Source organism: Nonomuraea sp. H19 (assembly GCF_052068215.1).
Lineage (GTDB): Bacteria > Actinomycetota > Actinomycetes > Streptosporangiales > Streptosporangiaceae > Nonomuraea.
Genome location: NZ_JBQHCV010000002.1, coordinates 1 through 56,600 on the forward strand (window position 1 = coordinate 1; position 56,600 = coordinate 56,600).

Genomic DNA, 56,600 nt, shown 5'->3' on the forward strand with positions numbered 1-56,600 from the left:
GCTCTGCACAGAGAACGCCCTGGTCCTGGGGCGGGAGGACCTGGAGAGGCGCTCAGGAACCCAGGGGTTATTTCTTACTAAGGGCGTAGGCGTGGCCTACGGGAGCGGGGTGCCTGTCCGCCTCAAGTCCTTCAGCTGCGCCGCGCTCTGACCAGGGCCCGCACAGGCCCCGAGAAAGCGAATTCCGCGGCAACGAACGAACTGGCGGCCCCGCCCGTCACCGCTCGTTCAGGTTGCGTTCTGTGGTGTCAGGTAGGCGCGCCAGGCATCGAGCGCCGTGGCGAAGTGCCGCTCGATGTCGATTTCGCGGGCCGAGGGGTCGTCGGCGGTCACCAGGGCTCGTTGCGCAAGACCGAGGATGCTCGCACCGATCACCTCGACCATGTGGGGAATGTCCAGTTCGGGACGGATCGAGCCGTCCTGCTGGCCTTTCCTGAATGACTCGCGGGCGATCTCCATGAGGGCGACCTCCAGCTCCTGGAGGGCGCGATGTTCGTCGTCGGTCAGCCCATGGCGGCGGAAGGTGAAGTCGAAGTAGCTGGTGAACCGGATGAGGTCCGGCCGGACTCTGGCAAGAGAGGCGAGGGCGCTCATCCGCTGGAGAAACTGTGTCAGCCCGTCGAGATCCTCCTCAGATGGGCTTTGCTGGCCGTGCTCCGCAATCGTGTCGATGACTTGGCGATGCACGTGGAGCATCGCCGCACCGAGGGTCGGGAAATACTTGTAGAACGTGGGTCGGCTCACGCCGGCACGGTCGGCGATCTGCGCGATCGTGATGACGCTGTCTTGTTCGTTGACGAGTTCGATGATCGCTGCGGCGATCCCGGCTCGCTGGGCATCGCGGAACCGCTCCCACGACTCGTTGGCGAGCTGTGTGGTCGGCATTGTCAAAGTGTATCGGCCAGCACCTCGACCGGCCCCGACCGCACTCGCCAGGTCGAGGTCCCGCAGGGAAGCGCCACGATCCGCGCCCCGTCCTCGAGCACGTTGCCACCGTCAACGGCAATGCGGGCTTCGACACCGGTCGGGACCGTCACCTCCAGTTCCCAACCCGATTCGCTGCGCTGCCAGGCGCTGGACAGGGGCCCGTACGGTGTCATGGTTCGCGCGGAGACGTGCTCGAGACGGTGAGTGAGCATCGGGCGGATCTCGATCTGCTGCCACCCGGGAGTGACCGCTCTCAGGCCGGCCAGGTTCTCATACATCCACCGGGCCACCGCCCCGAGCGCGTAGTGGTTCTGCGAGCCCACTCCGTTCCAGGACTCAAGCATGGTCGTGGCGCCCTGCGCGACCTGACCGAGCCAGGACGGCCGCTCCTCTTGCAGCAGCAGGTCGAGCGCAAGGTCGTCGTATCCCCAGGCCGACAGGCAGGGTAGGAGATATCCGGTGGACAGAAATCCGGTCGCCAGTCGTGTGCCGTCGGCCACGACAAGGTCGGCGAGTCGGTCTGCGACGCGCTGTCTGGCGTGTTCGGGAATCAGACCGAATGTGAGGGGCCGGACGAGCTTCGCCTGTGTCAAAGTCCTCGGCATCCCGTCGGGGTCGAGGAACTCGGCCTGATACGCGGCCCGAATCTGCTCGTGCAACTCGGCGTACTCCTGCGCGCTCTGCGCCTTGCCGAGAACAGCCGCTGCTTCAGCTACCAGCCTGGCCGAGTGCGCAAAGTACGCCGTCGCAACCTCGGCATCGGGATTGTTGGCCAGATTGAGGATCATCTGCGCCGCTTCAGGGCCATCGAACTCATTGCCGGGTTCCAGCCATTCGCCCCAGTGGAAGCCAGTGTCGACGACATACCGCTCATGGGGCAACGGGTCACCGGTCCGGGAGGGATGGCGGTCCGCGGCTCGGCGGAGGCAGAACTGCACCCACGCGACCATCGCGTCCCAGTTCTCCGCGAGCACATCGGTGCATCCATAGCGCTGGTACAGGGTCCACGGCACCATCGTGATCGCGTCCGCCCAGCCCGCGGAACCCTTCCCGTCCATCAGCCCGGCAAACTGCGAGAGTTCTGGCAACGGACGCGAATCGCGCGGTGCGACGTCGCCGAGGGCGCCGTCCTCACTCTGCTGCAGCACCACGTCACGCAGCCAGTCTCGAAGGAAGAGGCTGACGTCGGCGAGATACGTTGCGGCGGGAGCGAACACCTGCGCGTCGCCGGTCCAGCCGGATCGTTCCCGAGTGGGGCAGTCAGTGGGGACGTCGGTGAAGTTTCCCCGCATGCTCCACACGATGTTGTCGTGCAGCTGATTCAGTCCGGAGTGGGAACTGCTGAACTCCCCGTCATACCGGAGGTCTGCCTGGACAACCAGGGCCTCGATGCGCTCGAGATCGACCTGCAGGGCGCCTTCGATCTCGATGTACCGAAAGCCCCGTATCGTGTATCGCGGCTCCAAGATTTCGCTGCCTTCCCCTGCCAGGACATACCGGTCAATGGCCGGTACGGCGGGAAGAACTCCGTCTCCTAGCAGGTAGTCCGTCCGAATTCGCCCGGCCTCGTCGACCAACTCGCTGTGATACACCGCCAGCGTCGCCCCCGCAGGCCCGGCGACCGTCAGTCGTGCGACACCGACCAAGTTCTGCCCGAAATCGACCACAATCCGGTCGCCGATGGTGGTGGTCCGAGCCGGCTCGAGCACGTCGACCACGACGACCGGCTCACTCCGCGCTGCCTCCACCCGCTCGGCCCCACGGGGGAACACCTCGACCGGTCGAGCATCTGCCAGCGCGGTCCCGGCGGTGAACTGCGCCCCGGAGATCCGGGCGTCGATGGTCACTCCCTCCTGCGGGTCAGCGAACCGGCGTGGACCGTATCCACCCTCCCAAGCCGCATCCGTCGTGATGATCTCGCGACGCCCGGACTCGAACTCGATCAGCAGATACGCGATCGCGGCGATCTGCTGCCCGTAAGTATTCCGCTGCCCAAACGCGCCGTTCCGGCCGCGGTAGCGGCCTTCCGCGAGCTCGATCCCGATCGTGTTGGAACCAGCTACCAGCTCATCAGTGACGTCGTACCCCTCATACTCGAGCCGCTGGTCGTACGCGGTGAAACGCGGGGTGATGCGCACTCCCGTCACGTCGCCTCCGTTGACGGCCAAGCCATACCAACCGCGGGCACTGGCGTAGAGGCGAGCGCGGACAGGCGCGGCCTCGAGATCGAACGTGCGACGCAGGTACTGCACCGGTGTCGGTGCGTCCGCGGGCTCGGTTACCTGCAGCCCGATCCACTCGGCGAGCTCGTGCAGCGGACCCGGATGCGTTTCGAAGCTCGCGGCCGCGCTCCAGACCTGGGTGTCACGAACAGTCGCCCCCACTCGCCACGTGTACGCAGCGGACCTCTCCAGCGGCGGACCTGCGTACCGCACGGCGGGCTGCGTCCCTACCCGCCAGGTGCCCTGCCACATCGGCACGCTTGCCCCCGCGTGGTAGACCTCCACGACGGCCCGGTCCGGAGCTTCCGCGCCGGTCGCGAATTCCCAGGACAGCTCAGGGACACTGTCGGCGAGCAGTTGGTAGCCGAGGCCTGATGTGCGCAGGTTGATGAAGGGTGCGATGGACGACATCGAATGGATTCCTCCGTTGAAGGGGCTGCCGGTTGAGGGGTGATCAGGCATTCGCGGACGGCTGGGGACGGCTGACCGTCGCTTCGACGACCACCGGCTCCTCTTCGATCTGCCGAGATGACATGTCGGCGAGAAGGACGGTCCGCCACGGACGGACGGGGGCCAATGCGCTCATGTAAGTGTCTCTCCATGAGAGTTCCTTACGTTCCGCAAGAAACTGCTTGCGTTGCGTAAGGTGATGGATTTACGTCACGTAAAGAAGGATTTGCGCAGCATAAAGAAGGGTTTACGCCACGTAAATAGGGTACGGCAATGCCTGTACCTGCACAAGCGGTCGGATTGGCATCAGGCCACCCACTCCAGATGATCTTCCCTGCGAAGACCGAAGCTGGGGCTCGCTCAGCGCAAGGCCCGCCATTTCACTTCAGGAAATGGCCCTTCCGTGAAGTAAAGTTCGCGGGCGGTGATCGCCGAGACGCGCTCATGCCCCAGCCCGGAGCCGATCCAGGCGCGCAGCCGCTCCAGATGGCGGCTGATCTTCGCGCTCACCTCGGCCGAGCGGGGCTTCGACGGTTACTGCGTTTGCGGGGCATCCGCCAACTCCTGGCGGGCTCGTGAGCCCGCGGCGTTCCCACCAGCGCATATATGGTCGACCACGCGCAGTTCTAGCAGGAGCACCCGCTAGATCTAGCGGCCCTGCTAGCGGAAAACCGCATCCTGACCTGCGGTCTAGCGTTCTAGCGGCCTCATGCGAACGCCCCTGGAAGTGCGCTCCAGGGGTGTTCGCCTGAGGAGCGCAGGCTGCTAGAGCTTCCGCCTCACCAGCGCCTCGGCAGCGTCAGCACGGTTGAAGCCCTTCCGGTTGCGGCCCTTACCGGCGGCGTCGCGGCCCCACGTATCCTCCGACCTGACGCCGTACTCCTTCAGCCGCGCGGTCAGCGTGGCTGTTTTGGCGTCGTCTTCAAGATCCGCCCACTGGCCGTAGCGTCTGGCCGGAAGTCCGCCAGACGGTCCACGACCGTGCTGTTCCACAGCTTCTCCTCCTTGGCCGTCGTCACGGTCAAGATGTCGGCCAGCAGGTCGTAGGAGACCCTTTTGGCCGGTTCCTGGCCGATCGTCTGCCCGGACAACGTTCCGGCCGCATGGCGGAGCTGGTAGGCACGCTCGGCGATCAGCTCCGACGTAGGCCCATCCAAGTAGGCCGAGCGGACGATGATCGGGTCCTCGGCGATGCCAACCGCCCAGGAGATGCCCTTGTCGTTCAGGGTGAACATCGTGGCCTTGACCCCGGCCTGGTGCATGCCGGTGCCGAGGATCATGTCATTCTCCTGCCAGCCCATCACCCGCAGACAGATCCTGATGCCGGCGTTCGCCGAGATGGCCTTGGGCAGGCTGTCCTTGTCCGGGCGCTGAGTGGCCAGGATGAGGATGATCCCGAGGGCGGGGCCGCGCTTGATGATCGCGGTGGCGTACTTGGCTGCCTCATCCCCGTATTCGTCGTCGGCGAACAGCTCCTGACACTCGTCGATCGCGATCACCATCGGGTGCAGCCCCAGGTCCTTGCGAGCTGCCAGCTCAGGCGTGACCTTGAACTCAGGCGCCAGATGACGGGGCAGGCCGTCGATGACCTCGGCCCGTCGGTCCAGTTCGGCATACACCTCGGCCAGCGAGGTGACGCACGCTGCCTTGGCCGCGTCAGTGGCGCCCTTGGCGTAGTGGTGGGCCACCTTCTCCAGCGCCGACAGATCGCCGGTGCCCTTCAGCTCGAACAACCTCAGCTCGGACAGCGGGTCCAGCGCGCAGGCCAGCAACAGCACCCGCAGCGCGAACGTCTTGCCATAGCGCGGCATCGAGCCGATGAGCACGTTGGCGAACATGAGCAGGATCGACACCGGCCGGCCACGCTGGTCGTTGCCGTAGGGGATCTGGTCGAACAGGCTGACCTGGCCCGACTTCAGCAGCGGCCAGGCAGGCTGCTTGGCCTTGCGCATCTCCTGATCGCCCACCCACAGCACCAGACGGCCAGGGTGTTCCTCCGACACTGGCTCAAGCCAGACGCAGCCCAGAGCACGCCGCAGGCCGGAGGCGAGCTTGTCGCGCTTCTCCAGTACCTCCGACACGGTCACGCCGAGCGGGAGATCCACCTCGGCCCGCCAGCCCGGCCCGTCCCGCATGATCGGGGCCGGGAAGGTGATGCCGCGCCCGTTCTTGCCGAGCGCCTGGTTGATGGCCGAGATGCCGAGTGAGCCGAGCGCGTCCAGCACCTGGTCACTGGTGAGCTTTCGCACTCGGCTCGGAACCACTGCCCGGTCCAGGAGCGGCTTGTCGGCGGGCGACCCGATCAGGCCCGCCACGGCGATGAGCACCCCGACAATCGCCCACTGGGTCCAAGTCGGCGCGACCACCGCCACGAAGATGCTCGCCAGCAACAGTGTGATGGCGCCGATGAGGAGGGTCCACAGCCGGGCCTTGACCCGGCTGTCGCGCTGCCGGGACAGCGCCAGGTACTCCGCGGCCTGCTCCTTCAACACGGCCGCTCGGCGGACCGGGCAGCCTTCCAGGTCGAACAGCCAGCGAACCAGTTCCACGAGCACCCGCCAGGTGCCGGCCGGAGTCCGTGACAGAAGCTTGGCCGCGTACTTCGGGATGCGGAGCGTGTGGTACGCCAGCACGTAGCCAGTGTGCTCGGCCTGCCACTTGAGCACCTGCAAGGCATCCGCCCGCGATCTCAGCCACACCGGGACCAGCGGCGACCGCTCCTGGCGGCGTGCAGCCAGCTCGGCGAGCAGGTCCACCGGGCCGGACTCGTGCGGCTGATCGACCGGGACCACTCTGCCCTCAAGGACATCGTTCTCGTTCGCGACTTCTTGTGTCGGCTTCTCCGAGGCGGGCGCGGAGGCGTTCTCGCGGGTGAGCGGCGAGATCTCATCCTGGAAGGCGACCACTACGCCGTCGTGCATCTCGTCTGTGACAGTCACGCCTTCACCTCCGTCCGAGTAACCAGGGATCCGAGGCTCTCGGCGTGCACGGCGAGCACCTCGGCGACCATCCGAACCGCACGCCTGCGCAGCTCTGCGGGATAGGGGGACTTGCCTGGTATGGACTCGATCCTCTCAAGAGATCAAGTCTCCACTGAACCGGGGGCGATTCAGTCGATGTAGGCGAGCCGTGCCGCCTCGTACCGGTCGGTGGGCAGGACCGGCACCACGCGTTCCACTTCGACGACGGTCTCGACGGTCTGGCACACGTGCTCTTCCGCCGGGGACTCGACCGACGGTCGCCGAGTGTTGCGGACGATCCACATGAGGAGCTCGTACGCGCCCGCGAACGCCACCGGCGCCAGGGCGCTGACCAGCCGTGATCCGAGTCCGCCGGACCAGCCGTGCGCCACGTTGGCCGCCAGGGTCACGGCGCCTCCCAGGGCGAGTGCGACCCACGCCAGGACTGGCACACGGATCCGGCGGCGGGAGCAGTAGACCATCATCAGCGAGGCCATGACGATCACGCCATCGGACATTGCCGGATACAGGATGGCCATGTCGTGCCGCTCGCCGAGAGCGATAGCGAGGCCGTAGAAGTGGTGGTACGAGACGTAGGCCGCCGCGCCGGCAACCGCCAGCAGGACAGCGACCGCGAAGCCGAGGATGACCCGGTCTCCAAGTCGGCCTGTGCCGACGCAGGACGGGCTTGCGGCGATCGGCGCGGTGTCCTCTCGGTCGGCTTGGAAGAGGTTGATGAAGAAGCGCCGGGTGCGCTTGAGCGGGACCGCTTCAGCAGCAATCGCTTCCCCGGCAATTGGTTGTGTGGAAGGGTGGCGCATGGCCTGGCTCCTGGGTCAATCAGGTTGCTGGGTCACAGGCCGGGGTTCGGTGTTGGAGTCACCGGGCCCTGGCCGCCGCACTGCCGCTGTCCTGGGCGCAGCGCGATCGTCTGCTGAAGATCCCAAATGGGCAGTTGCTGGACTTCTCTGGCACGGGCGTGTGCCACGCAGTTGGACCTGATCTCGTTGAGTCGGGTCCGGGCGCAGCCTCTGCACGCCTATTCCGGGCACGAGATGTCCAGCCACGGAGCGTCGAAGCTACTCAGGAGATAGGCGAACGGTTCAAGTCCCCCCTCGGACACCATGAAGGCCCTGAGAATGTGCAGGTCACAGGCTCGGGGCATCTTCATTTCCGCCTCCAGAACGAGCCGTGATACTCCGCTGATACTTGTGGGTTCGAGCACGAGAATCAGAACTCGCGACCAGGGCCGCGAACCAGTCGGCGGCCTCTCGCTGGTTGCCGGGCATGACATGAGCGTAGACCCGGAGTGTGATGGCTGGGTCGGCGTGGCCGAGGCGCCCAGCGACCATCTTCAACGGCTTGCCGCCCGCGATGAGGATCGTGGCATGGGTATGGCGGAGGTCGTGGACGCGGATGCGAAGCCTGCTGTCGAATCCGGCTCGGAGAAGAGCCTGGTAGGCGTCATGGACCTCTCCTGGGACAGGCTGCTCGATGGCGTATCCGAGCATGGGCTACTCGATCACGCGCTGGAGATCGCCGACGAGCATGTCGATGACCAACTTCAGGTCGCCGATCGAGCTGACGTAGTCGTCCAGCTTCAACGGCTCGGAGGCGCACACCAGAGTTAGTCGGTCAGTGCTTTTCGTAGTTGGCTCAGGACGGTGCGCAGGATGCGGGAGATGTGCATCTGGGAGAGTCCGAGCTCGGCGGCGATCTCTGCTTGGGTGTGGTTGCCGTAGAAACGCAGCAGCAGGATGTGCTTCTCGCGGGTGGGCAGGGCGTCGATGAGCGGCTTGACGGACTGACTGCCGATGAGGGTGTCCAGTGCTTCGTCGGTGCAGGGCAGGACGTCGGCCAGGCTGACGCTGTAGCCGCCGCCGCGACTGTCACGGTTGTCGATGGGGGCATCCAGCGACAGGGCGCTGTAGGCGGCCGAGGCGTCCATCGTCAGCAGGACGTCCTCCGGCGACAGGCCCATTTCGGCCGCCAGTTCGGCGACGGTCGGCGAGCGGCCCAGGGCCTGGCTGAGGTCGGCGGACAGCCGGATCAGCTTCGAGCGGCGTTCCTGGTAGACGCGGGGAACCCGGATGGCCCACGCGCGGTCCCGGAAATGCCGTTTGACCTCGCCCGCCATAGTGACGGTCGCATAGCGGCGAAAGTCGTGGCCGAGGCCGGCGTCGAACCCGTTGATGGCCTTGATCATGCCGACGTAGGCGGCCTGCAGGAGATCTTCCATGGGTTCGCCCCGGTAGCGGTAACGGCGCGCGAGGGACTTGGCCATCCAGGCGTGCGTCTCCACCAGCCGCTCGCGCAGCCGGACCTTATGCGACTCTGGGATCTGCGGCCGGACCATTTCGATCAGGAGCTCTTCGGCTGTCATCTGTTCCAGAGGAATGTCCAGGACGGCCATCTATTCTTTCCCTTTGCTTCCAGTGCCGTGCAGCCGCCCACCAGCCGGGCGGTGGACGAGGACGGCCAAGCTGGCGGGACGTGCAGCACCGCCGGCGTCGGCGTTCCCCCTACCAGCATGGGCGAGGGGGTTAGCGGGTCGCCTGCTCGTCGGCGAGTGGCAGCAGCCGCTGCATGACGTCGCGGTAGGAGCGCAAGGCCAGTCTCAGCTGCTCGGTGTCGTGGTGGCCGGTGTTCTGCCAGAGGTCCCCCAGCTCACGGATGCGGCTTTCCAGCGCCTGGTGGACCGAGGCCGTCACCTCGTCCAGGAGTGAGTCGGCGCGTTGCACGGCATCGCGGGGGTCGTCGACGAAGGCCGCCTGAAGGTCGTGCCAGCGGTCCTGTACGTCGGCCGGGTCGCTGCCGAGCAGAGACACCGCCGGTGACGGCGATGCGGATGCGGGTGGTAGCTGGGCCGTCTGGTCGAAGACGACTTGGTCAGACGGCGCCGCAGGCTGGGCGTCGTCGTCGCTGTGGTCGTCGTTGTCGTGCATATCGACGGGTCCGGGCCGGGGTGACGGCGCCTCGGCGAATTCGTCGAGGCGCTCATCAAGGCGTTCGGGGTCGTTGCGGAGGTCCATGTCGAGTCACCTTTGCTGGGAGTCGTCGGTGAGTGCCGGTTCCTTCTCGCGGGCTGTGGCCGGTTGAGGGTGGTGCTCGTCGCCGTCGTCGAGGAGTTCCTCGAACAGGACGCGGTAGTGCACCATGGCCTGCCGAAGGTCCTCGGTGGAGGCCTCGGCCGGAGCGGCGCGCCTGCTGATCTCGTGGGCTTGGCGGTAGTGGTGCAGGGTACGGCCGTGCACCACCGACAGGTCCGCCAGCTGCTGCTCAAAGTCTTCGGTGGGATATCCGCGCTCGGCCATGACGGTGATGACCAGTTCATCGGCCTCGGTGACGGCGGGACCCGGTGCGTCGACGAACCGCTCCTGGAGCTTGGCCCACTGCTGGGCGTAGGTCTGCCGGGAGGCGGGGGTGAGCGGCGTGATGTCGAAGGTGTCGAAGCGTTTCTCCCGGGCGCGCAGTTCCTGCTCGGCCTCGCCACGACTGTCTTGTTCGTTCAGGGTGCGTTCGTATTCGGGGCCGAAGCGCCGGCGAAGGCCTTGCCGGCGCCGACGCAGCAAGACGTAGCCGACGGCCAGCGCCAGGACCACCGCCACGGCGACGGCCACCCAGAGGATGGTCACGATGGACATGTCTGCCTCCTGCAGATGTCGATGCCTTCGCACGGCCGGTGAGCACGGCAAAGGCAGCGGGTTGGAACGTAGGTCGACGGTCGGCTGCGGCACGCCGATACCGATGCCCCGACCGGTCCGCTGCGGACCTTCAATCGAGACTGCGTGGCGGGCCGCCGCCAGTACGCGGGCGGGTCGTCCCGTGCGGCTTCAGACCGGGATGCAGTCACCGTACGGACTTGGCGCTTCCCTTTTCAGAGACGACGATCATCCGGAGCTCGGCGGGTACCCTGCCTACCGTCGTATCCAGAAAGGTCTACCAGGGTGGGCGGTGGCCGATCGTCGATGCGGCCGTTGACGCGGTCGTGGATGACGTCCTGGCGGCTGCGGACGCTCGACCGGCTCCGGCGTGACCTGGTGCGCAGCAGCAGGGGCAGCAGCAGCCCGGCGGCGCCGCCGAGCATCAGGATGACGCCCACGATGCGCAGGTCGAAGCCGCCCACCGAGCCGTCCGCCAGGGCAAAGGTGAGGATGGCGCCGACGACGACGACCACGATGGCCACAGCGACGGGCATCACCCATCACCCCCGCCGCGCCAGGCGCGTGAGCTCTGAGGTAAGTTGCCGGGCGTGCTGGGCGGGGTCATCGGCGGCCGGCCCAGCGGCCGGTTCGCCGGCCGTTGATCAGGTTGTAGGCGAGCAGCAGGACTGCCGCGCCGGCGATGGCGCAGATCCAGGTGGACAGGTGGAAGAAGCCCTGGATGCCCGAGACGTGGAACACCTCGGTGGCCACGAAGCCGCCCAGCAGCGCACCGGCGATGCCGAGCACGAGGGTGATGATCAAACCTTGCGAGTCTTTACCGGGGACCAGCATTCTGGCGATCAGTCCGGCGACCAGTCCGAGGATGATCCAAGCGATGATGCCCATGGCCTACTCCCTGTGGCGGTGCATCGATGTCTGCGCGGGATCGGTCTTCCGGACCGGTCGAAGCAGGGGGCCGGCCGCCGACCGATTGCCGGCGCCGACGATCACACTTGTTGTCTCCAGCCGACACCCGCGCGTGCCGTACCGAAACGGGCGATTCGGAAAGGATCCATCTCCAGAACCGATCACCAGGTTTTCGCGGTGCGCACAGCGGCCAGAGCGCGTGCATCAGACGGCCTCGTCGCTGTGGCTGGCAGCTGTCGGAGCGTCTTCGCTGGGTGCTGGTTCGGTGGGCGGGGCGGCGGGTTCCAGCCAGCCGAGCCGTTGGGCGAGTTGTCTGGCGCTGTTGATGACGGTGGCGATGTGGGGCGAGGGGTTGGCGTCGTGCCATAGCAGTGACCACGGATAGTGCGTGGCAGGTTCGGTCAGGGGCCGCCAGGTGGTGCCCGGCCGGTTTGAGGTGCGGAAGGAGGAGGGGATGCAGTGCACGCAGCGGTGCTGCAGGACGAGGTCGGCGGCGGCCCGGGTGCTCTCCACGGTTCCCTCGTAGATGGTGGGCGCGAAGCCGGCCGAGCGGCACAGCGCGATGACGAACTGGTTGAGCTCCGGGGTCTGGGATTCCTCGCCGAGCAGGAGGAGCTCGTCGGCGAGGGCGGTGACGGGTACGCCGTCCATGTCGGCGAAGCGGTGGTCGTCGGGCACCAGCACACCCAGCGGATCAAGCCTGATCAGCTTGGACGTCACCTCGGCCGGGGTCTGGGAGGCGTGTCCGATGGCGATGTCCAGGCGCCCGTCGGCCAGTTGCCGGTACTGCTCGGGGGTGCCCGCTTCGACCTGGTGGATGGTGATGTCGGGATGGGCGTGCTGGAGTTCGCGCAGGATCTGCGGCATGGTGTCGTAGCCGGCGTCGATGATGCCGACACGCAGCGTGGGCGCTGAGGCGACGGCGTTGCGTGCGGCCTGCCCCGCCCGGCCCACGTGGTCGAGGATCTGGCGCGCCTCGATGAGGAAGGCGGCGCCCGCCGGGGTCAGATCGACATGGTGGGTGCTGCGATCCAGCAGCCGCACCCCCACCTCGCGTTCCAGCCGCTGGACCTGCTGGCTCAGTGCCGACTGCACGATGTGCTCACGGGCCGCCGCCCGGCCGAAATGCAACTCTTCGGCCAGCGTCACGAAATAGCGGAGCTGACGTAACTCCATGCCCGCCAACCCTCCCTAACCGGGCGGCGCCGATATGAACCGTCTTCCTGCACTGTAGACCCTCGCGCGGCTTTGACGGCCCCGGCGCTTACTTGCTGGGCTGGGGAGTCTGGCAGGCGATCTTCGGGTTCATGCCGAGGTAGTTGAGCGGGCCCGCCAAGATCGTTACGGCGATGGTGGCCACCTGATTGCAATTCTCCACCGGTCCTGTGTAGTAGTTGCGCTGGCCCGCGGCCACCGCGCCGGCGATCAGCCACAGGACCAGCACTATCGAAGCGATACGCATCGCTTCTACCTCCAACTTCGTTGTAGCGCGAGGAGTACCGAAGGCGATGAGGGGAACGGCGAGCCGCACAGGCCCATCGTGTGGTGCGGCGGTATCTGGGCGGAACCAGCTCGCGGCCCAGCCCTCATCGGGCGGCCTGCCGGAGAGGAAGGATCAGCGTTTGAAGGCGTCCTTGACCTTCCCGCCGGCCTGCCTCAGATTGCCTGCGACCCGATCGCTCTTGCCCGCAGCCTGCTGGCGCTGGTTGCCGGTGGCGCGGCCCAAACGCTGCCTGGCCCAGCCTTTGACGGCCTGCGCCTTATCTCTGATCTTCCTGCCAAGGCTCATCGTGATTTCCCTTCACCGCCCTGCTCGGCCATCACCCGGGCAGACCGTTGATCCGTCTGCCCGTCGTCCATGGCCTCATGCAGGTGGACACACTCACCGCGCTGAAGCGGCTTGGATCCTCAGTGTCCTCCCTGGCCTGTGGTGGGGAACCGCGCAATGATGAGGCCGGTTATCACTCGAATCGATGAGCGTACGCCGGGACCGGGGCCAGGGCCGGGAGGATGCGGCTCACACGATTCGTTCGTGGACGTAACACCAACGCCAGGCCGTCTCCGGCTCCAGCTCCGTGACCACCGGATGGTCGGTCTCCCGGTAGTGCTCGCGGGCGTGGGTGCCCGGCGAATCGTCGGAACAGGCCACCCACCCGCATGTCAGGCACGCCAGCAGGCGGGTCCAGGACAGGCCCAGAGCCAGGCATCCTGCGCACTGCGGTGATCCGGGCTCGGCTCTCGGAGAAATATCAAGATGTTCGCATCGTGGCGCCTGACCGTTCAGGCTGCCGCGCGCGCTCACCTCCATGCCATCGATGTTCAGGGTCATGACGACCCTCCTCAGGCGACAGCCGACACAAGGTGTGCCAGCTGATCCCCTTCAGTAGACCTGCTCGGCCTGCCACCGGAAACGGGCAATCGCAGCAAGCCCCATCACCAGCCGCGATCGCCACGTTGAGCGGGCCCCAATGGTTCCGATGACCGCGATGGCGGGGATGGACGACGAAGGAGGGGTGAGCCTGGAGGCCGTCGACACCGTCGGTGCCCTGAGCGAAGCCGATCTGAGCCTCGAACCCGACTTCGCTGCTGGCCACGGTGCCGGCCACGGTGTCGGCGTGTGGCTGATCCGGCGCTGTGTGACAAGGTCAGCCTCGAAGTCGTGGCGGCCCGGGCCCAGGGAGATCGACATTGGTCGGGGCGAGGTCCCACGCCCGCACCCGCCGACGCCTGGCCGGTGATCGCCAGTGGTGATAAGCCTGGCTCAAATCGGTGATTTCCGCTCCGGCGAACCTGCCAGATGATTCAGAGCACTGCACGCACGACACCGCTCACGCTGGCACCCTCGCAACGTGTTCACGCCGCCGCCGCAAACCGGCCGCCCTTCTTGTCTCCCGAACTCCCCCGTAGGAGCCCGGCATGAACACCACGTGCACCGCCAGCGCCTCCGCACTCGTGATCGCCGCCCTGATGGAACGGCTCGTGATCGCGCTCACCCCGATCACCACCGCCACCGACCGCCTCCTGCGCATCACCCCGCTCGCCGACCGTGCGGGCCTGCGGATCGAGGGCGAGCTCGACCACTCCACCCTGCCCGCTCTGAGGCGCGCACTGGCCTCCATGAACGTCGACAGCAGCCTCTGCGTCGATCTGAGCGGCCTGACGTTCATCGACACCGGCTGCCTGCGCGCCCTCGTCGGCGCCGCCGCCGCTCTCCACGACGGCGGCGGTGGCCATGTTCTGACGTTGCGCTCGGCTCCCCTACAGGTGCGACGCCTGCTCGAACTCACCGGCTGGCACCAAACGCCCGGTCTCCACCTGCAAGCATCGGCGCGGCCCGGCTGACCCACGCCCGGCCCAGCGCACTCATGAGTCCACCGGCCCCCGGGCGGTGGGCGTCCTCGGCGGGGTGCCGCCGACCACCTGCGCAGCACGATCACCGCCCTCATCCGACCTCGTCGCGGAGCCTTATCGCCGCGAGGACAGCATCAAGCCGCTGCCCCCGATCGGAGCACCTCATGACCACCCTCCACCCCCGCCTCGGGGCAGGTCCGTGGCCCATCCCTGCCAGCGCCACCATCGTGCACCTGCGCGGCGTGCTCGACCTCGCTACCCGTGAGGCGGTGCGCGAACGCCTACTGCGCGCCTTGCAGCACAGCGCCAGCCTGCTCATCCTCGACCTGTCCAGAGTGTCATTCTGCGACGCCGCGGGGCTAGGCGTCTTGGTCGGCGTCCAACACCAGGCCAGAACCCTGGACATCGCCCTCGGCCTGGCCACGCCCCGCCCGCATGTGGCCAAGGTGCTGCGCCTCACCGGCCTGGACCGCAGCTTTCCGATGTACGGCACCACCCCGGGCAGAGGCACCGGCGTGGGTACGGGCAGGGTCCGGTCCGGCCCTGCGGCAGCGCGCTGAGACCTCGTGCGCCAATGTCTGTTCTCCCAGCCGGCAGCGGAACGACCGCTCGGCCTCGCCCTTATCCTCCCGCCGTGGCTCTACCGCCTGCGCCAACTGCCGAACTGGACCGGCCGCGCCATCAGGTGCTCCAAGACGCCCAGATCGAGGCCGCCGCGATCCTCGCCCAGGCCCGCATCGACGCCGAGCAGCTCATCACCTCAGCGCAGATCATCGCCTCGGCCACGCTGGAGCGTGCGCGGAGTCGGCACCTGCCGCGGCGCAGGAGCCAGGCGGGCCAGCGCACGCAGCCAGCGCCCGCACCCGCCCACAGCGACGGCGACGGCCCTGCGTCGATCATGGTGCTCAACGACCGCTGGCGCATCTACGCCCTCTTGAACGCCGACGCCAGCGCCATGGCCACCCTGTACAAGGCCTACGAACTCGCCGACCCCGCCACCATCGTCGTCGCCAAGGTGTTCCACCAGGCCAACAACGACCCCCAACGATTCCGCACCTTCCTGCGGGAAGTACGGAGCATGCGCCTGCACCACCCGCACATCGGGCAGATCATCGACTCCGGCCAGGACCGCAGATCCCAGGCGGTCTACCTCATCTCGCCCCTCTACCAGCCGGGCAGCCTCCACCTCCACCTCCAACAGCGGGCAGGCGTCGGCGTCTCGTTGAAGTGGAGCCTGAAGGTCCTGGATCAGGTGCTGGCCGGCCTTGAGGCCGCCGCCCTGAGCAACATCATCCACCTGGACATCAAGCCGCAGAACATCGTGCTGGACAGCCCTGCCACCATCAGGATCATCGACTGGGGAATGTCCCAGCTCCACCAGGCCGGCCAGAGCGTCTCCACGGTGTCCCCCGGCGGCACCAAGTGGTTCGCCAGCCCCGAGCAACTCGGCGTCACCGACGCCGCCCCCAGCGGCCTGTCCGACCTGTACGGCGTCGGCGCCCTGGCCTACTGGCTGCTGACCAGCCTGGCGCCGCTGCGACGCGAGCTCGAAAGTGCCGTCGGCACCGACGCCGACCTACTGCAGGTCCGCCACCTGATGCAAGCCGGCACCCAACCCGAACGCGCCGACCACCTCACCCCGGACGTGCCAGAACACCTGGGCCGGCTCATCGACCAATGGCTCAGCTACACCCCCACCGACCGCATCCCGCACGGGATGGATCCCGCCGCCGCGCTCGACTGGGCGCGCACGGCCTTACGCTGACACACCGGCCCTCGCCATGACCGCCGTCCGATTGCGATCAGCAGGTCAAACGCGGCCTGCTCACCGGCGCCCGATCAGTCCTTGCTACCTGTTGTCTGCTGTCTGTTGGCCGTTGCCTGGCGGCGCAGGTCGATGATCGGCTGCAGGAGCCACAGCCAGGAGGTCGCCAGCGCCGCCGCAGCGCCGAACACGATGGCGAGCCAATTGCCGAGCACGACCTCGGCCACCAGAGCCATCGCGGCGGTGATCGCGACCCCCAGGGATACGGCACCGGCCAGGCCCAACTCGTTGGCGCGATGCACGATCTTCTCCTTCAGCCCGGTACGAAACAGCAGCCGATGCTGAACAGCGGGCGTGGTGAAACAGAGCGAGGCGGTCGCCGCCCCCGTCAACGCGATGAAGAACAGCCAGTGGCCCGAGGTGTCCAGCTTGGCGAAGCCGGTCTGAAACGGCATCGCCAGCAAAAAGGCGAACAGCACCTGCACCCCGGTCACCATGACCCTGAGCCCCTGCAGGAGTTCGGACAATTCACGGTCGATGCGTTCCTTGTGGCTTTCGTCGGCGCTGCTCTCCTCGTCCGTCCCGGCAGAGGATTCGCCGTCGGTGAGAAGGCGGCTTTGGCTCTCCTGATGGGGCAACGCCATCGGTCTGACACCTCCGTGAGTTTTCCGTGGCACCGCCACGGGTTGATCCATCGATCGGGTGTCCGGCTCACGGCCTCCTGAGCGCCCGCGACCTACCGGCGGGGACCCGCAGCTCCGTGTGGGCGTGTCAGGGGTGCCCGAGCGGCAGCCCGAGCCCGGAGGGACCGCTGGTCGCCGCCGATGAGGTCGTCGAACAAGGCGTGATAGTGCGTCATGGCCTGCCGCAGTTCCTGGATCGACACCCAACCGTTCATGGCGCGCCCGCTGATCTCGTGGGCTTGGCGGTAGTGCTCCAGGGTGCGGCTGTGTCGCAGCGACAGGTTGGACGCCTGCTGCGCGAAGTCCTCAGTGCTGTATCCGCGCTTGGCCATGACGGCTCTTACCAGTAGATCGGCCTCGTTGACCGCGGGACTCGGCTCGTTCACGAAACGCTCCTGCACCGCGGCCCACCTGCCGGCATAGCCGCCGCGTGAGCCGGGATCGAGCGGCTGTATGTCGAGCGGCCCTGATCGCGTTCGACGGGCTTGCAGCTCACGCTCGGCCGCCCTGCGCTCGCCCGCGGCGGCAACCGTGCGCTCGTGCTCGGGGCCGAATCGCTCGCGCAGGCGATCTCGACGCCTGCGCAGCAAGAAGAAGCCGAAGGCCGGCACCACCACCATCACCCCGACAATGAGGGTCACCCACATCACGGTCTCGGTGGACATGACCGCCTCCGTCCCGGTGTCGCCGATGTATCCCGCCCGAAGACAGGCAGCCGGACACTGCCAGTCAACGCCGCTCCCCCGCAGACGGATATGGGCGTTCGGAGCAAAGCTCATCGCCGGAGCTGATCACAGCTCACGCCGCCTCAGCGGGCTGAACTGTCGCCTCAGCCCAGGATCGGCACCATGGCGCCGTCCAGATCATTCCCGAACCGCGCCTTGCTTCAGGCCGTGCAGGGCCTTTGAAACGGCAAACCGGCAGGCTGTCCTTGTCCGGCCGCTGGGTCGCCAGGATGAGGATGATCCCGAGGGCAGGGCCGCGCTTGATGATCGCGGTGGCGTACTTGGCGGCCTCCTCCCCGTACTCATCGTCGGCGAACAGCTCCTGGCACTCATCGATCGCGATCACCATCGGGTGCAGCCCTAGGTCCCTGCGGGCCGCCAACTCGGGCGTGACCTTGAACTCAGGTGCCTGGTGGCGCGGCAGGCGGTCGATGACCTCCGCGCGCCGGTCCAGCTCGCCGTACACCTCGGCCAGCGAGGCGACGCAGGCCGCCTTGGCCGCGTCAGTGGCGCCCTTGGCGTAGTGGTGGGCCACCTTCTCCAGCGCCGACAGATCGCCGGTGCCCTTCAGCTCGAACAACCTCAGCTCGGACAGCGGGTCCAGCGCGCAGGCCAGCAGCAGCACCCGCAGCGCGAACGTCTTGCCATAGCGCGGCATCGAGCCGATCAGCACGTTGGCGAACATCAGCAGGATCGACACCGGCCGCCCGCGCTGGTCGCTACCGTACGGGATCGCCTCGAACAGGCTGACCTGGCCCGACTTCAGCAGCGGCCAGGTGGGCTGCCTGGCCTTGCGCACCTCCTGATCGCCCACCCACACCACCAGGCGGCCGGGATGCTCTTCGGACACCGGTTCAGGCCACACGCAGCCCAGCGCGCGCCGCAGGCCGGAGGCGAGCTTGTCGCGCTTCTCCAGTACCTCCGACACGGTCACGCCGAGCGGGAGATCCACCTCGGCCCGCCAGCCCGGCCCGTCCCGCATGATCGGGGCGGGAAAGGTGATGCCGCGCCCGTTCTTGCCGAGGGCCTGGTTGATGGCGGAGATGCCGAGCGAGCCTAGTGCGTCCTGCACCTGGTCACTGGTGAGCCTGCGCACCCGAGTGGGGACGACCGCCCGGTCCAATAGCGGCTGGTCGGCGGGCGGGCGGACAGCGCCGCGTCCAGCCGCTCGTCGAACTCGACCGGGTCGAGCCGGCCGTCGGCGACGGCGACGCGCAGCACTTCGGTGACCCGGTCACGGTCCTCGTCGGACGCGCGCAGCGCGGGTGAGCAGGACTTCTCAAGACCCTGCACGTGGACCTCCTGTGTCGTCATCGGGGTCTCTCTTCGTAGAGCCCGGGCGGTGTCACTCGCAGAACACCCGCGCCTTTTTGTCGGACACGTCGACGACGGCCGCGCCAAGCTGCTCGATGTACTCCTCGATGTGCTGCGCTGACGCTTTCCGGCACGGCCGTTCGGCCCTGCTCGATCTCGACCCCGGGCCGGGGAGCGCCCACAGCAGTTGCCCAGTGCCCCACACAGCGCGCCTCCCGGGCTCACCCGGCTGGCGGGGCATGCGACCAATCCGGTCGGCATGGCAAGCAGCAGTAGCGGCGCCGGCACGACAGGGACCTTCAGCCGCAGCCAGCGGCCGTTCCGACGGCGATCGCGTACCGTCACCAGGCGCGGGATCATCAGGACCTCTCCAGCTCTGCCGACGCCTTCTGGAGTTTCCCTCACGGGAGGACTGTCGTCATCCGAGGCAGGCCCGGACGGCCTTGACCAGGTTCGCCGCGCGCGGGTCGTCGGGCCGGAAGTTCCAGAGGTTCGTGACGTAGCCGAAGCCGACACCGGCATCGGGGTCGGCGAAGCCGCCCGATCCGCCGGAGCCCGGGTGGCCGAACGACCCTGGCCCCACCAACGGCATCGGCGGGCAGGCTCGCCAGAACCCGAGCGACATGTTGAAGGAGCGGTCAGCCGGGAGGTTCAGCCCCGGCGGCAGCCCGTGCATCGGCGTCTTGTCGGTCTGGACGACTGTCATTTTCTCGACGGTTGACGGATCGAGCAGCCGTACCCCGTCGACGTCGCTGACCGTGGCGGCATACATCCGCGCCACCGATCGGGCGTCCGCGAGCATGTTCGCGGCCGGGAACTCAGCCGCGCGCCAGGCACGCGTCGCGGGATAGTCGGAGGTGTTGTCCAAGGCGCCGCCGAGCTCGCCGGCGCGGGCCTGGACCGAGCCGGGAGCCCACACGGCGTTGACCCATGCGGTGACCGTATCCGCATCGAGCCCCGTAATCGCGATCAGCCCGGCCTTCAGCTCCTCCAGGCTGAACGGAGCGGCGTAGTGGATCCGGGCCACCCGTCTCTCCTCTTTCTCGGGCAGCCCGATCCAGGCGCTCAGTCCGAGAGGGGCGGCCACCTCTTCGGCGAAGAACCTGCCCAGTGACTTGCCGGTGATCCGGCGCACGACCTCCCCGACCAGGAACCCGTACGTGACGCTGTGGTAGACGTGCTCGGTGCCCGGCTGCCACAGCGGCTTCTGCGCCTCGAGCGCGCGGATGACCGGGTGCCATGCGCACGCCTGCTCGAACGTCAGCGGCCCGTCGACGATCGGCAGACCGGCCTGGTGCGACAGCAGCCAGCGCACCGGGATCTGCTCCTTGCCGGCCGCGGCGAACTCCGGCCAGTACTGCGCCACCGGGGCGTCCAGATCCAGTTCACCGCGCTGGACCAGCATGTGGGCACAGATCGCGGTGGCGCCTTTCGTCGTGGATGCGACCTGGACGATGGTGTTCCTGCGCCACGGTCGCTTCGCTTCGCGATCGGCCAGGCCGCCCCACAGGTTGACGACGGGGCGGCCGCCCACGTAGACGCTGCACGCCGCGCCGACCTCGCCAGGGTTCCTGAAGTTCGCGCGGAACACGTCGGCGACCTTTCCCCAGCCGTGCTCGACACCGTGCTCGACACCGTGCTCGACATCGTCACCACCACCGCTCACGGAGGCGTTGGCACGGCCGGCGAGGGCGGCGTGCGTGCCGGCAAGCGCACCGGCACCCAGCACACCCCTCAACACGGTCCGGCGCCCGACGTGTCCCTGTTCGGGTGTCCCGCTTGTCGTGTCCACCAGGCTGTATTCCTTTCTAGAGATCTGAAAAATGTAGGGATTTGAGACTTCTGGCGATGTCGTACGCTTCGATCGACTGGGGCGGTCCGTGTTAGTGGATCGGTGCGGCAAGAATGGTGTGCGAGGAGCACGAGCAGTTTTCGTCGAAGGCGGACACGGCTGACCGTCGATTTCATGCCGTCGTGTCGCTCCGGCTCACATTTGGTGGTCTTGTCGCGGAACGCGAGCCGCCCTCGTCAGGAACCACCGAAATACGGGCACAAACGGACCGCGGCCGCGGTCGCGCAGGCGAGCAGCCACAGCGGTGGCGGGCGGCCCGTGCGCGCCCTCGCCTGTCATCGGTTCGTGGTTACGCGTCCCAGGTGACCGGGAGGCTCTTGACGCCGTAGATGTCGGCGGTCTCCGGGCGCAGGGTGACCTCGTCGGCTGGTACGGCCAGGCGCAGGGTGGGGAAGCGGTTGAGCAGTGCGGGGAGCGCGACGCGCATTTCGACGCGGGCGAGCTGCTGGCCCAGGCACTGGTGGATGCCGTGGCTGAAGGCCAGGTGGCCGCCGTCCTGCCGGTTGAGGTCGAGTACGTGGGGGTTGGGGAATCGGTCGGGGTCGCGGTTGGCGGTGTTGAGGGACAGGATGACCGTCGTGCCGGCCTTGATGGTGTGGCCGCCCAGTTCGATGTCCTCCAGCGCGACCCTGTGGAACTGCTTGGCGACGCTCAGGTAGCGCAGCAGCTCTTCCACGGCCTGGTCGGTGAGCGCCGGGTCGGCGCGCAGCGCGGCGAGCTGGCCCGGGTTCTGCAGCAGGGCGAAGGTGCCCAGCGCCAGCATGTTGGCGGTGGTGTCGAAGCCGGCCGACAGCAGGATCAGGGCCATCCCCTGCAGCTCCTCGTCGGTGAGGTCGCTGTCGAGCAGGTCGCTGAGCACATCGTCGGTGGGGTTGGCACGCTTGGCCACCACCAGCTCGGCGAGGTACTGCTGGGTCGCGATGTAGGCGGCGATCAGTTCCTCGTCGCCGACCTCTCCGCCGAGGAACTTGTCGATGTTCTCCTGGAAGCGGCCCCGGTCCTCGTACGGCACGCCAAGCAGTTCGCAGATGATGACGGCGGGGATGGGCTTGGCGAACGCGGTCACCAGGTCGGCCGTAGGCCCGGCCTTCTCCATGGCGTCCAGGTGCTCGGCGGTGACCTGCTCGACGCGCTCGGTGAGCAGTCGCATCCGCCGTACGGTGAACTTGCCCACCAGCGGTTTGCGGTAGCGGCTGTGCTGCGGCTCGTCCATGAGGAGGAACTCGCCGGGCGGCGCCGGCGGAACCTCGATGTCGCCGTAGTCGATGGTCGGGTGGTGACGCATGAGTTCCTTGCGCGAGCTGAACCGCGGGTCGGCCAGGACCGACCGGACCAGGTCGTAGCCGGTGATCAGCCGGCCCTGGTGTCCGTCGGGGAAGGGGAAGCGGCTGATCGGGCTCTGCTCGCGGGCCTCGATGAGGTCCTTGGGCGGGTCGAAGGGGCAGCCGGGCTGACGCTCGGTCGGCATCGTCGTGACGGTGTGGAGGGATTCAGTCATGGTCTTTCCTTGTCTCGCGATAGGAGGTGTTGTGTGGAGCTCGAAGGGGACGCCTCCGCCCGGCGGCGCGAGACGAGCCGAAGGAGTGCTGTTCTGTTCAGGGCAACCGCGCCGCGATCCGCCTGTCCGCCACGCTCATCGGGATCAAGACATGCCCGATCGATACGCCCTAGGAGATCTTGCGGCGATAGGTGTTCATGGCGAAGCCGTACGCGACGATGAGGATGCCGACGCACCAGGCCAGGGCGATCCAGATGTCGGTGCCGACCGGCTGCTCGGTGAACAGGGCGCGGATGGCGTTGACGATGGAGGTCACCGGCTGGTTCTCGGCGAAGACGCGCAGCGGGCCGGGCATGGTGTCGGTGGGCACGAAGGCCGAGCTGAGGAAGGGCAGGAAGATGAGCGGGTAGGAGAACGCGCTCGCGCCTTCCATGGTCTTGGCCGACAGACCGGGGATGACGGCGATCCAGGTCAACGCCAGGGTGAACAGGATCAGGATGCCCGCCACCGACAGCCACGCCAGCACTCCCGCCGAGGAGCGGAAGCCCATGAGCAGAGCCACGAGCGTCACGACCACGAGCGAGATCAGATTGGCGACCAACGACGTCAGCACGTGCGCCCACAGCACCGACGAGCGCGCGGTCGGCATCGATTGGAAGCGCTCGAAGATGCCGCCCTTCATGTCCATGAACAGCCGGTACGCGGTGTAGGCGATGCCCGAGGCGACCGTGATGAGCAGGATGCCGGGCAGCATGTAATTCACATACGAATCCGACCCTGTTCTGATCGCGCCACCGAACACGTAGACGAACATCAGCATCATGGCGATCGGCATGATCGCGGTCGTGATGATGGTGTCCGGGCTGCGCGTGATGTGGCGCAGGGATCGTCCCAGCAGGACGGTGGTGTCGGTGAAGAAATGCTTGCTCATCGTTGTTCCTTATGCCTTCGTGCCGACGAGGGTGAGGAAGACGTCCTCGAGGGTCGGCTGCTTTTCGACGTATTCGACCTTGGCGGGCGGGAGCAGTTGCTTGAGCTCCGCCAGGGTGCCGTTGACGATGATCCGGCCCTCGTGGAGGATCGCGATCCGGTCGGCGAGTTGTTCGGCCTCGTCCAGGTACTGCGTGGTGAGCAGCACCGTCGTACCCCGCGCGGCGAGTTCCTTGACGGCCTGCCACACCTCGATGCGCGCCTGGGGGTCGAGCCCGGTCGTCGGCTCGTCGAGGAAGATGATCGGCGGGTTCCCGATGAGGCTCATCGCGACGTCCAGGCGCCGGCGCATGCCGCCGGAGTACGTCGCGACCTTCCGTCCGCCCGCGTCGGTGAGCGAGAAGCGGGCGAGTAGCTCATCCGCGATCGAGCCCGGATCCTTGAGATGCCGCAGCCGGGCGACCAGCACGAGGTTCTCCCGCCCGCTGAGGATCTCGTCCACGGCGGCGAACTGCCCGGTCAGGCTGATCGATTCGCGCACGTCCGCGGCCTGCGTGGCGACGTCGAAGCCGTTCACCCGTGCCGTTCCCGCGTCGGCCTTGAGCAGCGTGGACAGGATCTTCACGGCCGTGGTCTTGCCGGCCCCGTTGGAGCCGAGCAGAGCGAAGATGCTGCCCCGCGCCACGGAGAAGTCCACGCCGCGCAGCACCCGCAGCTCCTTGTACGACTTCTCCAGGCCCTGCACCTGGATCGCCGCAGCTTGCTGTGTCGTCATCAGTCTGTCCTGTCCTTTGTCGTGGTGTTCTCGCCTGCGGCGCGCTCGATGGCGCTGGTGAAGCGGTTGCGCTCCCGGGTCCTGTACTGGCCGAGGGGGTAGTTGGCCATGAACGCCTCGACGAACTCCACCGGGTCCTCGCCGAAGATGTCGCGGATCGGGGTTCCGTCCGCCGCGCCCTGCTCGAACAGCTCGGCAAGATCGTCGTACATCGCCATCGCACCGGCGCCGTCGGCCGGTCCGAAGTGCATCAGGTACCGCTCCAGCGCTTCGACCGCGATGCGGTAGTTCTCGGGAAGCTGCTTGATGCGCGCCTTGTACTGCCGGTAGCGCTTCTTCTCCTCCAGCGATCCGGTGACGATCTCCAGGTACTGCAGGTAGCGGCTCTTCGGCTCGTTTGATCCTGTAGTCATGTCTACTTGCCTCCCTTGCGGAGCTGTTCGAGCCGGTCGGCCAGGAAGCTCCAGGTCCGCCAGAACTCTTCGAGGTACTCCCGTCCCTGGTCATTGAGGGAGTACACCTTGCGCGGCGGTCCCTTCTCAGACGGGACCTTCTGTACGTCGACCAGGCCGCGCTGCTCGATCCTGACCAGCAGCGCGTAGATGGTGCCCTCGGCGATGTCGGAGAAGCCCTGGCCCCGCAGCCACGCCGTGATCTCGTAGCCGTATGCGGGCCGACCGGACAGGATCGCCAGGACGATGCCCTCCAGTGTTCCTTTGAGCATCTCCGTCACGAGCTTGCCCATGGCACCCCCCCTCTTCAGCTACTTGGTGTTGCTGACTACCAGTACAAAGTAGCACTGACTACCTGTACTTAGCAACACCGAATAGCTGAGGTGCAAAGCGGAAGCTTGAGCGTGTGCGGGCGGCCTGATCACTGTTCGTGAGCGAGTTCGTCATCCCTCAGGCCCAGACGGGCTCCGTCGGCCCACTGGAGAGTTCGATCGTCGCGGACGAGGCGGGAACGGTTCATGGCATCCACCATCACCGAAAGCGCTGATACCGGGCCGTCGCCGTGCTGACACGGCCGCCGACACAACACCGCAGCAGGCCTGCTCACCGCCGGGACATCCGCCGGCCTGGCACGCCTCCCAAGGGCCGGTTCGGCGTCCACAGGATCCTCCCCGACGTCTTCGCGGATCGGGGTCCGTTCGCCGCATCTGCTCCGGCAAGCGTGGTCTCGGGAGGGTGTTCAAGAACCCCCTCGGGGTTCCAGATCTCCTTCTGCTGGGCCGGCGGCAGCAGCGTGCCGTCGTGCAGTGCGGCCAGGAAGCGGCTCAGGTCCCGGGTGGTGGAGACGATGCCGCCGGCGGCCCAGGCGTAGGAGGCGTTCTGCTCGGTGACATCGTAGGTCTTGGCGTCGGGGTCGGCTGACCACAGCCGGGAGTAGTGTCGCGGGTGCGGTCCGCGGATCCTGGTCTCGTTGCCCGGAAGGTAGGTCCCGGACAGGCCTAGCGGGCGGGCGATCCGTCGGGCGAGTTGGTCGGCGTAGGGTTTGCCGGTCGCCTTCTCGATGATCATTCCGGCGAGGTCTGGTTGAGCAGCTGCCTGATGGTGATCTTGCTGCCGTCGTTGCCGTTGCCCTTGACCAGGCCGGGCAGCCACCCTGCTGGCCGCCGGCGCGTGGACGAACACCTCGGTCACCGTCGGCTGGACCGTCGCGATCGCACACGACCTGACCGGGTACGCGGACGGCATCGGCCTGGCCGCCGCCGTCGGGCTGGTCGCGATCAGGTCCGGGGCGGCCGGGTCACCACGGCACTCGCCGCGCTGGGAGAGCGTTCGATGACCTTCTACCTGTTCCAGTCGGTGGTGTGGGTGACGCTGTTCTACCCGTTCATTCTGGATCTGAGCGACGACATGATTTTCACCTCCGCCTTCGGGCTGGCCATCGGGATCTGGCTGCTGTCGATCCTGCTGGCCGAGGGGGTGCGGATGGCGGGCTATCGCGGCCCGGCGGAGGTGCTGCTCCGCAGGCTCTCGTACCCCTCCCGCCCCGAACCTCTACGCCCGGTGGTGTGAAGACGAAAGCGCGGTGAGAAGGGCGTTCGCCCTCGGCATGGTGGGTACGGTTTTCGCGGCGTACGGTGCATGCGAGTAGCGATAGACGGAAGATCGGGAAGACGCTGCGTACAGCCGTGACATGCGGGAGAGGCGACATTCCCGGGGGCGCTCTTGGGGTCACTGATCGGAAGTTCTAGCCTGGGGCGGTCCAAACCTGTGGCGCGGGAGCCGTGTCGGATTTGATGGGGAGTCAAAATGAGCGGCACCGGCGGATTGGCCGTCCCCGAGGTAGTCGACAGCCCGAGGCGTCCGGCGCCGCCGGCGAGCGGGCTGGCGCGGTGGCTGCTGCGGCATCAGGTCCAGCCGGTCGGCCCGGAGACGCAGGAAGGGCACGCCAAGCCTCAGGCCTGGTGGAAGGTCATGTGCCTGACCGGCGTCGACTACTTCTCCACGCTGGCCTACCTGCCGGGCATCGCCGCACTCGCGGCCGGTGCGCTGTCGCCGCTGGCCACGCTGCTCATCGTGGCGCTGACGCTGCTGGGCATGCTGCCGATGTACCGCAGGGTCGCCAAAGAGAGCCCGCACGGCCAGGGATCGGTGTCCATGCTGGAGCGGCTGCTGCCGTTCTGGCGGGGCAAGCTGTTCGTGCTGGTGTTGCTGGGGTTCGTGGCCACGTCGTGGATCATCACGATCACGCTGTCGGCGGCGGACGCGTCCGTGCACGTCGTGGAGAATCCGTTCTTCCCTAGCTTCCTGCACGGCCACGAGGTCGCGCTGACGGTGGTGCTGCTGCTGGTGCTGGGCGGAGTGTTCCTGATCGGCTTCACCGAGGCCGTCGGCGTGGCGATCCCGCTGGTGGCGCTCTTCCTCGGGCTCAACGCCGTCGTGGTCGGCGTCGGCTTGGCGCAGGTTCTCGCGACGCCGGAGCAGATGACGGCGTGGACTGATGCCCTGGTCGAGGGGCGGGGAGGTTTCAGCGGCGTCATCGGGCCCGCGATCCTCGCCTTCCCCCTGCTGGTGCTGGGATTGTCCGGATTCGAGACCGGGGTCAGCATGATGCCGCTGGTCGCGGCCGAGGGCAAGGATCCTGCGCAACGCCTGGCCTCGCGCATCGCCAACACGCGCAAGCTGCTGACCGCCGCCGCGCTCGTCATGAGCGTCTATCTGATCGCCACGAGCTTCGTCACCACCGTCCTCATCCCCGCGGACCAGTTCCAGCCCGGCGGCCAGGCCAACGGACGAGCCATGGCCTACCTGGCACACGAGTACCTGGGCGACGCCTTCGGCACCACCTACGACATCAGCACGATCCTCATCCTCTGGTTCGCAGGCGCCTCGGCGATGGCCGGGCTGATCAACATCGTGCCGCGCTATCTGCCCGGCTACGGCATGGCACCCGAGTGGGGTCGCGCGGTACGCCCTGTCGTGCTGGTCTACACGCTCATCTGCGTCGCCTTGACCATCGCCTTCAACGCCGACGTGGACGCTCAGGCCGGCGCCTACGCCACGGGCATCCTGGCCATGATGGTCTCCGGAGCGTTCGCGGTGACGATCTCCGCCGTCCGCAAGCGGCAGCGGACCGCCATCGCCGGTTTCACCGTGCTCACGCTGGTGCTGCTGTACGCGCTGGTGGAGAACATCAGGGAGAAGCCGGACGGCATCACCATCTCCTTCTTCTTCATCCTGGGCATCATCGTCATCTCGCTGATTTCCCGAATTTCTCGCACCACTGAACTGCGCGCCGATCACATCGAGTTCGATGCCGCCGCCCGGCGGTTCATCACCGACTCCATCGCGTTCGACGGCGCGCTGAATCTCATCGCCAACCGTCGCCAGAGCGGCGATCCCGCCGAATACGCGGCCAAGGAGGCCGAGCAACGCGGCATGAACCCGGTCCCCGGGTCAGCTGATGTGCTGTTCCTGGAAATCGACGTCATCGACCCGTCGGAGTTCAGCAACGTACTCCAGGTTCGCGGCTTCGAGGTCGGCGGCCACAAGATCCTGCGGGCCGGCAGCCCAGCCGCCCCCAACGCCATCGCCGCCATCCTGCTGGCTCTGCGCGATGCGACCGGCCTGCGACCCCACTGCTACTTCGAGTGGTCCGAGGGCAGCCCCCTGACCCACCTGCTGCGCTACCTCCTGCTCGGCCGCGGCGACACGCCGCCCGTGGTTCGAGAGATCATCCGCAAGGCCGAGCCCGAGCCCACCCGCCGACCTGGCATCCACGTCGGCGGCTGACGCCTCGTCGCGCCGCTCAGCCCGCACCGGCCCCGCCACGACCTCCCCGGTCGCTTTCAAGCAGGCATCCCCTTGGCCGGCTTGCCCGTTCGGAGGCTGCGGGTCACAGGCTGCGGGCGGTGATGTCGCCGTTGGAGGTGGTGGCGTGGATGTCGAGTTCGATGGTGCCGTCGTTCTTGAGGGCGTTGGTGATGCGGCCGTGGCTGGTGCCGGCGTCCAGGGCGGCCGAGACTCCGCCGGCGGCGGCGATCGAGATGTCGCCGGACTGGGTGCGGAGCACGACCGTGCCGCGCACGGCCTCGGCGATCCGGATGTCGCCCCGTGCGGTGCTGATCTCCGCGGGGCCGCCCAGCCGGCGGACCTCGACATCGCCGTCTGCCGCGGTGAGGCGGACGCTCGCGGCCTCGTCGATCGTGATCTGGCTGTACGCACCTTCGAAGGCGACGTCGCCGAGGCGGCCGACGGTCCGGAGTTCGGCGCTGGCCGCCTTGGCCTCGATGCGGGAGCCGGCGGGCAGCTTGACCGTCACCTCGATGGATCCAGACGGGCCGAGGTACTGGTTCTTCTCCAGGGTCTCGATCCGCAGGACGCCGTCGGCGTATTCGATCGTGGTCTGCTCCGCCGCCTTCACGTCGCGGCTCTTTGAGGCGTTCGCGGGCAGGACCTCGACCGCGGTGTCGGCCTGGTCGGCGGCGATGAACTCAACGCGTCCCGCGGGGATGTTCAGGACGGCGGAAATCGGGGCGGGGGTGTCGAACTTCTGCATCATGTACTCCTTGTGCTGCGTTGTTGTCGATCTTGCGAGACCCGTCCCGGCGTGGCGCTCATGGGCTTCCACGAGCGCCGCATCAGGGTCGGGGGTGAGCTGCCCAGCTCGCGGCCCCGAGGCCGCAATCGCTGAGTCGTTCGTCATGCATCCACCATCGCCGACCGCACTGATACCGGGCTGTCGCCGTCCTGACGCCGCCGCTGACGTACGGGTCCCGGGCGTAGCCGCCGAGGCGGTTTCGGGGTTGGGGCTTGCGGAGGGCATCAGCCAGGCCCACTCGGTTGGGGCGGTGGGATTGAGGACGTTGCCTGCGGTGCCGGCTCGTTGATGAGCCCGGCTGCCGCCACGGCCCCGTCTACTCAGACGACTTGGCCTCGTCAGCTGACCCGGCCTGCCCGCCGCAGAACGCCGGATTTGTCCGTCGCAAGCGCGATCCGCGGCGGCGTCGCGACATCTACGTGATCGACGACGACGCCTGGTACCACGCGATCATGACCAGCGAGCGGCAGACACTCCAGACGGCGCGGGCCACGATGGCGGCGGCCGAGACCTACGGGCTCGACACCCCCGTGGGACAACGGCTGGCCAAGACAGCGGCGTACCTGGAACGCGTCAGCCTGAACATCATGGAATCGGCCGACCGCTGGCGCACCCTCCTGACGTGACGGGACTCCAGCGAACCACCTGGCGATCCGGCTGACCAGTTCCTGCTGATCGTCACCGACCCACCCCACCGGGCCATCTATAACCCCGACGCCAACCTGCACACAAAAGATCCCGCCAGCGCACGCTGCCGGGGACTTTCACCTGCTGATCACCATGAGCAAGATCAAAGTTCAGCAACACTCTCTGACGCAAACGGCCCAAACAACTACGCCATAGATACGGCTGTCAGCCGACGTGGACGTGTGGCCGGCGCTCCAGGTCCGGCTCGGCCTGGCGGAGTACCTCCCGGGTCAGCGGCGGCACGTCGCCGCCGCCGAAGAGCAGGTAACGCAGCATGGCCACGACCGGGTTGCCCTCGGTCCAGTGGAAGTAGATGTGCGGCACCGAGCCGGTCCGATCGCGCAGGTAGAGCAGCAACGCAGCCAGCGTGTTCGGCACGGCCGAGCTCTCGATAGTGAGGATCTTGTGGCCGTACCGCTCCTCGCCCTTGATGTGCAGTTCGGTCTCGAACTCCGAGGCGTCCGGCACCGTGACCTCCACGAACAGCACCGGCTCGGAGCTGCGCAGTCGATGGTTGAGCCAGGTCTCACGGAGCTTGTCGGTGTACTCGGCCTGGTCGCGGGTGTGCGGCTCGTTGGCGATCACGTGGATGTCGCCGCACGCCTCGTTGATGAACTGCTCGGCCAGCCCGTCCAAGTGCACTTCGGTGACGCGGAGTTCGGTGGAGCGGGTGGCCCGGGAGATCAGGGAGGTGATGATGATGGCCGCGATGAAGAAGGAGGCGATCTTCACGCCGTCGGGCCGCTCGATGACGTTGTCGACGAGCGTATAGGCGAGCACCGCGCTGATCGTGGCGTACGCGGCCGTCGCCACGTGCTGGCGCTTCTTCCTGGCCGACAGCGTGACGGCGACCGCTGCGGAGAGCATGAGGACCAGCACGCCGGTTGCGTAGGCGCCGCCCTGGGCGTCCACGTCGGCGTCGAAGATGATCGTGATGGCGAACGCGATCACGGAGAACACGATCACCAGCGGCCGCACCGCGCCCGTCCATTCCGGCGCCATGCCGTAGCGGGGCAGGTAGCGCGGCACCAGGTTGATCAGCCCGGCCATCGCCGAGGCTCCGGCGAACCACAGGATCGCGATCGTGGAGACGTCGTAGGCGGTGCCGAACCAGTCCCCCAGATAGCTGTGCGCCAGGTACGCCAGCGCTCGTCCGTTCGCCTTGCCGCCCTCCTCGAACTCCGCGTGCGGAATCAGCACGGTCGTGACGAAGCTGGAGAAGACCAGGAAGACGCTCATGATCAGCGCCGCGACGGTGAGGAGGCGCCTGGTGCCGGCGATCCGCTGCTGGATGTCGCCCTTGACCACCGGCATCACCGCCACGCCGGTCTCGAACCCGGACATGCCCAGCGCCAGCTTGGGCATCACCAGCAGCGACAGCCCGATCATGGCCAGTGGGCTGGAGAAGTCCAGGCTCAGCGCGTGCTGCCAGTCCACCACGACCTGCGGCGCCTCGACCACGTGCAACAGGGCGACGGCCACCACGACCGCGTTCAGCGCCAGGTAGACGAACACGAGCAGGACGGCGATGCCGATCGCCTCGCTGAAGCCCAGCAGGAACACCCCGCCGAGCGCCGCCAGCAGCACGAGCGTGACAATCACCCGCTGCCCGGCCAGGGCCTCGGGCCAGAACGGGTTCTCCAAGATGTGCGCGGTCGCGTCCGCCGCCGACAGCGTCATCGTGATCACGAAGTCGGTGGCCGCGAAGCCGAGCAGGGCCAGCACGAACAGCTTGCCCCACCACTGCGGGGCGAGCTTTTCCAGCATGGCGATCGAGCCCTGGCCGTGCGGGCTCTCGGCGGCGACCCGCCGGTAGACCGGCAGCGCGCCCAGCAGCGTCAGCGCCACCAGGAACAGCGTGGCCAGCGGCGACAGCAGCCCGGCCGCCAACGCCGCGATGCCCGGCTGGTAGCCCAGCGTGGAGAAGTAGTCCACGCCGGTCAGGCACATCACCCGCCACCACGGGTGCTTGACGTGGGGACCGTGCTCGATCTGCTTACGGTCGGTCTGCAAGCCCTGGAGCAGCCAGGAACGCACAGTTCCTTCCGTGGCGGCCGGCCGTTTCGCCAGCACCATTTCGGTCACCCTTCATCAAAACGGCGCGAAGTCGCACCGCACTTTACCCAGGTCAGAAGGGTGATTGACGAAGGGGGGACGTCAAGAAAACGTATGTACCCGTAGCCGTCCGAGACGGCTCTCGGCAGGGCGCACCCGTGATCGCACCAGCTTTGGCGCCTGCGATTGCTGCCACGGGCGTGATGAGCCAGGCCGGCCAGCCATCGGTCGATCTCGCTGGACCAGTCGGTATGCAGGGCTTCTTCATGACCCATCTGGAATCGTCCAGTGGCATCGCCGGAGGAATGGCGGCCCGCATGTTTGTCGGCTTCCAAGACCACGTTCAATCCGGACGAGCTCAGGACGAACGCCAGCTCGACCTCGTGGACGGCTCCGGCGAGATGCGCGGGGGGGATAGAACCTTGTCGACCGCCATGGCGACGGTCACTTCGGTACGCACGCCCAGCATCATGTCGGCCAGATGCCTGCCGCCGATCTCGCTGATCGGGGTCTCCCATGGCACGGCGACCTGGAACTCAATCGTCCGTTCCTCGCCCTGCCGAAGGACTGACGGGCCGGAGATCTGAGCGTTCGCGAACTCCGTGAGCCCGTCCGTCCAGCTCGCTGATGGCCTTCCGGGCCACCCACCAGTGCTCCAGCAGGCGAGCCCGCCACGTCCGCTTCGCGAATGCCGACCGGGCTTCCCAGCGCACCAGACAACAACGTATCGGAAAGACGCTGGGGGGTGGTGAGACCGTCAATGGGTGTCATAGGTGGCGGACGACCCCCGAGGATAACGACAAAAGCGCCCAAAACCTCGGATTTGCTTGTCTTGCAGACGCCCGCACAGGGCGACTGGAACACCCAAACGGAGTCGAGGAGTGGGGATGGCCGACGTCATCTTCGTCGCCCTGACGATCGCGGTCTTCGAGATCCTCGGGCTCGTCGTCAAGGCGGTGGAACGGCTGTGAGCGAGCGAACCGTCAGATACAGCTGCCTGGCGCTCATAGGACCGACGGAGTCGGTTCTATGAGCGCCGTCAACGCCGCCGGTCTGGTCGTGGTCGCCGGCCTGGTTATCTTCATGGTCGGGGCCGTAGTAGGGGCGCCCTTCCGATGGCGACGCGCATGCCCGGGCGCTCTCCACGCCTGAGCGTCCGCCTGGACCAGGCGGTGGTTATGAGACTTGTCGCGGATGGAAGTGCTTGGCAAGCAAACAAATGCTCAGGCCCATGCAAGATCATCTTGCCCTCAATGCCCGCGGCGCCGGGCCTTGTGGTGATGAGGATCCCTGACTCCTCCCTGGAGACGATCTTCAGACGCGACCGCCCGGAGTGCGCGTGTGCACAAATCCCGTAACCGTACATACGTAACCGCCGTCATGTCGGCTTAAACATCCGGAACTAGATAAGGCATGCGCACCTCGGGCCTTTGCTGCGTGTCCGAAAGGTATTGACATGTCGTGGATCAAGGCTAGATCATGGCTCGTGTCGCCAAAGGGCCACATAACATAACGCTGTCAAGCCATTACTGTCCATCATTCAATAGCTCATCGGCCGGCTGCACGTAATCCCGCTTGACGGGGAGCGGGAGACGGGGTGCAGATTGCTTGGGACACCTTTCTGGGTCGCGCCGAATTCCCGCACTGCTCTGGTTGTGTATGGCATTATCGCTGCTCGCTAGCGTCATGGTGCGGCGGCGATTGACTATGAGCTCTGAAGGGTTTGACTTGTCGTCATCCGCTACGCTCGAAGACTTCATGACCGATCCATACTCCATTTACCGGTCGATGAATTCACGGGCGCCACTGACACCCGTCGGCCCGGCCGACTTCCTTGTGACCGACCCTGCGCTGATCCTCGAAATATTCGAGAATCACGATAAATTCACCAGCGTTCACAACTTGGAGGGGCAGGTCCCTGTCTGCGACGAGGCGCGGGCCATTCTGGACCAGACGCTGTTCTATCGGGGCGCCCTCTTCAACGAGACGCCGCCGGCTCACTCCGCCTTCCGTAAGACCTTCATCAGGCCGTTCACACCTGCCGCGGTGGAGACGCTGGAGCCAAAGATCCACGAGCTGGCCGCCGCCATGTGCGGCGACCTGTCCGGCCGCCGTTCCTTCGATGTCATGCAGGAACTGGCGCTGCCGCTGCCGATCAAGATCATATCCGACATGATCGGCATTCCGGAGGGCGACCGGCAGCAGGTCAAGGAGTGGAACAACCTCTGGGTGGCGCTGCAGGTGGCGCCGCTGCCGGAGGAGCACCAGGTGGGCGCGGCCATGGCGGTGCGCGCGTACGAGGACTACGTGCGCAAGCTGATCGAGGAGATCCGCGCCGAGCGGCGGCCGAGCCTCATCCTCGACATGGCGGACGCCATCGGCACCCCGGGCGCCGTCCACGACGTGGACGACATCATCGTCGCCATCCGGGTCATGATCGCCGCCGGGCACGAGACCACGTCCGGGCTGATCGGCAACGCCGTCAACCGGCTCATCGAGACCGGCCGCTGGGCCGAACTGGGCGCGAACCCGGCCGACATCCCCGAGTTCGTCGAGGAGACGATGGCCATCGACCCCTCGGTGCAGAGCGCCCCGCGCTCGGTCGAGGAGGACACCGAGATCCGCGGCATCACCGTCCCCGCGCGCTCCCGGCTGCACCTGGCGATCGGTGCGTACGCGGTGCTGGGCCCGCAGAACGGCGACCAGAACGGTGCCACCGACAAGCCCGCCGTGCACAAGCACATCGGGTTCGGGCACGGCATCCACCGGTGCATGGGCTCCCACCTCGCCCGCATCGAGGCGCGCATCGCGCTGGAGACGCTGCTGAAGGCCGTCCCGGCCGTGCCGCACTACGACGAGTCGGCTCCGCCTCTCCGCCTGCCCGGAGGCTTCGTCTTCCGGAGTTTCAGCTCCCTTCCCATCTCCTGGTGAGAGTTTCAGCTCGCTTTCCCATCTCCTGGTGAGAGTTTCAGCTCGCTTTCCCATCTCCTGGTGAGGACGTCTCCGCCATGGCTGTCAAACCGCCGTTGGTTCCGCATGCCAAGCCGGTCATCGGACACATTCTCGACATCTGGCAGGACCCGCTGAAGTTCTTCAGCTCCGCCGCCCAGGTCGCGCCGCTGTCGCGCATCAAGATCGGGTGGACGGACGCCTGTCTCATCTCCAACCACGAACTGCTGTACCAGATCCTGGTCCCCGACGCCAAGAAGTACGACAAGGGCATCCAGTACGAGCGGGCCCGCGCCATGCTCGGCAACGGTGTGCTGCTCGCGGAGGGCGACCTCCACCTGCGGCAGCGCCGGCTGATGCAGCCCATGTTCAACAAGCCCTCTGTAAACGACTACATCGACGCCATGCACACCTACAGCACGGCGATGGTGGAGTCGTGGGCGGACCGCGACGTGGTGGAGCTCTACCCCGAGTTCTACCGGCTGGCCACCCGGGTCGTGATCGACACGCTGTTCTCCACCAAGATGAGCGAGAGCGACGTGGAGCTCGTCCGCGCCAAGATGCCCATCGTGATCTCCGGCATCGAGAAGCGCGGCGCCCTGCCGCCGCGGCTGTTCGACACCATCCCCACCCCGGAGAACCGCGCGTTCTACTCCGCCATCTCCGACCTGCGCTCCCTGGGCGACCGGCTGGTCGACGCCCGGCTGCGCATGGAGCGCGAGCGCGACGCCCGAGCCGACCTCATGGACGTGCTGACCGAGACCGACGACGAGGTGGCCCGCCGTGACAACGACCGCGCGCAGATCCTCAACGAGTTCCTGACTTTCCTCACGGCCGGCTCCGAAACCACGCCGAGCGCCATCGCCTGGTCCTGCTACCTGCTGGGCCGCCACCCGGAGATCCAGGAGGAAGTGCGCGCCGAGGTGGCCGGCTTCGACCCGGGCGCCAACACGGTGGCCGCCATCCAGCAGCTGCCGCTGCTGCAGGCCGTGGTGAAGGAGGCGCTGCGCCTCTACCCGCCGGTGTGGGCGCTGGGGCGGCGCACGCTGCAGACCACCACCCTCGGCGGGTACGAGCTGCCTCCCGGCACGCAGGTCTTCTACTCGGTGTACTCGATCCAGCGGGACGAGAACGTCTACGACGAGCCGAACGAGTTCCGGCCGCGCCGCTGGATCGGCGACGACAAGAAGTACCCGCGCACGGCCTTCCTGCCGTTCGGCGCCGGGGTGCGCAACTGCATCGGCGAGCACTTCGCGTGGATCGAGATCTCCATCGCGATCGTCAACATCCTCAAGCGTTACGAGCTGTCTCTCCAGCCCGGCCAGAAGGTGCCGCCGGCAGCCATGGGCGCCCTGGTGCCCGGCGACCTGCCGATGCGGTTGAAGCGGCTGGTGGCGCAATGAGCCCGACCGCCACGCGACTGGTCGAGCACGTACGGACGAACGTGGCGGCGCTGCTGGACGAGTTCGCCGCGCTCACCGCCGGCTCGCGGTCCACCGGTACGGGGGTGGCGGCCTTCACCCAGCGGCTGTCCGACTACGTCATGCGGTTCGGCAGCATGCGGCGTACCCGCATGGCGGCGCACACCCTCGACGGCTACCGGCGTACCGACGAGGCCACCGTCGCCGTGCTCGGCCACGCCTGCGCCGCGCTGGAGCTGTTCCACGCGGCCGCGATGATCCACGACGACATCATCGACGAGAGCCCCACCCGGCGGAACCATCCGGCCTTTCACATCGGCTGGGTCGGCGCGGACCCGGCCGGCGGCGCCGACGGGCGGGAGACGGCGCCGATCTCGGCGTCGATTCCCTCGGCCCGGCTCGGCATCGCGGCCGGGCTGCTGGGCGGCGACGCGCTGCTCGTGCTGACCGCCCGCGCCGTCGACCGCATTCCCTCGCCGGCTCGCGACCGCGTGGCGGGGTTCTTCCAGGAAATGCAGCTGCGCACCGTGGTCGGCGAGTTCCAGGACTCCGTGCTGGAGTACCAGCGGGTGCATGCCACCCGCACGGCCATCGCCGACATGTCGGTGAACAAGACCGCCTGGTACACCGTGATCGCGCCCATGGTACTGGCCGCCCACTGCGCCGACGCCGACACGGACGCGCTGCCGCTGCTGATCGACGCGGGCTCGGCGTTCGGGGAGGCGTTCCAGCTGCTCGACGACCTGATCGAGGTGTACGGCGAGCCCGCGGTGACCGGCAAGAACCCGCTGGACGACCTGAAGGCGGGCAAGGCGACCCTGCTGCACCACATCGTCGCCGCCAACTGCACACCCACGGAGCGGACGGTACTCGCCCAGGTGTACGGCCGCGGTGACGGCACCGAACGCGACCTCGAACAGTACCGCCGGCTGATCGACGCCAACACCGCGCACGTGACCGACGACCTGCGCGGCCTCATGGACCGGGCCCGGTCGCTGCTGCGCGAGGCCGGATTCCGCGATCACACGGTGGACCGCATCGAACACGAGCTGAGCCCCCACTTCCAGATCCCAGTCCCCCTGGACGAGAGCGCCTAGCACATGGCAGTGAACTTCACCCTTCCCCTGGCAGGCACCCATGTGCTGCTGCCTCCGTACGAGCACTGCGTACCCGCGCTGGAACGCCCCGACAACGACCAGGTCGTCGCCGACAGCCAGGAATGGTGCCGGCAGGGCCTGTCCGACCTGTTACCGCCCGAGGACCTGGACACGCTGCTGGCCGAGCGCGCGTCGCTCTGGACCGCCCTGGTCCTGCCCACCGCGCCCTACGAGTTCCTCGTCGCCGCGGCGCAGTACACCGAATACCTGTCGATCCTCGACAACGCGCTGGTGGACAAGGACCGGCTCGGCAGCGACCCGGTGTACGCGGCGGAGCTGAAGGCGGCCATCGACGTGCTGTTCGACGGCAAGCAGGTGGACACTCCGGCCAACGAAGAGCTCACCGTCTGGTTCAAACCGCTGCACGACTGCCTGTCCACGCTGCGCGGCCACCTGACCGCCGAAACCTGGGACGGCTTCCACGGCGAGGTCGAGCGCTTCCTGATCGGCTGCGTCGAAGAGGTCGACTACCGCAATTCCGACACCGTCTACGACTTCGACGCCTACCTGCGGATGCGCCGCAACAGCGTCGGCATGGGCATGTACTTCGCGCTCGGAGAGGCGCTGGCGCCACCGCTCGAGAAGGAGACGGTGGACGGGTCAGCGTACCGCGCGCGGCTGCTGACGTACGCCCTCGATCACATCGCGCTGAGCAACGACATGTTCTCGTTCCGCGCCGAGGCCGACGCCGACGACGCCGTCAACGCCGTGGCCACGCTGATCCTCAGCGAGGACCTCTCGGTCCAGGCGGCGTTCGACCGGGTGGGGCTCGAAGTGCAGCGCAACGAGATGGCGTTCCGGCGCACGCTGCGCGAGACCGTCGCGGCGCTGGGACCGGACCATGCGGTGAGCGTGTACGGCGGCAAGGTGTGGCACATGATGTGCGGCAACGTGGACTGGTCCTTCCGCACCACGCGATACAACGGAGAAAGGCATCAGTGGGATGGCCGGTATCCTCAAGTCGTTCAGTTCAGGGAGGGCAGCACGCTCTTCACCGACAAGAACTACGCCTCCCTCATCGCGGAGGGCCTGGTCTGACCGCACGGCCGGATACGCCACCCGCGTGCATCGCGCCGTCGGCCTGGTGCGGCAGATCGTACGGCTGGCCCGCGACCCGCTGGGCTACGTGACCGAGCTGAACTCCTCGGCCGACATCCACGTCTTCACCGCGCTCGGCCGGAGCTTCGTCTACGTCGCCGAACCGCTGCTCGTCAACGACATGCTCGTGGACCGGCGCGGCGACTTCGACAAGGGCATCTTCTACGACCGGGTGCGGCGGCTTGCGGGCAACGGCGTCGTGCTGGCCAACGGCGCGGAACACCGCAGGCAGCGCGACTACCTGGACCGCTTCTTCAAGCGTGAGCACGTGGTGGCGCTGTCCGAGCCGATGACCGCTGTGGTGAGGGAGGAACTGGCCCGCTGGGACACCACGCTCGACATCGACGCGGCCCTGCACCGGATGACGTTCAAGATTCTCGCCGCCACGATGTTCGGCACCGACATCGACCACGAGAAGTTCGACCGCATCCACGAATGGCTCGCGCTGACGCTCGAAGCGATCATGTTCCGTACCGTGGTGCCGTCGTGGTACCTGCGGGTTCCCACCAAGCGGAACCGCCTGCACGACAGCGCGATGGACCGGCTGCGCGCGGCCATCACCTCGGCGATGAACGCGGACGGTACGGGCGGCTCCGACCGTCTCGACCTCATCTCGGTCATGCGCACGGTCCGCCACGAGGACGGATCGCCGCTGACGCCCACCGAGATGGCCGACCAGATCGTCGCGGTCACCATGGCCGGGGCGGAGACGGCGGCCACCGCGCTGTCGTGGCTCACCACGGAGCTCGCCCGCGACCAGGCCCTGCAGGACGCGCTGCGTGCCGAGGTATCGAACGCGCGCGCCCGCGGCGTCCCCTACGGCCCCGACCTGTCGGAGACGCCGCTGCTCAAGCGCACGCTGTCGGAGCTGCTGCGCTGCCGCCAGCCCATCCTGGTCATCTCCCGGCGCACGGCCCGCGACACCGAATTACGCGGTGTCCGGCTGCCCGCCGGAACCGAGGTGATGTACAGCCCGTGGGCCATGCACCGGGACCGGACGTGGTTCCCGGCCGGGGCGGACTTCGAGCCGGAGACCTTCGGCGCCGGCGGATGCCCGGTCACGAAGGGCTCGTACACACCGTTCGGCCTCGGCCCCCGGCACTGTGTCGGCGAGCAGTACGCCTGGCAGATGATGTGGATCGCCGTCGCGGAGATGTTGCTTGCGGTGCGTATCGAGTCGGCCACCGCGCAGCACCCGAACGGACGCCCCCTGGCCACCATCATCCCGGGGAGCGTGCACGCCAAGGTCGAGCGGGTGGGGGAGCCGGCATGACGCGGCTGCTTGAGCCGAGCGAGGTCTTCCACGCCTTCCTCGACTGGCAAACCGGGTTCGAGGTGGAGGTGCGGGCGTCGCTGACGCCCGTGGCGGCGGCAGCCGGGCTGGCCCGCATGTACGCCGCTTTCCCCCGCCTCGCGGCCCGGCTCGCCCGTACGCCGGAGGGCTTCGCCTTCGAACCCGTTCCGGCTCCAGCGATCGAGACGACCGCGTACGGCGCCCGCGTGCACGCCGCGCTGTCGGCGTTCACCGTGGACGCCGCCCGCCCCGGCACCGTCGTGGTCACGGGACGGCTACACCACGCGCTCTGCGACGTCACCGGCATCCTGTCGATGGCGGACCAGCTGCTCGGCCTGCTCGGCGTCCGCGCCGACGCGGCCTCGATCCCGCTGCAGGCCGCACGCGAGTGGCCGATCGCCGCGGAAACCGTGCTCGGCGGGCCCCAGTCGGCCGACGGCATCCGCGAGACCCGGCTCTTCTACGCCCAAGCCCCGTCCGCGCCGCTGAAGCCTGCGCAGCCGGTGACCCTGCACCTCCCCCCGGAGCAGGTGCAGGCCATCGACGACGCGTGCGCCGCCGAGTCGACCTCGCTCACCGCGGTGATCGCCTCCGCCGTCGCGCCGCTCGTGGCCGGGGACGGCGACCCGGTGGTGGTCGGCGTCCCGGTGGACTGCCGGGTGTTCATCAGTCCCGAGCGGGCGGAGCAGGTCCCGCCGCGCGCCATCGGCAACTGCAGCCACGGCGCTCTCGTCCGGGTGCCGCGTGCCCACGGCGACGTGCCGGCGACGGCACGGGCCTTCGACGCCGACCTTCTGGACCAGCTGGAGGCGGAGACCCCCGCGGCGCCGTTCCGCGACGGCCGCAAGTACCTGCCGGAGCACAACGCGCCCGCCGCCCTCGTGGTGTCGAACGCGCGCGGCGCCGCCCGCCGGTTCCCGCGCCTGGCCGACGCGCCGCGAACGATTGTGCTGCCGGAGTCCTCGATCCCGGCCCTGCCGATGATCGCCGTGAACGAGAGCCCGGCGACGCAGGCCGTCGTCATCACGCTCATCGCGGACCCGGCCGACCACACACCCACTGAAGCCCGTCGGCTCATCGACGCGCTGGCGCGCACACTCAATGACATCGTGGAGCGGCAATGACCGAAGTATCCGACAGCCTCACCGAGTCCGCGGACGCCCTGCCCACCATTCCGCGCGGCCGTACCTCGGTGTTCGAGCTGCCGACCGGGCTCATGGACATGGCCGCCGCCGGTCCGATCCATCCGCTGCGCTACGCCGGCGGCCACGTCGGCTGGATCGTCACCGACTTCCAGCTGTGCCGCAAGGTGCTGACCATGCCGGAGTTCAGCTCCCGCCCGGACCTGCGGCATTCGGCCATCCACGAGGCCATCGGCGACGGGCAGCCGCCGGAGGAGCGGCCGGGCATGTTCGTCGGCATGGACCCGCCGGAGCACACCCACTACCGGCGCATCGTGGCCGCGGCCCTGAAACTGGGCGAGATGCGGCAGCTTACGGCGAGCATCACCGAACGGGCGAACGCGCTGTTCGACGCCGACGCCGGCGACCAGGTGGATCTGGTCTCGGCCGTCGCCTCGCCGCTGCCCGCCCTGGTGATCACCCAGCTGCTGGGCGTCGAGGAGGCGGTCAGTCACATTCTCGCCAGCTGCCTGGAGCGGATGTTGTCGCTGGACTCCACGGCTGACCAGGTGCGGGAGATGTTCACCATCATCTTCAACGAACTGGGCGAGGTGGTGACGCGGCGCCAGAAGGACGGCGCCCCGGGCTTCATCCAGAACATGATCGAAGATGGGCAGCTGTCGGACGCCGAGATCACCAGTATCGCCTTCCAGCTCTACACGGCCGGTCATGAGACCACCACGAACATGATCGCGCTGAGCTACCTGCACCTCCTGGAGAACCCCGAGGCGGCCGTGACGCTCAAGGGCAACGAGCGCGCGATCGCCGACGCCATGGAGGAGTTCCTGCGGTTCTTCTCGATCATCCAGTACGGCATCTCCCGCGCCGCGCTGGAGGAGGTCGAGCTGGGCGGGGTGACGATCCGGCCGGGGGAGACGATCACGATCTCCCTGCCCGCGGCCAACTTCGACAGCGGGCGCTTCCCGGATCCGTACCGGCTCGACATCGGGCGCGGCGACCGCGGGCACCTGGCCTTCGGCTTCGGGGTTCACCAGTGCGTGGCGCAGCAGCTCGCGCGGGTCGAGCTCACCGTGGCGCTGCGGGTCTTCCTGGAGCGGTACGGCGACTTCGCGCTCGACTCGTACGAGATGAAGTCGGACACCATCGTGCACGGACTGACCCGGCTCCTGGTGCGGCGGTCCGGCACGCGACAGCCATGATCAGGGCTGACCGGGACCGCTGCTGCGGCTCCGGCATGTGCGTGCTGATCTGTCCGGAGGTGTTCGACCAGGACGACAGCGGGCTCGTCGTCATCGACGCCGATGCCGTCGGCATCGCCGACCCCGCGCTGCTGCGGCATGCCGTCAGCTGCTGTCCTGGGCGGGCTCTGTCCGAGGTCGACTCCGCACGGACCGAGAAATCCGCTGCCAACGAACGAAAGTGACTGGTATGGACCGACGTATCGCCTTAGTCGGCATCGGCGCGCGGCTGCCGGGCGGGCGAGGGCCCGCCGGGGTGTGGCGCATGCTCCAGCGGCGCGAGTCCGAGATCGGCGCCGCCCCCGCCAGCCGCCTGCCTTTCCTCACCGATCACGACGTCAGCGACCCCGCGTTCGACATGGTGTGCCTGACCGGGGGGTTCGCTGACGGGTGGGACGAGTTCGACCACTCGGCGTTCGGCATCTCGGCCCGCGAGGCCGAGGTGATGGACCCGCAGCAGCGGATCCTGGTGGAGACCGTGTTCGAGGCCATCGGCGACGCCGGGTTCACCCTCGACTACCTGCAGCGCCGCAGCACTGGCGTGGTGAGCGGCTGCATCACCCGCGACCACTGGCTCGTCGCGCGCCAGGACTCGGGGCTGGACGCCATCAGCAACGTCGGCAACACCGGCAGCGGCCTGTCCGGCCGGTTGTCGCACGTCTTCGGCCTGACCGGCCCGTCCGTCACCCTCGACACCGCCTGCTCGTCGGGGCTGGCGGCCGTCGCCACCGCGATCGACAACCTCCTGGTCGGCAACTGCTCGATCGCCATCGCCGCTGCCACCAACCTGGTGCTCGACCCGTACGAGACGCTGTCGTTCTACCGGTCGAACATGCTGGCCGCCGACGGGCACTGCAAGTTCGGCACCACCCGCGCCGACGGATTCGTCCGCAGCGACGGCTTCGCCGCCGTCGTGCTGCGGCCACTGGCGGACGCCCTGGCCGAACGGGACCGCGTCTACGCGGTGATCGAGGGCGTCGCGGTCGGCAACGACGGCGGGCGCAGCGGATCGTTGCCCACCCCTTCGGTGGACGGCCAGACCGACGTCATCCGCCGCGCGCTCACGCTGGCCGGGCGCGCCCCGGAGGACGTCGACTACGTGGAGGCGCACGGCACCGGTACCACGGTCGGCGACGCCACCGAGATCGACGCCCTCATGACGGTCTTCGGCGAGCGGGATCGGCCGCTGCCGATCGGGTCGGTCAAGACGCGGATCGGTCACTGCGAGTCCACCTCCGGGCTGGCCGGGCTGGTGGTCGCCGCCCTGAGCATCCACCACGCGACGGTGCCGCCGATGCTGGCGCACGGCGACCTGCGGGACGACCTGGCGGATCGCGAGCGGGGCGTGTACGCGAACGTGGGCGACGGGCTGCCGCTGCCCGGGGACACGGTGATCGGGGTCAGCTCGTTCGGCATCACGGGGACCAACGCGCACGCCGTCCTCGCGTCACCGCCCGCACCGGTGGAGCCGGAGACGGAGACGGAAACAGGGCCGGAAGCGCTCCCTTCGCTGCCGCGGCTCAGCTCGCCCGGTGTCACGCTCCCGGCCGCTCCCGCCGCCGGCGACGGGCGCCTCAGCGCGGCGCTGGCCTACCGCGTCAACCACACCGCGGGACATCGGCGGACCGACGCGGACCTCCCGGTGACGGCCTCCGGCCCGGGCCTCATTGCCGGTCTCTGGCGGGACGCGCCGAAGGTGGTCTTCGCGTTCGGCGGATTCGGCGCACACTGGCTCGACCCCGGCACGGCTGGCGACCCGATCCTGCGCGACCACCTCCGTACCACCTACGCGGCGGTACGGGATCACCTGGCCGAGCACGAACGGCCGCTGCTCGACGGCGGCGCCGGCATCCCGGCCGCCCTGCAGCCGTACGCCACCTGGGCCTCGCAGCTGGCCATCGCGTTCACGCTGCGGGACTACGGGGTGCGGCCCGACGCGGTCCTGGGGCACAGCTTCGGCGACATCGCAGCGGCCTGCACGGCGGGCGCGCTCGACCTGGAGACGGCGGCGCGGTTGCTGGTCGCCCGCACGGAGGCGGTGCGGGAACACTCGGACAACACCCGCATGATCGTGATCACGGGGGAGGACGTCGCCCGCGACAGCGCCTGGATCCCGGCCTCGGCGGATGTGGCCGTGGTCAACAGCCCGAGCTGTGTGGTGCTGGCCTGCCCCGCCGACGCCCTCGGCGACATCACCGAACGGGCCGTCGCGCACGGGCACGACGCCCGCGCCCTGGAGGTCGTGTTCGGCTCGCACAGCCGGTTCGTGGAGCCGGCGCTGCCGGCCTTCGCCCCCGCCGTGGAGGCCCTTGGCCACGACCGGACCGCCGCCATCCCTTTCTACTCCTCGACCTCCACGGCCGCCGCCACCGCGAAGACCGCGGTGGCGGCGCGACACTGGCTCGACAACCTGCGCACCCGGGTCGATCTTCCGCCGGTGGCGGCGAGGCTGGCCGACGACGGTTACCAGATCATCCTCGACGTCGGGCCGCGGGCGGTGCTGGCCGGTCACCTGCAGGCCTCGTTCGGCGGAACCGTCCTGACCACCGACGCGATCGAGGACGACGACTTCCTCCGCGCCACCATCGGCGCGCTCTTCACGGCGAACGTCCCGCTGCGTCCGCACCGGTTACCGCGGTGGACCTCCGTGCTCGCCGCCGAACTGACGTGGAGGCGCACTCCGCGCTCCGTCAGCCCTCTGCGCCCGGCCGGGCGCGCGGTCCAGACCCCGGGCTCGGGCTCGGGCTCGGGCTCGGGCTGGGGCTCGGGCTCGGGCGAGTCGGTGACCTACCGGCTGCGTGGGCCGCAGGTCCGGCTGCTGGCCGGGCACCGGGTACGCGGCGAGACGGTGGCGCCGGGCACGCTGACGCTCAGCTACCTCGTACGCTCGCTGCGGACCGACGGCGAGCCGCTGCGCATCGACGCGGTGCGGTTCGTGGAGCCGATCGTCATCGACGACACCACCGACCAGCTGGCACTCACCGTTTCGCGGGACGGCTCCCAGGTGGAGGTGCACTTCACCACGGACCCTGCCGCCACTCCCACCCTGTGCTGCACCGCGACCGTGGCGCAGGCCTGCCCCGCCGCCGAGACGGCCGCCGCCGAGCTGCCGCTGAACCTGGCCCCGTTGCCGGTGGACGCCTTCTACGAGGGGTTCGCCGCGGCGGGCAACGTGTGGGAAGGGCCGTTCCGGTCCATCTCCGAGCTGTGGGTGTCCACGACGCACGCGTACGCCACGGCCGAGCTCGGCACGCCGACCGGAGTGGGCGGAGAGATCGACCCGGCCCTGTTCGACGCGGCGCTGCACGGGCTCGCGGCGGTGCACTACGGGCTCGCCGACGGCGCGGAGGCCACCTGCCCCTTCTACTTCGAAGGGGTGGACCGCATGACGTTCCACCGGCATCGGCTGCACGGGCGCACCCGGTCGGTCATCGCGCCGAGCGCGGACGGCACCGGGTTCGACATCACCATCCTGGACGCCGAGGATCGGCTCGCCGTGCGCTGCGAGGGGGTGCGCATTCGCACGATGGAAAGTCGGCCCGCCATTCCGGCCCTGCACCGGATCTGGGTACCGTACACCGGCTCGTCCGGCCGCGCCGAGCAGCGCCTGGTGGATCTGTTCGACGCGCCGCTCGGGACCGCGGACCCCGACGTCATCGCCGACGTGGTCGCCCGCACCGGACCGGGCCGCGAACTGCTCATCGACGCGCGCACCCCCGCCGCCCCCGCACAGGCGCAGCTGACCGGCTACCTCGCCGGGCTCGGACAGGCCGTGACCCGCCTCGCCCACGCCGCCGCCGAGGCAGGCGTGCCGCTCGGCGTGGTCGTGACCGATCCCGACCAGCCGCCCGCCGACGAGCTGGGCGGCGCGGTCAGCGGATTCCTGTTCGCGCTGGCCGGGGCGCTGCCGTACGAGTTCCCGGCCCTGGCCGGCGCAGTGGTGTGCGCCCCCGCCGGGGACCCTCTGGGTGATCTGCCGTCGATCCGGGATCTGGCCGCGCGGGGCGAGCACCGCCTGCGCCGCGACAGCGATGGCGGCCTGTCGGTGGCGCGCCTGACCGACCAGCCGAAACGATCCCGCCCCCGGCACCCCGCCGGGCGGCACCACCTCGGCCGCTGGACCGCCGAGGTCCGGCTGCACGAAGGGCGGGCCTGCGACGTCGAGCTGGTCTGGTCCGATCCGCGGCACGGCCCCCGCGCCATCGGGATCCGGCCCCTGCCCCAGGGGTACCGGCAGGCGCGGCGGTTGCCGGACGTGCTCTGGGCGGTCCAAGCCGCCCAGCGGATCACCGCGGTGGTCCGGCCGGGCGCGGACGACGAACTCGTCATCTCGGGCGACCCCCACCGCGCCGCCCTGCTGCGCGCCGCCCTCGCCACCCGCCCCGGCGCGCTCGGCGGCCAGGTGCGGCGCATCGGGATCGCGCTGGACGAACCCCTCATCGGCCCCCTTGTCGACACCGCCACCGACCTGCTGATCACGGCGGCCCCGTCCCAGGACGCGGAGGCCGGAGCGGCGGAGGTCACCCTGCGCGACCTGGCGCCCACGAGCGCCTGGCCGAGGTCGGTCGCCTACCGGACCACCTTCGCGGACACCGAGATTGCGCTGCTCGATCTCGCCGGTGCCGACGACGCGTCGTACTGCGAACGGGCGGCCACGTCCCGGCGCCGTCGTGCGGCGCTGATCGTCGGCGGCAGCGGCGGCCTCGGCTCGGCCCTCGCCGCCGACCTCCGCGCCCGCTCGTTCACCGACATCGTCTTGGTCGGAACCCGGGACAACCCCGGCAGCGGGACCGGCTACCTCCGCTGCGACATCAGCGACCCCGCCGCCGTCGCCCTGCTCACGGAGCGGCTGGCCCGGATCGAGGCCGACGAGGTGCTCATCTTCCACCTGGCCGGCCGCCTGTCGGCCGGACCGCTTGCCGAGCTGGATCCCGCCGACTGGCACCGCGTCCTGGCCCCCAAGACGGACGGGACCCGCCACGTCGTCGAAGTGGCCCGCAGGACCGGCGCGCGGATGCTGGTCGCCTACTCGTCGGCGTCGGCCGTGCTGCCGTCACCGCAGTTCGGCCACTACGGCGCCGCCAACGCCGCCATGGAGGGGATCCTCGCCGCGGTGGGCGACGTACGCGTGCGGGGCGTGCGGTGGGGCTTCTGGGCCGGGGCGGGTATGTTGCGCGACCTCGACCCCACCCGCTCGTTCACCCCGGCGGGCGTCGGGGAGATCGGCGCGAACGACGGTCACGACTTCCTCTGGAACGTCCTCACCACACCGGACACCGGCTTCCCGGTCTGCTACCCGGCCGACTGGGCGGAGTTCGGCGGACGGTACGAGACGCTGCGGCGCGACGCCCTGCTGAGCCTGCTGCGCCCGGCCGGCGTCCGGGAGCTCCCGCAGGCCCCGGCCGAGGCAGAGCATCAGGGCCCGACCGGACGGACGGACCGCGGCGACGCCGCGAACCGCGTGGAGTCGCTCATCATGGAGACCCTCAAGATCTCCGAGGTGTCCGTGGTGCGCGGCGCGGATCGGCTGCGCGACCTCGGCCTGGACTCGCTGCTCGCCGTGGAGCTGCGTACGAAGATCAAAGCGGCGCTGGGCCACACCGTCCCCATCCGCACCCTGCTGGGCCCGACCAGCCCCGCCCAGCTGCTCGCCCTCGTCACCGAGACCACCGACACCGACACCCGCTCCGCGTGAGCGCGCCAGTCAGCACCGCCGAGTGAATGGGATAACGCCTTGCCGAACAGCACAGCGCCGAACCCACCGGCGCCGAACCCAGCGGTGCGCACCGTCCTGCTGGCCGAGCCGCGCGGCTTCTGCGCGGGCGTCCGGCGCGCCATCGCGATCGTCGAACAGGCACTGGAGCGGTACGGGCCGCCGGTGTACGTCCGCAAGGAGATCGTGCACAACCACCACGTCGTCGCCGAATTACGCGGCCGAGGAGCCGTCTTCGTCGATTCGGAGGACGAGGTGCCGGAGGGGGCGCTGTGCATCTTCTCGGCGCACGGGGTGGCGCCCGCGGTGCGTGACAACGCCGCGCGCCGGAGCCTCGACGTCATCGACGCCACCTGCCCGCTGGTCGCCAAGGTGCACCAGGAGGCGCGCCGCTTCGCCCGGGACGGCCGTACCCTCCTGCTGGTCGGGCACGCCAGCCACGAGGAGGTGGAGGGCACGTACGGCGAGGCGCCCCACCGTACCGTGATCGTCGAGACCGTCGAGGACGCGCGGGGCCTGGAGATCGACGCTGCCACCCCGACCGCGCTGCTCACCCAGACCACGCTGTCGCTGGACGATACCCGGGAGATCACGGACGCGCTGCGCGACCGCTTCCCGAACCTGGCCGTTCCGCCCACCAGCGACATCTGCTACGCCAGCGAGAACAGGCAGCGGGCGGTCAAGGCCATTGCCCGCCGCGCCGACCTGGTACTCGTGGTGGGCTCGACCAACTCCAGCAACTCCATCCGAATGGTCGAGGTGGCCGAGGCCGCCGGCGCCCGCGCCCACTTGGTGCCCGACGTGGACCACCTCGACGCCGCCTGGCTCGACGGCGTCACCACGGTCGGGGTCAGCGCCGGCGCCAGCGCCCCGGAGAATCTCGTGGACGACCTCCTCGCGGCCCTCGCCGGGCACGGCTTCGCCAACATCCGGATCGAGCCGGCCGCGACGGAGAACCTCGAATTCGCCCTGCCCGCCCGGCTCAACGCACCGGCGGCCGACGGCGAAGGAGCACGATGACGCGGATCGAGACCGAGATCGCCATACCCGGCCCGCGCGAACGGGTCTGGAAGGTGCTCACGGGTTTCGCCGCGTACCCGCAGTGGAGCCCGACGATCCTCCGCATCTCCGGCGACCTGGACGTCGGATCCCGGCTCGCCGTCCGCATCCTCGGGCCCGGCGGCCGGGCCGTGGCATTCCGGCCGAAGCTGGTGGCGCTGGAGCCGGGCCGGCTGCTGCGATGGGACGCGGTGCTCCTGCACCCGGATGTGCTCAGCGGGTTGCACGAGTTCCGGCTCGACGACGACGGCATCGCCGGCACCCGGCTGGTGCACTCCGACACCTACAGCGGGGTGCTGGCCGCGCCGCTGCGGCGCCTGCTGGCCGCGAACGAGCCGCTCATGCGACGGCAGAACACTGCGATACGGGATCGTACGCTGAACGGGTAGCCCCCGCGCGCGGCGGCGAGGGGGTCTTAGAGGGTGGAGTCCGTGAACGCCAGCCGCAGCGTGTTCAGGAACGGCAGGAGGACCAGGAGCACGATGACGGCCAGCGCACGGCCGCCCGCCGCATCGTCTGATCGGGCGCACGTGCTGGCGATGCCCACGCTGCGCGCCGCCGGGGGCCCAAGCGGGCTTCGGCGAGCCGGCCATCAACTGTGCCGAACGGATCCGGGCATTACTGGCGCAGCCACAACGCGCGCCGGGCGACTGGTCGATCGAGCTGCCCACCGGATGCGCGTGCGAGCTGTGCAGAGTGCTCGGCATCGTCAGGCCACGTGAATGTGGTGTACGGGAATGGGGATGGCGGCAGGCCCAGCCCGATCATCAACGCTCCTGCCCCTCACCGGCCCAGTCGACTCGGCCGCCGACCTCCGGCACTGGACAGCCGCCGCACGAGAACCCGGGCCATGCGTCTAGGCCGGCCGGCTCAGGTTTCGCCGAAGAACGCGGCGATCCTTTCGACGGCGGGGTCCACATACTGCTTCTTGTCATAGAGGTCGACGTGGCTGGCGCCGTCGATCCAGTAGATCTCCTTGGGGCCAGTGGCGCGCTGGAAGGCTTCGATGCTCATCCAGGACGTGACCGCGCGGAAGCCGACGATCATGAGCAGCGGCCGGCGCCCGATCAGCGGGATCGGCGCGAAGGCGTCGAAGGCCGCCATCTTGTCGATGCTGTTCCAGGTGAGGAAGCCCGCCGAGCGGGGATGCCGGCCGCGTTCGGTGCGGTAGTACTCGAAGCCCTCGGCACCGTGCTCTCCACCCAGCGCATGGGCCTGCTCGACGGTGTCGGGGAAGAGGGTCAGCACCGGCGGCTCCTCGCCCCGGGCCTCCACGGTGCGGGCGTGGGCCGCGGCGTCCAGCATGCTGAGGAACACGGCCGGGTCCTGGGCGCCGTCGGCCCCCAGGCGGAACTGGCGGGCGACATCGACGGCGCTGACGGTGGCGAGGGCCTTGACGCGGCGGTCGCCCGCGGTGGCCGAGAGGGCGTAGCCGCCGGAGGCGCAGATGCCGAGTACGCCGATGCGGTCCGGATCGACGTCGTCCCGGCTGGTGAGGAAGGAGACGGCGGCCTTGAGGTCCTCGACGCGCTGCGCGGGGTCCTCCAGGCCGCGCGGTTCGCCGCCGCTCTCGCCCTGGTAGGCCGCGTCGTAGGCGAGCGTGATGAACCCCCTTTCGGCCAGGTGGCCGGCGTAGAGGCCGGCAGCCTGCTCCTTCACACCGGTGCCGGGGTGGCCGACGACGATCGCCGGACGCGGCCCCTCGGCCGGGGTGCCGGGAAGGTAGACATTGCCGGCGAGCGGGATGCCGGCGCTGTGGAAGGTGACGTCGATCTTCGTCATGGGACTCTCCGTCCAGTGGTCAGCTGGCCCGGCACGGTGCCGGGCACGTGTCCACAGTCGTCGCAATCCCGGGCAGGCAAAAGCGGCGAGTTCTTGCCTGGGAAAAGACCTGCCCCCTCACCCCCACCACTCCAGGGAGGACATGACCAGCACATCCGGCCCCGGCGAACTCGGTGCCTTCCTCAAGGCTCGCCGGGCACAACTGGCTCCGCAGGACCTCGGCCTGCCCGAGCAGGACTCTCGCCGCAAGGTCGCGGGGCTCCGCCGTGAGGAGGTCGCCCAGCTCGCCGCGATCAGCGTCGACTACTACACGCGGCTGGAGCAGGGCCGTGTCCGAGCCTCCGCGTCGGTGCTCGCCACGCTGGCTCAGGCACTACGTCTCGACGACGACCAGCAGCGGTACCTGTATCAACTGGCCGGCAAGACCGACGCGCGGCCTCGCAGGCGTCGGCCCGCGCAACGCGTGCGCCCCGCCATGCGGCGCCTGCTCGACCAGCTCACCGCAACCCCCGCCATCGTTCTGGGCAAACGGCTGGACATCCTGGAATGGAACGCCGGCGCCGCCGCCTTGTACACCGACTTCTCGCAGTTGCCCGCGGACCAGCGCAACTACCTGTATCTGTTGTTCACCGACCCGATCTTCCGGGGCATGCACCTGGAGTGGGAGCACGACGCCCGCGACGCCGTCGCCGCTCTGCGCATGGAGTCTGCGGCCAATCCCGACGACCCCCAGCTCGCCCTGCTCGTCGGCGAGCTGTCCGTGCGGGACGCCGACTTCCGTACCTGGTGGGCGGAGCATCGCGTCAACAACGCCGCCTACGGCACCAAGCGTTACCGGCATCGGCTGGTCGGCGATCTCACCCTCGATTGCGACACGTGGAGCAGTCCCGACGGCTCGGGACAGCGCCTCATGGTCCTCACCGCCGAGCCCGGTTCGCCATCGCACGACGCGCTGCGCATCCTCACCTCGTGGGCGCCCGGGCAACCGAGCGGGAGCCTCTCCCCCGCGCCCCGATGACGACTCCGGAGGCAGGCGCCGGCGGCGGCGATGGCCGCCGCCGTTGACACCTCAACATGCTCGGGCGAGCAGCGCGTCACTCATCGGCGGGCCCCCCGGTCTCCAGCAGCCGCCCGCCGGACAGCTCCAGCCAGCGCTCCACCTTGATCTCCGCGAGGAACCGTTCGTCGTGGCTGACCACCACGAACGCCCCCTCGTACGCGCCGAGCGCGCTCTCCAGCTGCCCCACGCTGACCAGGTCGAGGTTGTTGGTGGGCTCGTCCAGCAGCAGGAGCTGGGGCGCCGGCTCGGCGCACAACACGCAAGCCAGGGTGGCGCGCAGCCGTTCGCCGCCCGACAACACGCCCACCGGCAGGTGCGCACGCGCGCCGCGGAACAGGAAGCGGGCCAGCAGGTTCATCCGCTCCGCTGCCGGCATGCCGGGGGCGAACGCGGCCAGGTTCTCGGCCACGGTGCGTTCGACGTCGAGCAGGTCGAGCCGCTGCGACAGGTAGGCGACCCGGCCGTCGGCCCGCCTGGTCGTGCCACTGTCGGGCTCCAGGTCGCCGCTGATCAGGCGCAGCAGAGTTGACTTGCCCGCGCCGTTGGGGCCGGTCAGCGCGATGCGCTCGGGTCCGCGGACGGTCAGGTCGATGCCCGGCTCGGCGAACAGGCCGCGGGCCTGCAGGTGTTCGCCGTGGAAGACCGTGCGCCCGGCGGGCACGTTGGTCCCCGGCAGCTCCAGCGCGATCTTCTGGTCATCGCGCAGCGCCCGCCCGGCCTCGTCGAGCCTGGACTTGGCATCGCTGACGCGGGCCGCGTGCATCTGGCCCGCCCGCCCGGCCGACTCCTGCGCGCCGCGCTTCATGTTCCCGGCGAAGATCCGCGGCAGCCCGGCGTTCTTGAGGTTGCGGGCGGCGTTGCCGGCCCGGCGCTCGGCGCGCTCGCGGGCCTGCTGCATCTCCCGCTTCTCGCGCTTGAGCTCCTGCTCGGCGCTGCGCACGTTGCGTTCGGCGGCCTCCTGCTCAGCGCGCACGGCTTCCTCGTACGCGGTGAAGTCGCCGCCGTAGAAGCGGACCTCGCCCCGGTCGAGCTCGGCGATGCGGTCCATGCGGTCGAGCAGGGCCCGGTCGTGGCTGACCAGGAGCAGGCAGCCGTTCCAGTCGCCGAGCACGTCGTAGAGCCTGCGGCGGGCGCCGAGGTCGAGGTTGTTCGTCGGCTCGTCGAGCAGCAGGACGTCAGGCCGCTTGAGGAGCTGCGCGGCCAGGCCGAGCGAGACGACCTGGCCGCCGCTCAGCGTGCCCAGCGTGCGGTCGAACGCGAGGTCGCCGAGCCCGAGCCGGTCGAGCTGGGCACGGGTGCGCTCCTCGATGTCCCAGTCGTTGCCGATCGTGGTGAAGTGCTCCTCGCTGGCGTCGCCCGATTCGATGGCGTCCAGCGCGGCGATCACCGGGGCGATGCCGAGGACCTCGGCCACGGTCAGGTCGCCGGCGAGCGGCAGGCTCTGCGGCAGGTAGCCGAGCACACCTTCAACGGCGACGCCGCCGCCACCAGGCCGGTATTCGCCGGCGATCAACTTGAGCAGCGTGCTCTTGCCCGCGCCGTTCGGGGCGACGAGCCCGGTACGGCCGCCGCCCACGCTGAAGGACAGATCACGGAAGACCGGGGTGTCGTCGGGCCAGGAGAAGGACAGATTGGAGCAGACGATGGACGCGTCGGACATGTGAGAAGACCTCGTACGAGAACGCGGGCGCGCCGAAGCCGCCCGGCAAAGGGGACAGGGATTCGGGGAACGACGAGCAAGGCCTCATCGGCGGCGGTCATGTGCGCCTGCCGGGGCCGATCAATCTCCGGTATCACCCGGAGATGTCGTCGTCACCTGCCACGTCTGGTCTCCTAGCTTCCGATCTCAAGCGTCTTTCACCATAGCAGCCGCCGGAATCAGCGCGTGCCGGCCGCCTGAGCGTCCTTCTTGCGCGCCCGGTAAGCAGCCGCCTTGATCTTGTTGCCGCACGACTCCATGCCGCACCACTCCCGGCGCCCGCCACGCGACCGATCAATGAAGATCTTGGTGCACTCGGGGTTGGCGCACTCCTTCATCAGCGGCACCTCGGGCCCGCTGAGCAGCTCGATGGCGTGCCGGGCCACGGTGGACAGCGCCTGGACCGGGGTCGCCTCGACCCACCGCCCCTCGGCCGTGAGCTGAGGTGCGGCCGGGGGCTTGCGCGCGGTCTCGTTCACCAGGGCGAGCGCCTCGCCGTCGTATCCGTCACCGGCGAGCCGGGCGGTGACCAGCGCGTAGATGGCCTCGCGCACCGTCACCGCCTGGGCCAGATCCGCTTCCTGACAGGGGGAGACGGCGTCGACGATGCCGGACTCCAGGTACCAGGCGTCGAGCCGCTCCGGGACGTCGAGCGTCTCGAAGCGCTCCGTGCGGCGCGCGCGGAGCGTGCAGGCGAGGTCGAGCGCGGGGTTGCCGCACAGAAAGACGTGCTTCACATCACCAGTTTGACAGGTGACGTCGAGTCATGCAATCGTCGTCACCGCTTAAACCGGTGACGCCGGAAAGGAAGACGCGGTGGAGTACGACTACGTCGTGGTGGGCGCGGGCACCGCCGGCAGCGTGCTGGCGGCCCGGTTGTCCGAGGACCCGGGCGCGAGCGTGCTCCTGCTGGAGGCGGGCGGCGCCGGTGCGCCCGCGTGGCCGCGTCTGCTCGGGACGTCGCGTAACTGGGGAGAGCGCACCGCCGAGCAGGCGTCGACCGGGACGTCGATCCCGCTGGCGCGTGGCCGCGGACTCGGGGGCTCGTCGGCCCTCAACGCCATGGTGTTCACCCGCGGGCACCGCTCGAGCTACGACGCCTGGACGGCGAAGGGGTGGGGCTTCGACGACCTCCTCCCGTACCTCAAGCGCAGCGAACGGGCGCCGGGACGCGACGCCAGGTGGCGGGGCCAGAGCGGCCCGCTGACCGTCGCCCCCGCCGCGGAGCCGAACCCCGTGCTCGAAGCCTGCATGGAGGCGGCCGTGGAGGCGGGGCACCGCAGAGCCGACGACATCTCCTCCGGTCTGGAGGAGGGCTTCGGCTGGCCGGATCTGAACATCGCCGGCGGCAGGCGGCAGAGCGCCGCCGACGCGTACCTGGCCCCGGCCTCCGGGCGCGGCAACCTACGCGTCGTGACGGACGCCCCCGTCCACCGCGTACTGATCGAACGCGGCCGGTGCGCGGGCGTGACCTACACCGCCGCGGGCGAGCAGGTCACCGTCCGGGCCGCGCGGGAGGTGGTGCTCGCTGCCGGCGCCATCGGGACGCCGCGACTGCTGCTGTCGTCCGGCATCGGGCCGTCGGAGCACCTGCGGGAGATGGGCGTCGAGGTCGTGCGCAACCTCCCAGGAGTCGGGTCGAACCTCCAGGACCACGTCATGGCGGGCTTGGTGTACGCACCCGCCCGACCCATCCCGACTCCACGGAACAACCACGGCGAGGCCCTCGGACTGCTGCGCGGCCCGGACGCGCGGGACGAGCCCGACCTGCAGATCATCTTCGTGGACGTCCCGAGCCACTCCCCCGCGCTCGGCGGCCCGCGGCATGGCTACACCATCCGCGTGTCCCTGATGCGCCCGCACAGCCGCGGCACCGTACGCCTGGCGTCCGCCTCTCCCACTGCCCCGCCCGTCATCGACCCCGGCTACTACTCCGACGCGCGTGACCTGAACACGATGGTCGCGGGCCTGCGGGCCGCCAGGGAGATCGGCCGGGCACGAGCGCTGGACGGCTGGCGCGGCGGCGAGATGCTGCCCGGCGTGGAAGTGCGGGACAGGAGGGCCCTGCGCGCTTATCTCCGGGCGGGCCTGGCCTCGTACTTCCACCCAGCCGGCACCTGCGCGATCGGCCCCGTCGTGGACGAGGAACTGCGCGTCCACGGCATCGAGGGCCTGCGCGTGGCCGACGCGTCGGTGATGCCGTCGATCGTGTCGGGAAACACCGACGCGACCGTGTACGGCATCGCGGAGCGCGCCGCGGAACTCATCACCTCAACCTGACGAGTCGGCTCATCGTTGACCCATCTCTTCAGCCCATTGGCGATGGTTCCTCCTGGCCCACTCCGGCGTCACCGACCCCGTACGCATCCCACGCCGCGCCTCGGGGTCCCGGTACGCCAGCCGGATGTGCCCGAGCACGACGACCGCGATCGCCAGGGCTGTCACGTCGTGCACGAAGATCGCGCTCGTGCGGGAGATGGCCGGCAGGACTCCGGTGAACCACATCAGCAGGCCGGTGAACGTCATGACCGGCACGGCTCCGGCGATCCAGCCGGCGTAGATCTTCTGCCCGGCGTTGAACTTGCCGGCCGGACGTGGTCCCGGCGTGTTCCTGCGTACCGCGCGCAGCCACTGCCGGTCGTACGGTGCCAGCCGGTTGAGCCTGCGCAGGTCGGCGCGGAAGGCCCGGGAGGCGAGGCCGAGGAGGAACGGCACGGGCAGCAAAAGCCCTGACCACTCGTGGACGACGACCACCAGGTGGCGGCGGCCGACCAGCTGGGCCAGCGGCGGGAAGTACAGGCAGGCCGCCGCCGCCACGCACACCAGCATGAGCCCGGCGGTGATCCGGTGGACCAGGCGCTCGGCCCGGCTGAAGCGCGGCAGCAGGCGCTCAGGCCGCCTGGTCGAGCCAGCCGTCGACGTCATAACCGTACTCCTCCCAGTAACCCGGGACGACCTTGTCGGTCACGGAGATGCCGGACAACCATTTGGCGGACTTGTAGAAGTACATCGGGGCGACGTAGAGCCGTACGGGACCGCCGTGCTCGTGGATGAGCGGCGCGTCCAGCATGTCCAGGGCCACCAGCACGTCGGCCCGGCGGGCCTGCTCAAGTGTGAGGCTCTCGCTGTAGACGCCGTCGAAGCAGGTGAAGCGGACCGCCTTGCCCTCGGGGC

Annotated in this window: 55 protein-coding genes (1 of these 55 running past the window's edge); 19 read left to right on the top strand and 36 right to left on the bottom strand. The window is 68.8% G+C overall.

Going from position 1 to position 56,600, the window contains the following annotated elements; translation table 11 throughout:
* Positions 1-228: 228 nt before the first annotated feature.
* The 15 genes from ACTMTI_RS03555 to ACTMTI_RS03625 form a co-directional block, all read right to left on the bottom strand.
* Positions 229-885, bottom strand: a complete 657-nt coding sequence (locus ACTMTI_RS03555) for a TetR/AcrR family transcriptional regulator (protein WP_441118149.1) — start codon at positions 883-885, stop codon at positions 229-231.
* Between the two features lie 2 nt (positions 886-887).
* Entirely contained in the window at positions 888-3,560 is a 2,673-nt protein-coding gene (locus ACTMTI_RS03560; RefSeq protein WP_441118150.1) for a family 78 glycoside hydrolase catalytic domain, read from the bottom strand.
* A 399-nt stretch (positions 3,561-3,959) separates the two neighbouring features.
* Complete coding sequence (locus tag ACTMTI_RS03565) at positions 3,960-4,109, bottom strand: hypothetical protein (RefSeq protein WP_441118151.1); 150 nt, start codon at positions 4,107-4,109, stop codon at positions 3,960-3,962.
* 386 nt (positions 4,110-4,495) lie between these two features.
* Positions 4,496-6,538 carry an FtsK/SpoIIIE domain-containing protein gene (locus ACTMTI_RS03570; protein ID WP_441118152.1) on the bottom strand — a complete coding sequence of 681 codons (2,043 nt, stop codon included), beginning with the start codon at positions 6,536-6,538 and terminating at the stop codon, positions 4,496-4,498.
* 170 nt (positions 6,539-6,708) lie between these two features.
* Positions 6,709-7,380 carry a DUF2637 domain-containing protein gene (locus tag ACTMTI_RS03575; RefSeq protein WP_441118153.1) on the bottom strand — a complete coding sequence of 224 codons (672 nt, stop codon included), beginning with the start codon at positions 7,378-7,380 and terminating at the stop codon, positions 6,709-6,711.
* A 327-nt stretch (positions 7,381-7,707) separates the two neighbouring features.
* Positions 7,708-8,070 carry a tyrosine-type recombinase/integrase gene (locus tag ACTMTI_RS03580; RefSeq protein ID WP_441118154.1) on the bottom strand — a complete coding sequence of 121 codons (363 nt, stop codon included), beginning with the start codon at positions 8,068-8,070 and terminating at the stop codon, positions 7,708-7,710.
* Between the two features lie 116 nt (positions 8,071-8,186).
* Positions 8,187-8,942: a SigB/SigF/SigG family RNA polymerase sigma factor gene (locus ACTMTI_RS03585; protein ID WP_441118155.1), complete on the bottom strand. Its 756-nt coding sequence runs from the start codon at positions 8,940-8,942 to the stop codon at positions 8,187-8,189.
* Positions 8,943-9,102: 160 nt separating this feature from the next.
* Complete coding sequence (locus ACTMTI_RS03590; protein ID WP_441118156.1) at positions 9,103-9,591, bottom strand: hypothetical protein; 489 nt, start codon at positions 9,589-9,591, stop codon at positions 9,103-9,105.
* A gap of 6 nt (positions 9,592-9,597) precedes the next feature.
* Complete coding sequence (locus ACTMTI_RS03595) at positions 9,598-10,203, bottom strand: hypothetical protein (RefSeq protein WP_441118157.1); 606 nt, start codon at positions 10,201-10,203, stop codon at positions 9,598-9,600.
* A 233-nt stretch (positions 10,204-10,436) separates the two neighbouring features.
* Positions 10,437-10,757: a DUF6458 family protein gene (locus ACTMTI_RS03600; RefSeq protein ID WP_441118158.1), complete on the bottom strand. Its 321-nt coding sequence runs from the start codon at positions 10,755-10,757 to the stop codon at positions 10,437-10,439.
* 67 nt (positions 10,758-10,824) lie between these two features.
* The gene (locus tag ACTMTI_RS03605) at positions 10,825-11,109 is read right to left on the bottom strand and encodes a GlsB/YeaQ/YmgE family stress response membrane protein (RefSeq protein ID WP_441118159.1); all 285 of its coding nucleotides are present in this window, start codon (positions 11,107-11,109) and stop codon (positions 10,825-10,827) included.
* A gap of 225 nt (positions 11,110-11,334) precedes the next feature.
* Positions 11,335-12,306 (bottom strand): LysR family transcriptional regulator, encoded by a 972-nt coding sequence (locus ACTMTI_RS03610; RefSeq protein WP_441118160.1) that lies wholly within the window; start codon positions 12,304-12,306, stop codon positions 11,335-11,337.
* A gap of 88 nt (positions 12,307-12,394) precedes the next feature.
* Entirely contained in the window at positions 12,395-12,592 is a 198-nt protein-coding gene (locus ACTMTI_RS03615) for a hypothetical protein (protein ID WP_441118161.1), read from the bottom strand.
* Between the two features lie 153 nt (positions 12,593-12,745).
* Positions 12,746-12,919, bottom strand: coding sequence for a CsbD family protein (locus ACTMTI_RS03620; RefSeq protein ID WP_441118162.1), 174 nt, complete (start codon positions 12,917-12,919; stop codon positions 12,746-12,748).
* A 228-nt stretch (positions 12,920-13,147) separates the two neighbouring features.
* Complete coding sequence (locus tag ACTMTI_RS03625; RefSeq protein WP_441118163.1) at positions 13,148-13,459, bottom strand: UBP-type zinc finger domain-containing protein; 312 nt, start codon at positions 13,457-13,459, stop codon at positions 13,148-13,150.
* A gap of 587 nt (positions 13,460-14,046) precedes the next feature.
* Between ACTMTI_RS03625 and ACTMTI_RS03630 the strand changes: the two genes are divergently transcribed.
* From ACTMTI_RS03630 to ACTMTI_RS03640, 3 genes are all read left to right on the top strand, one after another.
* Positions 14,047-14,472 (top strand): STAS domain-containing protein, encoded by a 426-nt coding sequence (locus ACTMTI_RS03630; RefSeq protein WP_441118164.1) that lies wholly within the window; start codon positions 14,047-14,049, stop codon positions 14,470-14,472.
* 173 nt (positions 14,473-14,645) lie between these two features.
* Complete coding sequence (locus ACTMTI_RS03635) at positions 14,646-15,041, top strand: STAS domain-containing protein (protein ID WP_441118165.1); 396 nt, start codon at positions 14,646-14,648, stop codon at positions 15,039-15,041.
* 74 nt (positions 15,042-15,115) lie between these two features.
* Complete coding sequence (locus ACTMTI_RS03640; protein ID WP_441118166.1) at positions 15,116-16,246, top strand: protein kinase domain-containing protein; 1,131 nt, start codon at positions 15,116-15,118, stop codon at positions 16,244-16,246.
* Positions 16,247-16,320: 74 nt separating this feature from the next.
* On the opposite strand, the gene ACTMTI_RS03645 is transcribed toward ACTMTI_RS03640, so the two are convergent.
* The 12 genes from ACTMTI_RS03645 to ACTMTI_RS03700 form a co-directional block, all read right to left on the bottom strand.
* Complete coding sequence (locus ACTMTI_RS03645; RefSeq protein WP_441118167.1) at positions 16,321-16,890, bottom strand: DUF6328 family protein; 570 nt, start codon at positions 16,888-16,890, stop codon at positions 16,321-16,323.
* Between the two features lie 92 nt (positions 16,891-16,982).
* On the bottom strand, positions 16,983-17,594 hold the full coding sequence (locus ACTMTI_RS03650) for a hypothetical protein (protein WP_441118168.1): 612 nt from the start codon (positions 17,592-17,594) through the stop codon (positions 16,983-16,985).
* A gap of 133 nt (positions 17,595-17,727) precedes the next feature.
* On the bottom strand, positions 17,728-18,726 hold the full coding sequence (locus ACTMTI_RS03655) for an FtsK/SpoIIIE domain-containing protein (protein WP_441118169.1): 999 nt from the start codon (positions 18,724-18,726) through the stop codon (positions 17,728-17,730).
* Positions 18,711-18,968, bottom strand: a complete 258-nt coding sequence (locus tag ACTMTI_RS03660) for a DUF1707 SHOCT-like domain-containing protein (RefSeq protein WP_441118170.1) — start codon at positions 18,966-18,968, stop codon at positions 18,711-18,713. Before ACTMTI_RS03660 ends, ACTMTI_RS03655 begins: the two co-directional genes overlap by 16 nt.
* A gap of 31 nt (positions 18,969-18,999) precedes the next feature.
* Complete coding sequence (locus ACTMTI_RS03665) at positions 19,000-19,173, bottom strand: hypothetical protein (protein ID WP_441118171.1); 174 nt, start codon at positions 19,171-19,173, stop codon at positions 19,000-19,002.
* A gap of 213 nt (positions 19,174-19,386) precedes the next feature.
* Positions 19,387-20,760 (bottom strand): serine hydrolase domain-containing protein, encoded by a 1,374-nt coding sequence (locus tag ACTMTI_RS03670; RefSeq protein ID WP_441118172.1) that lies wholly within the window; start codon positions 20,758-20,760, stop codon positions 19,387-19,389.
* 349 nt (positions 20,761-21,109) lie between these two features.
* The gene (locus ACTMTI_RS03675; protein WP_441118173.1) at positions 21,110-22,318 is read right to left on the bottom strand and encodes a cytochrome P450; all 1,209 of its coding nucleotides are present in this window, start codon (positions 22,316-22,318) and stop codon (positions 21,110-21,112) included.
* 169 nt (positions 22,319-22,487) lie between these two features.
* Positions 22,488-23,249, bottom strand: coding sequence for an ABC transporter permease (locus tag ACTMTI_RS03680; protein ID WP_441118174.1), 762 nt, complete (start codon positions 23,247-23,249; stop codon positions 22,488-22,490).
* Positions 23,250-23,258: 9 nt separating this feature from the next.
* On the bottom strand, positions 23,259-24,023 hold the full coding sequence (locus tag ACTMTI_RS03685; protein ID WP_441118175.1) for an ABC transporter ATP-binding protein: 765 nt from the start codon (positions 24,021-24,023) through the stop codon (positions 23,259-23,261).
* The gene (locus ACTMTI_RS03690; protein ID WP_441118176.1) at positions 24,023-24,436 is read right to left on the bottom strand and encodes a DUF1048 domain-containing protein; all 414 of its coding nucleotides are present in this window, start codon (positions 24,434-24,436) and stop codon (positions 24,023-24,025) included. The genes ACTMTI_RS03685 and ACTMTI_RS03690 overlap by 1 nt, the downstream gene beginning before the upstream one ends.
* Before the next feature lie 2 nt (positions 24,437-24,438).
* A complete protein-coding gene (locus ACTMTI_RS03695) occupies positions 24,439-24,768 on the bottom strand; it encodes a PadR family transcriptional regulator (protein ID WP_441118177.1) in 330 nt (109 codons plus the stop codon).
* A 310-nt stretch (positions 24,769-25,078) separates the two neighbouring features.
* Positions 25,079-25,543: a serine hydrolase gene (locus ACTMTI_RS03700; RefSeq protein ID WP_441118178.1), complete on the bottom strand. Its 465-nt coding sequence runs from the start codon at positions 25,541-25,543 to the stop codon at positions 25,079-25,081.
* A gap of 264 nt (positions 25,544-25,807) precedes the next feature.
* Between ACTMTI_RS03700 and ACTMTI_RS03705 the strand changes: the two genes are divergently transcribed.
* Positions 25,808-26,044: a DUF418 domain-containing protein gene (locus tag ACTMTI_RS03705; protein WP_441118179.1), complete on the top strand. Its 237-nt coding sequence runs from the start codon at positions 25,808-25,810 to the stop codon at positions 26,042-26,044.
* A gap of 237 nt (positions 26,045-26,281) precedes the next feature.
* The gene (locus tag ACTMTI_RS03710; RefSeq protein ID WP_441118180.1) at positions 26,282-28,264 is read left to right on the top strand and encodes an amino acid transporter; all 1,983 of its coding nucleotides are present in this window, start codon (positions 26,282-26,284) and stop codon (positions 28,262-28,264) included.
* A gap of 103 nt (positions 28,265-28,367) precedes the next feature.
* On the opposite strand, the gene ACTMTI_RS03715 is transcribed toward ACTMTI_RS03710, so the two are convergent.
* The gene (locus ACTMTI_RS03715; protein WP_441118835.1) at positions 28,368-29,030 is read right to left on the bottom strand and encodes a DUF4097 family beta strand repeat-containing protein; all 663 of its coding nucleotides are present in this window, start codon (positions 29,028-29,030) and stop codon (positions 28,368-28,370) included.
* A 371-nt stretch (positions 29,031-29,401) separates the two neighbouring features.
* Here ACTMTI_RS03715 and ACTMTI_RS03720 point away from each other — a divergent pair, with 371 nt between their 5' ends.
* Entirely contained in the window at positions 29,402-29,698 is a 297-nt protein-coding gene (locus tag ACTMTI_RS03720; protein ID WP_441118181.1) for a hypothetical protein, read from the top strand.
* A 226-nt stretch (positions 29,699-29,924) separates the two neighbouring features.
* Here ACTMTI_RS03720 and ACTMTI_RS03725 read toward each other — a convergent pair whose 3' ends face one another.
* Positions 29,925-31,835: an amino acid transporter gene (locus ACTMTI_RS03725; RefSeq protein WP_441118182.1), complete on the bottom strand. Its 1,911-nt coding sequence runs from the start codon at positions 31,833-31,835 to the stop codon at positions 29,925-29,927.
* Between the two features lie 337 nt (positions 31,836-32,172).
* Positions 32,173-32,397, bottom strand: coding sequence for a sporulation protein (locus tag ACTMTI_RS03730; RefSeq protein WP_441118836.1), 225 nt, complete (start codon positions 32,395-32,397; stop codon positions 32,173-32,175).
* 1,319 nt (positions 32,398-33,716) lie between these two features.
* On the opposite strand from ACTMTI_RS03730, the gene ACTMTI_RS03735 reads away from it, so the two are divergent.
* From ACTMTI_RS03735 to ACTMTI_RS03785, 11 genes are all read left to right on the top strand, one after another.
* On the top strand, positions 33,717-34,745 hold the full coding sequence (locus ACTMTI_RS03735; RefSeq protein ID WP_441118183.1) for a hypothetical protein: 1,029 nt from the start codon (positions 33,717-33,719) through the stop codon (positions 34,743-34,745).
* A 77-nt stretch (positions 34,746-34,822) separates the two neighbouring features.
* Entirely contained in the window at positions 34,823-36,166 is a 1,344-nt protein-coding gene (locus ACTMTI_RS03740) for a cytochrome P450 (protein WP_441118184.1), read from the top strand.
* On the top strand, positions 36,163-37,281 hold the full coding sequence (locus ACTMTI_RS03745; RefSeq protein ID WP_441118185.1) for a polyprenyl synthetase family protein: 1,119 nt from the start codon (positions 36,163-36,165) through the stop codon (positions 37,279-37,281). The genes ACTMTI_RS03740 and ACTMTI_RS03745 overlap by 4 nt, the downstream gene beginning before the upstream one ends.
* Before the next feature lie 9 nt (positions 37,282-37,290).
* On the top strand, positions 37,291-38,379 hold the full coding sequence (locus ACTMTI_RS03750) for a terpene synthase family protein (RefSeq protein ID WP_441118186.1): 1,089 nt from the start codon (positions 37,291-37,293) through the stop codon (positions 38,377-38,379).
* Between the two features lie 25 nt (positions 38,380-38,404).
* Positions 38,405-39,712 (top strand): cytochrome P450, encoded by a 1,308-nt coding sequence (locus ACTMTI_RS03755; protein WP_441118187.1) that lies wholly within the window; start codon positions 38,405-38,407, stop codon positions 39,710-39,712.
* Complete coding sequence (locus tag ACTMTI_RS03760; RefSeq protein WP_441118188.1) at positions 39,709-40,857, top strand: hypothetical protein; 1,149 nt, start codon at positions 39,709-39,711, stop codon at positions 40,855-40,857. The genes ACTMTI_RS03755 and ACTMTI_RS03760 overlap by 4 nt, the downstream gene beginning before the upstream one ends.
* Positions 40,854-42,074 (top strand): cytochrome P450, encoded by a 1,221-nt coding sequence (locus tag ACTMTI_RS03765; protein WP_441118189.1) that lies wholly within the window; start codon positions 40,854-40,856, stop codon positions 42,072-42,074. The genes ACTMTI_RS03760 and ACTMTI_RS03765 overlap by 4 nt, the downstream gene beginning before the upstream one ends.
* Positions 42,071-42,298, top strand: coding sequence for a ferredoxin (locus ACTMTI_RS03770; RefSeq protein ID WP_441118190.1), 228 nt, complete (start codon positions 42,071-42,073; stop codon positions 42,296-42,298). The genes ACTMTI_RS03765 and ACTMTI_RS03770 overlap by 4 nt, the downstream gene beginning before the upstream one ends.
* Positions 42,299-42,303: 5 nt before the next feature.
* On the top strand, positions 42,304-47,808 hold the full coding sequence (locus tag ACTMTI_RS03775; RefSeq protein WP_441118191.1) for an SDR family NAD(P)-dependent oxidoreductase: 5,505 nt from the start codon (positions 42,304-42,306) through the stop codon (positions 47,806-47,808).
* 39 nt (positions 47,809-47,847) lie between these two features.
* Positions 47,848-48,846, top strand: a complete 999-nt coding sequence (locus ACTMTI_RS03780) for a 4-hydroxy-3-methylbut-2-enyl diphosphate reductase (protein WP_441118192.1) — start codon at positions 47,848-47,850, stop codon at positions 48,844-48,846.
* Positions 48,843-49,274: an SRPBCC family protein gene (locus tag ACTMTI_RS03785; RefSeq protein WP_441118193.1), complete on the top strand. Its 432-nt coding sequence runs from the start codon at positions 48,843-48,845 to the stop codon at positions 49,272-49,274. The genes ACTMTI_RS03780 and ACTMTI_RS03785 overlap by 4 nt, the downstream gene beginning before the upstream one ends.
* A 26-nt stretch (positions 49,275-49,300) precedes the next feature.
* On the opposite strand, the gene ACTMTI_RS03790 is transcribed toward ACTMTI_RS03785, so the two are convergent.
* The gene (locus ACTMTI_RS03790) at positions 49,301-49,432 is read right to left on the bottom strand and encodes a hypothetical protein (protein WP_441118194.1); all 132 of its coding nucleotides are present in this window, start codon (positions 49,430-49,432) and stop codon (positions 49,301-49,303) included.
* Between the two features lie 323 nt (positions 49,433-49,755).
* Entirely contained in the window at positions 49,756-50,667 is a 912-nt protein-coding gene (locus ACTMTI_RS03795; protein WP_441118195.1) for an alpha/beta hydrolase, read from the bottom strand.
* Positions 50,668-50,809: 142 nt separating this feature from the next.
* On the opposite strand from ACTMTI_RS03795, the gene ACTMTI_RS03800 reads away from it, so the two are divergent.
* Positions 50,810-51,685 (top strand): helix-turn-helix domain-containing protein, encoded by an 876-nt coding sequence (locus ACTMTI_RS03800; RefSeq protein ID WP_441118196.1) that lies wholly within the window; start codon positions 50,810-50,812, stop codon positions 51,683-51,685.
* 76 nt (positions 51,686-51,761) lie between these two features.
* Here the strand turns inward: ACTMTI_RS03800 and ACTMTI_RS03805 are convergent, their stop codons facing one another.
* The gene (locus ACTMTI_RS03805) at positions 51,762-53,387 is read right to left on the bottom strand and encodes an ABC-F family ATP-binding cassette domain-containing protein (RefSeq protein ID WP_441118197.1); all 1,626 of its coding nucleotides are present in this window, start codon (positions 53,385-53,387) and stop codon (positions 51,762-51,764) included.
* A gap of 218 nt (positions 53,388-53,605) precedes the next feature.
* Positions 53,606-54,163 carry a CGNR zinc finger domain-containing protein gene (locus tag ACTMTI_RS03810; protein WP_441118198.1) on the bottom strand — a complete coding sequence of 186 codons (558 nt, stop codon included), beginning with the start codon at positions 54,161-54,163 and terminating at the stop codon, positions 53,606-53,608.
* A 79-nt stretch (positions 54,164-54,242) separates the two neighbouring features.
* Here ACTMTI_RS03810 and ACTMTI_RS03815 point away from each other — a divergent pair, with 79 nt between their 5' ends.
* Positions 54,243-55,706, top strand: a complete 1,464-nt coding sequence (locus ACTMTI_RS03815; RefSeq protein WP_441118199.1) for a GMC family oxidoreductase — start codon at positions 54,243-54,245, stop codon at positions 55,704-55,706.
* 9 nt (positions 55,707-55,715) lie between these two features.
* Here the strand turns inward: ACTMTI_RS03815 and ACTMTI_RS03820 are convergent, their stop codons facing one another.
* A complete protein-coding gene (locus ACTMTI_RS03820) occupies positions 55,716-56,351 on the bottom strand; it encodes a cytochrome b/b6 domain-containing protein (RefSeq protein ID WP_441118200.1) in 636 nt (211 codons plus the stop codon).
* On the bottom strand, positions 56,317-56,600 hold the 3' portion of the coding sequence (locus ACTMTI_RS03825) for a molybdopterin-dependent oxidoreductase (RefSeq protein ID WP_441118201.1). 421 nt of this gene lie beyond the right edge of the window; 284 of the gene's 705 nt are visible here — the last part of the coding sequence; its start codon lies off the right edge, out of view — the gene reads right to left on this strand; the stop codon is at positions 56,317-56,319. The genes ACTMTI_RS03820 and ACTMTI_RS03825 overlap by 35 nt, the downstream gene beginning before the upstream one ends.

Excerpts from the sequence above, each read along its gene's own strand:
- ACTMTI_RS03555 (WP_441118149.1), bottom strand. The coding sequence starts at position 885 with ATGCCGACCACACAGCTCGCCAACGAGTCGTGGGAGCGGTTCCGCGAT.
- ACTMTI_RS03560 (WP_441118150.1), bottom strand. The coding sequence starts at position 3,560 with ATGTCGTCCATCGCACCCTTCATCAACCTGCGCACATCAGGCCTCGGC.
- ACTMTI_RS03575 (WP_441118153.1), bottom strand. The coding sequence starts at position 7,380 with ATGCGCCACCCTTCCACACAACCAATTGCCGGGGAAGCGATTGCTGCT.
- ACTMTI_RS03580 (WP_441118154.1), bottom strand. The coding sequence starts at position 8,070 with ATGCTCGGATACGCCATCGAGCAGCCTGTCCCAGGAGAGGTCCATGAC.
- ACTMTI_RS03585 (WP_441118155.1), bottom strand. The coding sequence starts at position 8,942 with ATGACAGCCGAAGAGCTCCTGATCGAAATGGTCCGGCCGCAGATCCCA.
- ACTMTI_RS03590 (WP_441118156.1), bottom strand. The coding sequence starts at position 9,591 with ATGGACCTCCGCAACGACCCCGAACGCCTTGATGAGCGCCTCGACGAA.
- ACTMTI_RS03595 (WP_441118157.1), bottom strand. The coding sequence starts at position 10,203 with ATGTCCATCGTGACCATCCTCTGGGTGGCCGTCGCCGTGGCGGTGGTC.
- ACTMTI_RS03600 (WP_441118158.1), bottom strand. The coding sequence starts at position 10,757 with ATGCCCGTCGCTGTGGCCATCGTGGTCGTCGTCGTCGGCGCCATCCTC.
- ACTMTI_RS03605 (WP_441118159.1), bottom strand. The coding sequence starts at position 11,109 with ATGGGCATCATCGCTTGGATCATCCTCGGACTGGTCGCCGGACTGATC.
- ACTMTI_RS03610 (WP_441118160.1), bottom strand. The coding sequence starts at position 12,306 with ATGGAGTTACGTCAGCTCCGCTATTTCGTGACGCTGGCCGAAGAGTTG.
- ACTMTI_RS03615 (WP_441118161.1), bottom strand. The coding sequence starts at position 12,592 with ATGCGTATCGCTTCGATAGTGCTGGTCCTGTGGCTGATCGCCGGCGCG.
- ACTMTI_RS03620 (WP_441118162.1), bottom strand. The coding sequence starts at position 12,919 with ATGAGCCTTGGCAGGAAGATCAGAGATAAGGCGCAGGCCGTCAAAGGC.
- ACTMTI_RS03625 (WP_441118163.1), bottom strand. The coding sequence starts at position 13,459 with ATGACCCTGAACATCGATGGCATGGAGGTGAGCGCGCGCGGCAGCCTG.
- ACTMTI_RS03630 (WP_441118164.1), top strand. The coding sequence starts at position 14,047 with ATGAACACCACGTGCACCGCCAGCGCCTCCGCACTCGTGATCGCCGCC.
- ACTMTI_RS03635 (WP_441118165.1), top strand. The coding sequence starts at position 14,646 with ATGACCACCCTCCACCCCCGCCTCGGGGCAGGTCCGTGGCCCATCCCT.
- ACTMTI_RS03645 (WP_441118167.1), bottom strand. The coding sequence starts at position 16,890 with ATGGCGTTGCCCCATCAGGAGAGCCAAAGCCGCCTTCTCACCGACGGC.
- ACTMTI_RS03650 (WP_441118168.1), bottom strand. The coding sequence starts at position 17,594 with ATGTCCACCGAGACCGTGATGTGGGTGACCCTCATTGTCGGGGTGATG.
- ACTMTI_RS03660 (WP_441118170.1), bottom strand. The coding sequence starts at position 18,968 with ATGACGACACAGGAGGTCCACGTGCAGGGTCTTGAGAAGTCCTGCTCA.
- ACTMTI_RS03675 (WP_441118173.1), bottom strand. The coding sequence starts at position 22,318 with ATGACTGAATCCCTCCACACCGTCACGACGATGCCGACCGAGCGTCAG.
- ACTMTI_RS03680 (WP_441118174.1), bottom strand. The coding sequence starts at position 23,249 with ATGAGCAAGCATTTCTTCACCGACACCACCGTCCTGCTGGGACGATCC.
- ACTMTI_RS03685 (WP_441118175.1), bottom strand. The coding sequence starts at position 24,023 with ATGACGACACAGCAAGCTGCGGCGATCCAGGTGCAGGGCCTGGAGAAG.
- ACTMTI_RS03690 (WP_441118176.1), bottom strand. The coding sequence starts at position 24,436 with ATGACTACAGGATCAAACGAGCCGAAGAGCCGCTACCTGCAGTACCTG.
- ACTMTI_RS03695 (WP_441118177.1), bottom strand. The coding sequence starts at position 24,768 with ATGGGCAAGCTCGTGACGGAGATGCTCAAAGGAACACTGGAGGGCATC.
- ACTMTI_RS03700 (WP_441118178.1), bottom strand. The coding sequence starts at position 25,543 with ATGATCATCGAGAAGGCGACCGGCAAACCCTACGCCGACCAACTCGCC.
- ACTMTI_RS03705 (WP_441118179.1), top strand. The coding sequence starts at position 25,808 with ATGACCTTCTACCTGTTCCAGTCGGTGGTGTGGGTGACGCTGTTCTAC.
- ACTMTI_RS03710 (WP_441118180.1), top strand. The coding sequence starts at position 26,282 with ATGAGCGGCACCGGCGGATTGGCCGTCCCCGAGGTAGTCGACAGCCCG.
- ACTMTI_RS03715 (WP_441118835.1), bottom strand. The coding sequence starts at position 29,030 with ATGCAGAAGTTCGACACCCCCGCCCCGATTTCCGCCGTCCTGAACATC.
- ACTMTI_RS03725 (WP_441118182.1), bottom strand. The coding sequence starts at position 31,835 with ATGGTGCTGGCGAAACGGCCGGCCGCCACGGAAGGAACTGTGCGTTCC.
- ACTMTI_RS03740 (WP_441118184.1), top strand. The coding sequence starts at position 34,823 with ATGGCTGTCAAACCGCCGTTGGTTCCGCATGCCAAGCCGGTCATCGGA.
- ACTMTI_RS03745 (WP_441118185.1), top strand. The coding sequence starts at position 36,163 with ATGAGCCCGACCGCCACGCGACTGGTCGAGCACGTACGGACGAACGTG.
- ACTMTI_RS03760 (WP_441118188.1), top strand. The coding sequence starts at position 39,709 with ATGACGCGGCTGCTTGAGCCGAGCGAGGTCTTCCACGCCTTCCTCGAC.
- ACTMTI_RS03765 (WP_441118189.1), top strand. The coding sequence starts at position 40,854 with ATGACCGAAGTATCCGACAGCCTCACCGAGTCCGCGGACGCCCTGCCC.
- ACTMTI_RS03770 (WP_441118190.1), top strand. The coding sequence starts at position 42,071 with ATGATCAGGGCTGACCGGGACCGCTGCTGCGGCTCCGGCATGTGCGTG.
- ACTMTI_RS03775 (WP_441118191.1), top strand. The coding sequence starts at position 42,304 with ATGGACCGACGTATCGCCTTAGTCGGCATCGGCGCGCGGCTGCCGGGC.
- ACTMTI_RS03785 (WP_441118193.1), top strand. The coding sequence starts at position 48,843 with ATGACGCGGATCGAGACCGAGATCGCCATACCCGGCCCGCGCGAACGG.
- ACTMTI_RS03795 (WP_441118195.1), bottom strand. The coding sequence starts at position 50,667 with ATGACGAAGATCGACGTCACCTTCCACAGCGCCGGCATCCCGCTCGCC.
- ACTMTI_RS03800 (WP_441118196.1), top strand. The coding sequence starts at position 50,810 with ATGACCAGCACATCCGGCCCCGGCGAACTCGGTGCCTTCCTCAAGGCT.
- ACTMTI_RS03805 (WP_441118197.1), bottom strand. The coding sequence starts at position 53,387 with ATGTCCGACGCGTCCATCGTCTGCTCCAATCTGTCCTTCTCCTGGCCC.
- ACTMTI_RS03820 (WP_441118200.1), bottom strand. The coding sequence starts at position 56,351 with ATGACGTCGACGGCTGGCTCGACCAGGCGGCCTGAGCGCCTGCTGCCG.